This window comes from Paraflavitalea devenefica (assembly GCF_011759375.1).
Classification (GTDB): domain Bacteria; phylum Bacteroidota; class Bacteroidia; order Chitinophagales; family Chitinophagaceae; genus Paraflavitalea; species Paraflavitalea devenefica.
Genome location: NZ_JAARML010000002.1, coordinates 922,742 through 980,412 on the forward strand (window position 1 = coordinate 922,742; position 57,671 = coordinate 980,412).

26 protein-coding genes and 1 riboswitch (2 of these 27 running past the window's edge) are annotated in these 57,671 nt (G+C 49.1%); of the genes, 20 read left to right on the forward strand and 6 right to left on the reverse strand.

What is annotated here, in order from left to right; genetic code table 11:
- The 3 genes in view from HB364_RS13265 to HB364_RS13275 are tightly spaced (at most 53 nt apart) and all read right to left on the reverse strand, a layout consistent with a single transcriptional unit that may run on beyond the window.
- A protein-coding gene (locus HB364_RS13265; RefSeq protein ID WP_167288451.1) for a M61 family metallopeptidase crosses the window boundary here: on the reverse strand, positions 1-1,205 show its 5' portion. The gene continues 331 nt to the left of window position 1, outside the view; only the first 1,205 of its 1,536 coding nucleotides appear in the window; its start codon is at positions 1,203-1,205; the stop codon falls past the left edge of the window.
- A 53-nt stretch (positions 1,206-1,258) separates the two neighbouring features.
- Entirely contained in the window at positions 1,259-3,547 is a 2,289-nt protein-coding gene (locus HB364_RS13270) for a S9 family peptidase (protein ID WP_167288452.1), read from the reverse strand.
- Positions 3,548-3,550: 3 nt separating this feature from the next.
- Positions 3,551-5,278, reverse strand: coding sequence for a DUF885 family protein (locus tag HB364_RS13275; RefSeq protein WP_208419949.1), 1,728 nt, complete (start codon positions 5,276-5,278; stop codon positions 3,551-3,553).
- Between the two features lie 375 nt (positions 5,279-5,653).
- Between HB364_RS13275 and HB364_RS13280 the strand changes: the two genes are divergently transcribed.
- Both HB364_RS13280 and HB364_RS13285 read left to right on the forward strand, forming a co-directional pair.
- Positions 5,654-6,532 (forward strand): AraC family transcriptional regulator, encoded by an 879-nt coding sequence (locus HB364_RS13280; RefSeq protein WP_167288453.1) that lies wholly within the window; start codon positions 5,654-5,656, stop codon positions 6,530-6,532.
- Between the two features lie 304 nt (positions 6,533-6,836).
- Entirely contained in the window at positions 6,837-9,902 is a 3,066-nt protein-coding gene (locus tag HB364_RS13285) for a sensor histidine kinase (RefSeq protein ID WP_167288454.1), read from the forward strand.
- A 234-nt stretch (positions 9,903-10,136) separates the two neighbouring features.
- On the opposite strand, the gene HB364_RS13290 is transcribed toward HB364_RS13285, so the two are convergent.
- Positions 10,137-10,802, reverse strand: a complete 666-nt coding sequence (locus HB364_RS13290) for a response regulator (RefSeq protein ID WP_167288455.1) — start codon at positions 10,800-10,802, stop codon at positions 10,137-10,139.
- A 680-nt stretch (positions 10,803-11,482) separates the two neighbouring features.
- Between HB364_RS13290 and HB364_RS13295 the strand changes: the two genes are divergently transcribed.
- The 3 genes from HB364_RS13295 (at position 11,483) to HB364_RS13305 (ending at position 25,740) form a co-directional block, all read left to right on the forward strand.
- Positions 11,483-12,817 (forward strand): OmpA family protein, encoded by a 1,335-nt coding sequence (locus tag HB364_RS13295; RefSeq protein ID WP_167288456.1) that lies wholly within the window; start codon positions 11,483-11,485, stop codon positions 12,815-12,817.
- Positions 12,818-13,221: 404 nt separating this feature from the next.
- The gene (locus HB364_RS13300) at positions 13,222-24,522 is read left to right on the forward strand and encodes a right-handed parallel beta-helix repeat-containing protein (protein ID WP_167288457.1); all 11,301 of its coding nucleotides are present in this window, start codon (positions 13,222-13,224) and stop codon (positions 24,520-24,522) included.
- Positions 24,523-24,549: 27 nt separating this feature from the next.
- Complete coding sequence (locus tag HB364_RS13305) at positions 24,550-25,740, forward strand: T9SS type A sorting domain-containing protein (protein WP_167288458.1); 1,191 nt, start codon at positions 24,550-24,552, stop codon at positions 25,738-25,740.
- A 602-nt stretch (positions 25,741-26,342) separates the two neighbouring features.
- Here the strand turns inward: HB364_RS13305 and HB364_RS13310 are convergent.
- On the reverse strand, positions 26,343-27,287 hold the full coding sequence (locus tag HB364_RS13310; RefSeq protein ID WP_167288459.1) for a hypothetical protein: 945 nt from the start codon (positions 27,285-27,287) through the stop codon (positions 26,343-26,345).
- Between the two features lie 336 nt (positions 27,288-27,623).
- Here HB364_RS13310 and HB364_RS13315 point away from each other — a divergent pair, with 336 nt between their 5' ends.
- A complete protein-coding gene (locus HB364_RS13315; RefSeq protein WP_167288460.1) occupies positions 27,624-29,468 on the forward strand; it encodes a T9SS type A sorting domain-containing protein in 1,845 nt (614 codons plus the stop codon).
- Positions 29,469-29,483: 15 nt separating this feature from the next.
- Here the strand turns inward: HB364_RS13315 and HB364_RS13320 are convergent, their stop codons facing one another.
- Positions 29,484-30,785, reverse strand: coding sequence for a voltage-gated chloride channel family protein (locus tag HB364_RS13320; protein ID WP_167288461.1), 1,302 nt, complete (start codon positions 30,783-30,785; stop codon positions 29,484-29,486).
- Between the two features lie 38 nt (positions 30,786-30,823).
- Positions 30,824-30,897, reverse strand: a riboswitch (Fluoride riboswitch).
- A 108-nt stretch (positions 30,898-31,005) separates the two neighbouring features.
- Between HB364_RS13320 and HB364_RS13325 the strand changes: the two genes are divergently transcribed.
- From HB364_RS13325 to HB364_RS13390, 14 genes are all read left to right on the forward strand, one after another.
- Positions 31,006-31,602 carry an RNA polymerase sigma factor gene (locus tag HB364_RS13325; RefSeq protein ID WP_167288462.1) on the forward strand — a complete coding sequence of 199 codons (597 nt, stop codon included), beginning with the start codon at positions 31,006-31,008 and terminating at the stop codon, positions 31,600-31,602.
- Positions 31,603-31,693: 91 nt separating this feature from the next.
- Positions 31,694-32,875 carry a FecR family protein gene (locus HB364_RS13330; protein WP_167288463.1) on the forward strand — a complete coding sequence of 394 codons (1,182 nt, stop codon included), beginning with the start codon at positions 31,694-31,696 and terminating at the stop codon, positions 32,873-32,875.
- A gap of 160 nt (positions 32,876-33,035) precedes the next feature.
- Positions 33,036-36,434, forward strand: coding sequence for a SusC/RagA family TonB-linked outer membrane protein (locus HB364_RS13335; protein ID WP_167288464.1), 3,399 nt, complete (start codon positions 33,036-33,038; stop codon positions 36,432-36,434).
- A gap of 12 nt (positions 36,435-36,446) precedes the next feature.
- Positions 36,447-37,862 carry a RagB/SusD family nutrient uptake outer membrane protein gene (locus HB364_RS13340; RefSeq protein ID WP_167288465.1) on the forward strand — a complete coding sequence of 472 codons (1,416 nt, stop codon included), beginning with the start codon at positions 36,447-36,449 and terminating at the stop codon, positions 37,860-37,862.
- Positions 37,863-37,898: 36 nt separating this feature from the next.
- Positions 37,899-39,011, forward strand: a complete 1,113-nt coding sequence (locus tag HB364_RS13345; RefSeq protein ID WP_167288466.1) for a thioredoxin-like domain-containing protein — start codon at positions 37,899-37,901, stop codon at positions 39,009-39,011.
- 241 nt (positions 39,012-39,252) lie between these two features.
- Entirely contained in the window at positions 39,253-39,846 is a 594-nt protein-coding gene (locus HB364_RS13350) for an RNA polymerase sigma factor (RefSeq protein ID WP_167288467.1), read from the forward strand.
- Positions 39,847-39,994: 148 nt separating this feature from the next.
- A complete protein-coding gene (locus HB364_RS13355; protein ID WP_167288468.1) occupies positions 39,995-40,942 on the forward strand; it encodes a FecR family protein in 948 nt (315 codons plus the stop codon).
- Between the two features lie 44 nt (positions 40,943-40,986).
- Positions 40,987-44,364 (forward strand): SusC/RagA family TonB-linked outer membrane protein, encoded by a 3,378-nt coding sequence (locus HB364_RS13360; RefSeq protein WP_167288469.1) that lies wholly within the window; start codon positions 40,987-40,989, stop codon positions 44,362-44,364.
- Positions 44,365-44,460: 96 nt separating this feature from the next.
- Entirely contained in the window at positions 44,461-46,326 is a 1,866-nt protein-coding gene (locus HB364_RS13365) for a RagB/SusD family nutrient uptake outer membrane protein (protein ID WP_167288470.1), read from the forward strand.
- 71 nt (positions 46,327-46,397) lie between these two features.
- Positions 46,398-47,504, forward strand: a complete 1,107-nt coding sequence (locus HB364_RS13370) for a glycoside hydrolase family 76 protein (RefSeq protein WP_167288471.1) — start codon at positions 46,398-46,400, stop codon at positions 47,502-47,504.
- Positions 47,505-47,527: 23 nt separating this feature from the next.
- The gene (locus tag HB364_RS13375; protein ID WP_167288472.1) at positions 47,528-49,798 is read left to right on the forward strand and encodes a GH92 family glycosyl hydrolase; all 2,271 of its coding nucleotides are present in this window, start codon (positions 47,528-47,530) and stop codon (positions 49,796-49,798) included.
- Positions 49,799-49,872: 74 nt separating this feature from the next.
- Positions 49,873-51,135: a hypothetical protein gene (locus HB364_RS13380; protein WP_167288473.1), complete on the forward strand. Its 1,263-nt coding sequence runs from the start codon at positions 49,873-49,875 to the stop codon at positions 51,133-51,135.
- A gap of 174 nt (positions 51,136-51,309) precedes the next feature.
- Positions 51,310-56,274: a glycosyl hydrolase gene (locus HB364_RS13385; RefSeq protein ID WP_167288474.1), complete on the forward strand. Its 4,965-nt coding sequence runs from the start codon at positions 51,310-51,312 to the stop codon at positions 56,272-56,274.
- 264 nt (positions 56,275-56,538) lie between these two features.
- Positions 56,539-57,671 carry the 5' end (the start) of an ABC transporter permease gene (locus tag HB364_RS13390; protein WP_167288475.1) on the forward strand. The gene runs 1,252 nt beyond the window's last position, so 1,133 of the gene's 2,385 nt are visible here — the first part of the coding sequence; its start codon is at positions 56,539-56,541; its stop codon lies beyond the right edge, outside the window.

Below are 57,671 nucleotides of genomic sequence, written 5' to 3' on the forward strand. Positions count from 1 at the left end.
AAACCCACGACAGGCCCCTTATCATAATAGGAAATGGTCTTGTTCTCCTTCTCATCGCGGCGGCCAAAAGGACCGTCAGACCAGGTGTTGTAACTGGCTTGCTGCAGCGACTGATACAAGCGACCGGGTTGGGTTTGAAAGGCCATAATATTATTGCGGAAGGAACTAAGCATGTCTTCTTCCGTACTGATACCTGCCCGTTTCAGGATTAGGTATTCATAATAAACAGTCAGCCCTTCAGATACCCACAGGAGGTTGGTACGGCTTCCCTTGTCATAATCAAAGGGCCCCAGTTCTATGGGACGAATACGTTTTACGTTGTAATGATGAAAATATTCATGGGCGATGAAATTAAGCGCCCGGATGCGTCCTTTGGGATCTTCGAGGGCGTTTCCTCCAAAGCTGATGGTGGTATTGTTCAAATGTTCAATACCGCCCATGCCCCTGGGGCCGATGGAAATGAACGTGTAATGTTTGTAAGGGATATCTCCGATAATGTCAGATGCGGTGGTGACTATCTTTTGCAGGTCGCTGGTGAATGCGGGTGCGTTAGCTACGCCCGGTTTGTATCCGATGAAGCGATGGGTGATACCCCGTACAGGGAAGGATGGCAGTTCTTCGAGGTTGCCGATCAGGAAAGGGCAATCATACAGGATATCAAAATCCGGTGCTGTATAGGTAAATAGCTTTCCCGCTATGCTATCGAGTCCGGTAGCTACATTCCGCCAGCCGCTCCATGGTTTGATCTGAACGGTCACCGGGAGGTTGATCTTACCTGCAGGATGTACAAATACCCCTGCCGGCAAGAGGAATGCTCTTTCTTCATCAATATACGGTGTGCCTACAAACAGCCGTGTGGTCTTTACATCGTAGCTGATGGTAAAGGTTGATTGTTTGGGGTGGGTGATGTGCCAGTTATTGCCTGTATTCTTTTCCCATACCAGCGTATCGCCGGCGGGGGATTTGACCTTGAAGTTCTCTACGTTTTGCGCATAATCCATTCGCTGGTAATAACCGGGCGTCCATACCGGCATCTTAAAATCAGTAGCAGCGCCTTTCACCTTTGCACAGTGCAGCTCCACATGGAAATAGTGGCTGGCAGGCTGTTCCATGGAAACGGTGAAGCTGAGCTGCTGGGACATTACGAGCGTTCCTGTTAGCAGCAGGCAGATAAGGATACTGGTTTTACGGATGGTATACTGCATAAATGTTTTGCTTTTTTGTTGCAAAGCTCCCTTTGATGTGTATGCTTACAAGTCTATTTTATTTCTCCCGTATTCCGGTCAGGAGGATCAACGCCCAATAATTGCTTAACAAAGAAATCCCTTTTCTTCTTGCGTCCGTAAGGGCCGCCGTCACTATGTCCCATACCGGGTACGGTCAGGAAATCAAACATCTTGTTGGATTTGATAAGGGCATCTGCCAGCCGGTACGTGGATTCCGGTGGTACATTGGTGTCTGCTTCCCCTACAATCAGCAACAGTTTGCCTTGTAATTTATGGGCATTGGTGATATTGGATTGCTCTTCATAATGTTTGCCAATGGGATAGCCCATCCATTGCTCATTCCACCATTGCTTGTCCACGCGGTTGTCATGACAGCCACAGGCAGATACGGCCGCTTTGTAAAATTCAGGATGGAAGAGCAGCGCGCCGGCCGAATTTTGTCCACCGGCAGAAGTACCATACACGCCTACCCGTGAGTCATCTATATAGGGATATTTAGCGGCCAGGGCTTTGATCCATAAAATACGGTCAGGTAATCCCGCATCAGCCAGGTTTTTCCAGCATACATCATGGAAGGCTTTGGAGCGGTTGGCAGTACCCATGCCATCGCATTGCACTACGATAAATCCCAGTTCGGCCATGCTCTGCATTTCGCCATGCGTCATGAAGTTCTTGGGCACAAAAGCATCCTGCGGTCCAGCGTAAATGTTTTCAATCACAGGATAGCGTTTGTTGGGATCAAAATTGCGCGGCCTGCATACTACACCCCATATATCGGTAACGCCATCCCTGGCTTTGGCTACAAACACTTCCGGCATCCGCACACCCAGCGCGAGGTAAGCGGAGATGTCTGCTTTTTCCAGTTCCATGACCAGCTTGTTATCGGCTGTGCGGTGCAGGTTGGTGACGGGTGGCACGTTGGGGGCTGAGTAAGTATCGGTAAAGAACTTCCTGTCGGGAGAAAAGTTAACGGTATGATTGCCGGCGGCCGGCGTAAGCGATACCAGCTTTTTGCCATCAAAACTGATGCGGTAAAAATGGATATTGTAAGGGTCTTCACCTGCCTGTATGCCGCTGGCGCGGAACCATATCTCCCGTTTCTTTTCATCCACGCTGTCAATTTCACGCACCACCCAGGGGCCGGTAGTGATGGCATTCTTTACAACGCCTTTTACAGCATCTACCAGGTACAGGTGCCGCCATCCGTCTTTCTCACTGCTCCAGATGATCTCACCGGTCTCCGGCAGGTAGTGGGTAAAAATGCGTTGTTCATAAATGAAAGTATTGGTTTGTTCGTCAATAACATTGCGCGTATTACCGGTCTCACTGTCCACTTCAATGATCCGGAAGCGCTGGTGGCCGCGGTCCGCTTTTTCATACGTAAAATAGCGGCTATCTTTTCGCCAGCGTATATACGGCGATCCGAGGAAATCATACTTTTCTGTATTCACCTTCACTGCTTTTTTACTGAGGAGGCTGAATACATGCATTTCATAACTGGTAAATTCATCGCCGGGCTGCGCATAACGTTGCGAGCGCAGTTGTCCCCGCATGGTATTGGGCTGGGAAGTAAGGATATAATATACTTCCTTTTGTTCACGCACATCAATCTTATACCCGATGGCATATTTACTGTCGGGCGACCATACCAACTGGCCATAAGGTTTTTCTTTGGTGCCATCAGTCGTGAACTGGATGGTTTCACTGCCATTGGCGGCCCGGATATACACATTGTAATCTTTGATGAAAGACACCCATTGCTTGTCGGGTGATGTGCTGTCCCTTCTGCCATCCCGGTCCCAGCGCGGACGCCGGCGGGGATTGGGAGCATTGATAGACGCTGTATCGGCAGGCGATGTACTGGTGCAGGTTTGTTTCACCACATCATATTGCCACCAGGTGTTTTGGTGCCGGAAGGTGATTAGTTGCTTAGGGTTATCGAATACCAGGGAATTGATACCAAGCCGCTGGGCGCTTACCGTTTTGCCTGTGGCCTGGCCAAGGGCAGCAGCCAGTTGGGTATGATCAAAGGCAGGTGCTTTTTTGCCGCTTACGGCATCTACATACATATATTCCTGCACACTGTCTTTGAGGTTATTCCGGTACCAGAAACCTTTATTATCGGGCTGCCAGAAAGCCTGTACCGTTGTTTTGAAAACACTGTTGCGGGCCAGGCTGTCCAGTTCGGCCGCATCACGGTAACGTTGAACGACCTCTTCATGGGAAGGCAGGTAGGCAACAGGCTTTTGGGGTTGAGCCATCACCGTCAGTATACCTGTCACCAGCAGCGCGGAGGTGAGTATGAGTTTATTTGCACACATAACTTATTTCGAATAAAATCTCCAATTGGTTTTAAAATCTTTAGATACCGGCTGGTTGGTGAGTATCACCCGCAGCATTTCGATGGGCATGGCATTCTCGTGCAATACGGCATCGTGGTATTGTTTATAACTCATCTTGCCACCGTCTACCAGTTCCTTCTTCATCGCATAGAATTGCATACCGCCGATCATATAGGCCAACTGGTACAAGGGGCCATAACCTCCGGTGAACGAACGGCGTACTTCTCCTTCTGCATTGGCCCTTTCATGGCCCACACGGTCTACCAGGAAATCAATGCATTGTTGCGGCGTCCATTTACCCAGGTGGTAATTGAGGGAGAAAATAATGCGGGCGCAACGGTGCATACGCCAGAACAGCATACCAATGCGGTCTTCCGGCGACTGGGGAAACTTCATATCCCACAGGATCAGCTCCCAGTACAAGGCCCATCCTTCTGTCCAGAAAGGGGTGCGGAAATTGCGGTACGATTTATAACGGTCATTCATAAAGCCCTGCAGGTGGTGGCCGGCAATGAGCTCATGGTGTACGGTGGCGCGGGAGAAGTGCGGGTTATTGCCGCGCATGCTCATCAGCTTATCTTCTTCAGCCATCGTATTGGTAGGGTAAGAGATGATCAGCATCTCACCACCGAGGAAGAAGGGGCTCACGAGCTGGCGTGCCGGCGGCATCATGCTCATACGCCAGGTCTCTTCAGCAACCGGGGGAATGGTAACAAGGTTATTCTTTTTCAGGAAGTCAATAGACTCATTGTAGAGCTTCATAATCGCCTCCGGTTGTTTGCCGGGCGGCACATAACTATTCTTTACCTTTTCAATCGCCTTTTTCCAGTCGTCACCAAAGCCCATGTCGCGGGAAGCCCTCAGCATTTCGGCATCGCACCAGGCAAATTCCTTATTGGCAATATCGATCAGCTCCTGCGGTGTATAAGGGATCATTTCTGCCTGCAACTGGCGTATCAGCTCTTTTTCTCCAATGGGATAGCCTATTATACCACTGCCATCATCTTTACCGCCGGGGGCAGACTTTTCTTTTTGCTGCCAGCCTTTGGCATAATCGCTGAGTGCGCTTTCCAGGCGTTTCAAGGGTTCGGGAATCCACCAGGTATAAGCAGGGTCATAACCGGTATAGAAATCATTTACACTTTTAACCGCATACTGTAAGCCGCGTATCATACTGCCTGCCCGACGGCTAAGGCTGATGTCAATGCCACCCTCCTTATCCAGTTTTTTAGTGGTACTGTTGATCTCAGTGGCCAGTGCATTCATAGTTGCAGCCAGTTGCGGCGCATCCTGCTGCGTACCCCTGCGGCGTATCTTTTCTATGGCATAGATCTTTTCGGCAAAAGGGAACCAGGCGACTACCTGGTTATACTCCTGTTCTTCTTCCCCCAGCAGGCGCAATTGTTCATCCAGGTTCCTTTTAAAAAGAAGATAATCTACTTTGGAGCCGGTGGGCAGGGACTCAAACTTCAGTTGCTGCAGTTGTTTTAAATAATCGTTTTGCAGTTGCTGTAAACGCTGGCGGCGCTCGGGAGAGCTTTCTACTGCATAAAAGCGACTAAGGCTGCCGCGGTCAGCATCATACTGCACCATGATATTATTCACTTCACTCGTGTGCTGATAAAGAGCGGCTGTTTGCGACCAGCCCTGCGTGGCAGTAAATACAAGGCAAAAGATAAAAGCAATGCTTAATCGGGCGGCTTGGTTCATAGCAGGAAATGTGTTGATTTGGGTTGATGGAACGAAAGTCAGTAAAATATTGGTTCCTAAACTACCATTTATAAAAGGGTTAAGATTCGCTAATGATTTGTGAGTTTCGAGGTGGGCGTTCCGGGTTCCGGGTTTGAGGTTTCGGGTTGCTCCGCGGTGCCGGATGGCGGCATTGCTGTGGCCGGCTAAAACGTCTGGCGGCGTTTGTGCAATATACCAATATTGATTTCAGCATTTATTCGGCCTGTAACCCTGAAAGAACCCGGAACACCAAACCCGGAACCCGTAACCGGACAGGCATGAATTAATCACTTATTTACCAATATTAACCTTTGATGATTTGTTTACAAAAAAATGTGCTAATATTGGTTAAGTATGAAAGTTGTACAGTTTACAATACCTGTTGCTACAGAGTATTCCATTATCGTGCAGGAAGATGTATTGCCCTACTTCTACAATCATTTGCACCGTCATAATGAAATACAGATCACCTGGGTTATCAAAGGTGAAGGAACGTTAATTGCGGGGAATTGCATGCAGCGTTTTAAGCCCGGCGACATTTACATCATTGGCGCCAACCAGCCCCACTTATTCAAGAGTGATCCGGCTTATTTTGAGAAGCGCAGTAAAAAGGAGATACATGCGTTGACCATGTTTGTAGATCCGGGTGGACTGTTCAGCAACATCCTTCACCTGCCCGAAATGAAGGGTGTGAAGAAATTCCTGGAGGTAACGGCTGCAGGCATGCAGATACCGAATGCCTACAAAGCGCAGGTGATGGACAAAATGTTACAGGTAAAAGAAGCGAGGAATGGCATGCGGTTGGCTACCTTTATCCAGTTGCTGCAGATCATGACAACGATCAAAAAATATAAAACACTTTCCAGCTCCGGCTCAGAATATTCCATTAGTGAATCTGAAGGTTTGCGTATGAATGATGTGTATCAATATACGATGACACATTATACCGAGAACATCAGTCTTCACCAGATAGCCTCCGTAGCGCACCTGACCCCACAAGCCTTTTGCCGCTATTTTAAGAAACATACACGGAAAACTTATATTACCTTCCTGAACGAGGTGCGGGTGAATGAGGCCTGTAAAAAGATCGTGGCGCAGGACTTTGACAGTATTGCCACGGTGGCCTATCAAACCGGTTTTACCAATGCTGTTACTTTTAACCGGGTATTCAAGAAGATCACCGGCCAGCCCCCCAAGAAATTTTTAAATGAGTACCTGCATAAGGTAGATTAAGACCGGCAGCCTGAAATGTGAAGGAAGCTTCCGGAGCCTGAATCCGGGGTGGGAAGGGTAGGGCAATACCAGGTCATTGCTTAATCAATTAAGCAATGATAATCAACGTGTATTAATTACATGCCTAAACCTCCAACCGTACTAAAAAACCTCTATTTTATTTTAAAGGTTTCCACTTAGTTGTCATTATTTCTGTATTTTTGACAATCATAGATCACTCCCTGTTTTTTAACGGGATGCAGGAATGATCGCAACTCCTCCATGTAGCTTATTGTAAACTTAATTCCTTTCAGGATCCCCCATCATGAGAGACCTGTCCGTATTGGCATGTACCCTCTTATTGTCCGCCCGTTTAATGGCAACAGATACGTTGCAATATGCCCGTCATCACTATACTGATGAAAACGGATTACCCCAGAACAGCATTAAATTTATTGCCCCCGATACCAATGGATTTGTGTGGCTGGCCACTGAGAATGGTGTAGTACGCTTTGATGGTCAGCATTTCAGGACCTTCAATAAGGAAAATCTCCGGCTCGCTTCCAGCCGCATCTATATTTTATTAACGCGCCCTGGTACACAGAACCTGTACGCCGCTACTGACGGCAGACAAATTATTCAATTTCACAATGGGGAGGCAAGCGTGGATGATAGTAACCGGCCCCCTGATTGGACGGATGCTACCGGTAAAGACGGACACTTTGCTATTTTCCCGGCATTAGGCCTGCCTAATCTTTACAAGGACATCGTCCGGTTTGATAATTATGTTATGCCGGTCAACGATAGCGACTTTTTCATAGCGAACAAGGGAGGCGTATCGTTCTATAAAAATAAGCAACGGCAGTTCTGGACCAGTTTCGGGCACGCCAATTACTGGCATTTCTTTAATATAGACAGTGTATTGTATTATGTGGATGATCAGGAAGTGTATAGTATATCCCGGGGTGTTGTGGAAAAGAAAGGGCAGCTCAAGGGAGATATCGTACATAGCCCGGCTTATGGCCGCAAAGAGAAAAAACTGCAATTATTTTGGAACCTTTCTTCAAAAGATGTTTTTGTTTATCTTGATCAATCGCTTTACCTGGTAAAAAAACTACCCACTGGTGAATTATCAACTCAATTATTACTCACTGATTTCGACCTGAATGCTAACAGGATTGTATCTGCCTATTATGATGAGCCCCACAAACGGCTTTTTTTGGGCAGTGAAACGAGGGGATTATTTGTTTTTACCCGCAAGCAATTCAATACAGTTAATTCAAAACAACCTGGTGCGGGTGAAGTGTTTTATGCGCAAACTGTTTTTGGCAATAGCGCAGTGCTTACGGCAAGGGGAGAAATAATGGAAGCTTCCGGTACCAGCAGGCTCTTACCTGCTATAAACCGGCTGAATTTTGTTGACCATTACAGCTTGCTGACGGATGCCAATGGTTATATATGGGTCAAACAATGGAATCAACTGTATAAGTTCTCCAAAGACGGGCAACATTTACTGGATAAGTGGACATTTACGACAGGCATCCATACGGTGTACGAAGGCAGCAACGGGCAGTTATGGGTCGGTACCCCAAAGGGATTGTATGTAATGAACCTGTTCGTGAATAATGCTACGCCTGAATTTTTTACAGACCGTGTGCAGGATATTACCTATATACAGCGTGAAACAGATGATATACTGTGGCTGGGTACCGGCAAAGGAGTATATAAACTGACGCTTTCCAGTCACAAAATACAGGCAATAGATAGCCTGAAGGGTATACAAATTCGCAGCTTTTATATTCCCAGACCTGGCGAAGTGTGGATTACTACGGCAGGCGATGGATTCTTCCTGTATAAGAACAGCAGGATTGTAAAGTTCCCGCTTGACCAGGGGCACTACCTGAATGCTGCCCACTGTATGATGGAAGATGCTTATGGCTATTGTTGGATCACCACCAACAAAGGGTTATTCCGGGCTGCTAAAAAAGACCTGCTGAATTATGCGGATGGTAAAACCACTGCTATTTATTATCATTATTATGACAAGTATGCGGGGTTTAATATCAATGAGTTTAATGGCGGATGTCAGCCTTGTGGCATTCAATTACCGGATGGTCATTTCTCCTTTCCATCCATGAATGGGCTGGTCATGTTCAAACCAGGTCAGGATGATATAGAGCTGCCCGATAAAGCTATTTTTATTGACAGGGTAGAGGTGGATGGGAAACAGCTAGCCAGCCGGGATACCTTTGTTTTTTCGAAAGATTTTGACCTGTTTAAATTATACGTTTCTACCCCTTATTGGGGCAACCCTTACAACCTGCGGCTGGAATTTGCCCTGAACAGGAATACAGAAAAAGAAGTATGGAACAAGGTAGGCAGTGATGGCAGCGTTTCCCTCTCCTCCCTGTCATCCGGCACCTACCAGTTGAAGATCCGTAAACTGAATGGCTTTGGGGATAATAATTATTCTTATAAAAGCATCGTGCTGGTGTTACCCCTGGCCTGGTATGAAACCTGGTGGTTTAAAGTGTGCATCATCGTGTTGGGCCTGTTGGGCATCTGGGGATATACCCGCTTTCGCCTGCAGTACATAAAGCATAAGAACAAGGTACTGGAATCACGTATTGATGAGCGCACAACTGCTCTGAAAGCCATCTTGAATGACCTGCAGGTCTCGGAGGAAGCCTTGCGTAAGCAAACGCATATACAGGAACGCCTGATGACGGCCATTGCGCACGACATTAAAAGCCCGCTGCGCTACATGATGCTGGCGGCAAAACGCCTTACCGAGAATACGGCTGCAGGTGGCAATGACCCCTCCGACGTGCATAAAAATGCGCAAATGCTGTATGAAGCAGGCTATCGCATGTACCACCTCACCGATAACCTGCTGCAGTATATCAAATTCTCGGGCCGCGACAGGCAGGTGGTGCCGGAAGAAGTAGACCTCGGTGTCCTGGTGGGTGAAAAAGTGGAGATCTTCCGGGATATAGCTGCTGCCCAGCAAACGGTTATTGTGAATGAGGTACAACCAGGTATAATTATACGCAGCAATTTTAACCTGCTGGGCGTTATCATTCACAACCTCCTGGATAATGCAGTGAAGGTAACCTATGAAGGGCAGGTTAAAGTATACGTGGTGCCCGGCGATATACTCCGCATTGTAATAGTAGATTCCGGTATTGGCATGCATCCCGATATTGTGAACTGGTGTAACAGTGAACTTGCACGCACCAACCAGCCCAATACTTCTTTTGCCGGGCATGCCGGTTTCGGGTTGATCATTATCAAAGAATTGCTGGCGCTCATGGATGGAAAGCTGCAGGTAAGCAGCAGCCACGAAAAAGGAACCACCATAGAACTGCTGTTCCGGGACTGGCAGGTATAAGGAGGTGTTAGCTTTTAGGCAGTAGCTGTTAGCGGTCAGAGTTTGGCTGCCGGGTTGCTTTTTACACTTCATTTCCCGCCGTTTACTCAACTATTAGTACCAACTACGCATCAGTCTTATGCAGCGCTGCAGGTGTTTTATAGCTTTGCAGTCAGTATACTATTGGTTGCAACAAAATAATTAGGAAAGGGCGACTACTGTAAGGGGGGCTGGTGATCAGCCCCCTTTTTCTTTTTACTCGTAGTTGACGATGGAAGAAGTGTCGTATAACTTTACTTTCTCTACCAGCTCTACGATGTTAGAGACCTCCATTTTCTCAAAAATGCGGCTCTTGTAAGTGCTCACCGTAGATATCTGCAGGCTGAGCGTTACCCCGATCTCTGCCACACTGGCGCCTTTCACCAGCAATTGCATCACTTCCATTTCCCGGTTGGAAAGACCGGTAAGGGGATTGCGGGCAGATGCCTTTTTGGTAGTGAGCCCGTTGATCAGGTGCTGCTTCACCGTGGGGCTGATGTACTTGTCATTGTTTTGAATGGTCTGGATGGCGGCTTTTAGTTCTCCTTCCGGCGCCTGCTTTACGACGTAACCGTCGGCTCCGGCCTGCAGGTAGCGAAGGGCGTATAACTGTTCGTCATAGCCGGAGAAAATGAGAATCTTAACATGGGGCTGTCGAAGCTTTACGACATCAATCATTTGCAGGTTATTCCCCCCGGGGATGTTGATGTCCAGGACCAGCAGGTCAAATCTGTCTGTGTCCAGTAATTTGAGGGCCTGATCGAAGTTGTTGGCCTCCCGGATCGTGCCGGCGGGCAACATTTCCTTAATTACAAGAGCGGTTCCATAGCGTACAATAGAGTGATCATCAGCAATCAGGACTTGGTACTTTGCATCTTTCATTAGTGAGTATCAGATTATTGGTTTGGGAAGAGAGCCTTATTGAAACTGAATGTAATATACGATTTCTTCTATACTAATATCAAACTTCTACTACATACTTATGGAAATTATAGTATAGAGGATTACCTGTAGGTATAATAGTTTTGCTGGTATAGCAAGAAAGGAACAGATACTGAGGGGGTTAGCCGCTAATATCAATTTGTTTGAGAAATATCAATTCTACCCAAATGCCCTATTTAAAACCAGCCATACCTATGCGAAACCGTGCCGGCAATATGCCAGGTCCTGTATATCAGGTTCATAACGACCTGGCATTTTTTCTCTACCGCTTTACCGGTTCCGTTACAGGTCTACTCCGATCATTCAGTTATACTACTAAAAATACTGTGCAAGCAGTCTCCGGGTCATGGTACAAGGGGGGATATCGTTCAATGACGCAGTGAACGAGTCCCTGGTTTCCAGTAAGCTTAATTCTTTCCTTACCGCCCTGCCTTTCCAGGCGGGGCAAAGGAAAGAATACTAAAAATTCCCCACTTCATTAAATGTCACCCTGTCCAAAGGACTCCTGCGGAGAGCTATGTCATCCTGAGCTTGTCGAAGGATTGTCGAAGGGCATGAGCAGCTACCGGAAAGGGATGGCCCACATCATTATGCACGACTCATTAACCAAAAATATGACCATGATTAAAAAATTACTTGTACTCACTGTGGCGGCCCTGATAGGCGCCGGCAGTGCTATGGCCCAGGGATTCCTTTCCAAAAAGAAAGGCAGCCTCATCGGCTTTAGCGTCAATTTCACCGATTTTAAAACCCCCAGTGAGATCAAAGCCACTTCGCTGAAGGATGCCTTGAAAAAGGGCGACTGGCACAAAATGTCAGAGATGGGCTGGGGATTCTCACTCCTATACTGGCAGGGATTGAGCAACCGGCTCGACCTCTCGGCCCGTTATAATGGGGTGTTTACCGACTTCACCCGCAGCAGCTATGACAATGAATATTCCAATGAATTTGAGGCGGCCCTGCATGCCCGGGCATTGACAGATGACCATACGCTGAATCCCTTTCTTACGGCGGGCATCGGTGTGGGCGACTACGGCAAGACCTGGGCGCCTTATGTACCACTGGGGCTTGGACTGCAATTGAACCTGGAAAGCACTACTTATGTTTTCCTGCAGATACATTACCGGGTATCGCTGGATAAGTCGGCATTGGATGATAACCTCTTCTGGTCGCTTGGCTTTACAGAGAGCCTTTCTTCTCCTAAAACACCCCCGCCTCCTGTAACGGTACCCTTCCCGGTAGTAGAACGGAAAGACCAGGATGATGATGGCATTGTGGATAGTGTGGATGCCTGCCCCGATGTAAAAGGGCTGGCCCATTTGAATGGTTGCCCCGACGGGGATGGCGATGGTATTGCGGATAAAGATGATAAATGTCCCACCATAAAGGGTATAGCCAGGTACAACGGTTGTCCCATACCGGATACAGACGGGGATGGCGTAAATGATGAGCTGGACAAATGCCCTGCTGTAGCCGGTGTGGAACGGTATAACGGTTGTCCTATACCCGATACGGATAAAGATGGCGTGAATGATGAGGAAGATAAATGCCCGGCATTGGCGGGTGTAAAGGAAAACCAGGGATGCCCTGTCGTAAAAGAAGAAGTGGTGAAAAGAGTGAACGTAGCGGCCGGCAACATCTTCTTTGTGAGCGGAAGCGCCAAACTGCTGGCCAAATCCTTTAAGTCGTTGGATGGCGTGGCTGCAGAACTGAAAAAGGATACCGATCTGAAGCTGTCTATTGAAGGACATACGGATAATACCGGATCCGATAAGGTAAACCAGCCGCTGAGCGAAAAAAGGGCCAGGGCTGTACTGGATTACCTGAAAAGCAAAGGTGTTGAGGAAAGCCGGATGCAATCGGCCGGTTATGGTTCATCACGTCCTGTGGCCGATAACAAAACAGCCAAAGGCAGAACCCTGAACAGAAGAGTTGAACTGAAGCTTACCTATTAACAATATAAACAGGCAGTAAGACCAACAGGCAGGCATGAATTTCTTTTGAAGGTCAGGACGGAACAGAAGGACGGAAGTACGGGATGGTTATTCCGGCTTCCGACTTCTGATTTTGATAAGTTGTTGACAATATTAACGGTTTGTAGAAATAGTACTACAAAAGAATTGGAGTAGTATTACAAATCAGCAAATGGACTTATAATACATTTGATGACGTGAAAGAGCAGTAGCTATTCACCATCATTTTACCCCGCAGTAGTGATTTTATTCTCTGTAATCTTTGATCCGGTTTTGGTCTGATGCTTTTTAAGCATCCTGGTATAGTAGCAATTAACCAAATTATGTATAACCTTTTGTCTATGACAAAGGGTGACGGAATGTTTTTTCCTTTACAATATCGTGCTATGAGAACTAAACGTCCTTCTTTCCTTGCAAAGACCACGTGCCCATCCGCCAGGTTCCTGTTGCCATTGATTGTTGGTCTGTTGATCAGCAGCGGCGCTGTGGCTACTTCTTTTCCTGTTACCAATACATATGATTCCGGGCCGGGTTCCTTCCGGCAGGCCATCGTGGATGTGAATGCAGCGGGAGCAGGACCGCACAGTATTGAATTTAATGTATATGGCCAGATCACCATCCTGTCTTCACTTCCGGCCATCACCCAAAGTGATGTTACCATTGACGGGCAGAACAAGATCACTATTAACTCCAATGGCTCCGATCCGATCTGTAATCCGTTTAACATCAGGGCGAATAATGTAATTGTCAGGAATTTTAAACTGACCAACAATGGTGATATTGACATCATCATTGCCGCCAATACCACCGGCGTAGTGATTGATGGGATCTCTGCCAGCAGTACTACCGGCAATTGGCTGAATGCGCTGATCTATGTAGAGGGAGCTTCTACTAATTTAACGCTCAGGAATATCCGGTCGACGGACCTGCAGCCCTGCGGAAGCACCTACTTTGGAAGAGGGATTCTTATTGTTGGTGGACTGCAAACCAACCTCATTATAGATAGTGTTACACTCAATACTCAGGGCAATACCAGAGGATGCGAAGGCATCGTATTCCGCGATGCTGCCATTAACGGGCTTACATTGACCAATACCAGTATCAGTGGTTTCCAGAATGGCATTGTGCTGGATAATACCGGTGGCCCTGTAGAGACCGCCAATAATGTTTTATTACGCAATGTTACCCTCGACTCGCTCATCACCGGCGTGTCGGTTGGTTTTTACTCGGATTTTGTAAATACCAATATCCAGATCAAAAATACGGTCATTGACCTGAACACGCTTGGCGCCGATGATGATGGCGATTATCCCATCCGGTTCGACAATACCACCAATGGCGTTACGATCGATACCGTACGCCTGCATGAAAGCGATGTTTATTTTATATGGTTTAATGGCGCGGCCAGCAATGTAACCATTAACCATTCCGTCATGGAGAATACCATACCCGGCCTGTATGGCGGTGGTCAGTTTATCCGTTTTGAAAGTACTGTCAATAATGTCAATATCAGTAATACTGTACTGAATGGCGATAAGCCTGCCAATGCGGATGATGCTGATTACGGAATTGTATTTATCGGCGCTACAACAGATATTACGTTGGACCACCTTACCCTTAATGAATTTGATGTAGATGGTATCCATATATTGGCGGCCAATACCAACTTCCAGCTCACCAATTCCACCTTCACCAATAACTATGATGGTATAGAGTTCTATAACAATGTTCCCCGCAGTAATGTAGACATTATCAACTCCTCCTTCAGGGGCGCGGCCGGTGGGCGCAGTGGCATTGTAGTTGGTGCGGCCAATGCCGTTTCCGACATAGACCTTGTGGGCGATACGGTGACAGGGCATGTCAACAACGGTATCTGGTATTATGGCGGTCAGGCCGTAACGGATGCATCCATTACCGGTTGTGTGGTGCATGACAATGGAGGGGCGGGGATTGTGATTGACCAGCCAGATAAGGTACTTATTACACAAAATGCAATCTATGATAATACGGGTTTAGGGATTGACCTGACCAATGCAGGCAACTGCGGCTATGAAGGGGCCAACCGGCCCGTGCTGGTGTCGTCCACACCGCTTGGAGGCGGACAATACGAACTGGTCATCAACCTGCCGGCGATTGTTCCCTCCGGCTATACGGTAGATATCTATGCCAATGATCCCGCTACTTCGGCTGCCAGCGGTCAATACTTTGTGACCAGCTTAACGGGTCTGAATAGTGGCAATAATACACGGACGGTTACCTATAATACCGGCCCCGGCGCTACCGGGGTCGGTTTTTGGACAGCTACCTTACGCATCCCCGCTAATAATTGCGGCACCTCAGAATTCAGTGATAAGCTAAGTATTGGCATCAAAGCGCCTGCCTGTATTACCAATGGCATCGTAGCCTGGTACCGGGCGGATATGGGCGTAAATGGCATCAACTGGGGCGATATCAGTGGCAATGCCAACCATACCACTGTGGTCGGCGATCCTGATACCAGTACCGGATCAGTAAACTTCAACCCTGCTTTTTATTATGATGGCAATGATGCGCACCGGGTACCTGCCGGTGCAGGTGTTACCACCGCCTACACTATGATGGGCCTGGGCCGGCTGGAAGGCACACAGAATGGAAGGGTGTTTACCAGCTCTACTGGCAACAAACTGTTTGGCTGGTGGGCCAATGGAGAGAACGGCTACCACAATGAGGCCTGGCTTAAAAATACTACTCCCATTACCAGCTATACCAAATTGTATTCATTAAAACGCGCCAATAGCGGTAGCGGGCCTTATGAGTTCAAGGGTAATGGCATGCTGTTGAGCTCCGGCGCTTCCTCAAACGGCAGCGTTTGGACCCTGGATATAGGCGGCGCTTTTAATAATGAGTATACAAAGGTGTTCGTACCGGAAGTCTTTATCTACAACCGTGACCTGACACCGGCCGAAATACAACGCCTCGAATCTTATATGGCGTTGAAATACGGCATTACATTAAACAATGGAACTACGGATTATATAGCCTCTGATGGCACTACCATCATGTGGAGCGCTTCAACGAATAGCGCCTATGGAAAACATATCACGGGTATCGGGAAGGACGATTGTACGCTGCTGCATCAGAAACAATCGGTCAGTGCCGACACCGGGTTGGTAACTATTGCACTGGGTAATACGGTGGCTGTTTCCAATGCCGCCAATACCAACGCGGTGACCACTGATAAAACCTTCCTGGTATTTGGTGATAACGGTGCTGCTGTAGCTTATGCAACAGCGGTAACAGGCGCTACGGCAACACAGCGGATGGCCAGGGTATTTAAAGTGCAGAAGTCTGCCACCTGGACCGATCAACTGATCACCTTTACAATAAAGGGAGCAGGCACCAGCAACTACCTGCTCATCAGTTCCGATCCCGCATTCGGGACCATCAGCCAGGAATTACAACTGGATGCCAATGGTGCGGTGAGCTTTAGCTCCTCCCTGCTGGCCAATGGTATTTATTTCACCGTAGGAGCAAAGATCAAAGGACCTGCTAACGTAAATACAGGCGTAGCCTTGTGGCTGCGGGCCGATGATGGCAGCGCCAATGGTGCTGTATGGAACGATTTCAGTGGTAATGGCAATGGTGCAGCGCAACCTGCTGCTGCCAGTCAGGCTATTGTAGTGCCCGGCGGGGTTAACTTCAACCCGATGCTGAAATTCGACGGCAGCAATGACTTCCTCCGCAGCCCGAGTTTGTTTACCAGTACCGGCGTTAATAACGCACAGGTATATGCAGTAGCCATAACAGATAATGCGCAGAACCAGGACCTGTTCGGGGAATTGGTTTCCAATGGTCAGTATGTGCATGCGCATTTGCCATGGAGCGATGGCGTATTGTATTGGGATGCCCCTTATGGTTACCGGGCGCAAGGCGCCTGGGGCGGAACGCTGGGAGCACCTTATTTATGGTCATTCCTCCGTTCGCCTTCAACGATGGGCGCTTTCCGCAACAGAACACAGGTGGCCGTGTACAATGCAGCGATGGGTAATATTGCAGGCGCTAATAGTCCGTTTAATGTCGGCAGCACTACCAGCACCGGCGTACAACCGTTCAATGGTAAGATTGCCGAATTAATCGTATACAATAATTCAGCCGCTACCACCACTACACAACGTCAGCAGATAGAATCTTACCTGGCCATAAAATATGGTCTCACCATTCCGGTAGATTACCTCGCCAGTGATGGTACTACCAAATTCTGGGATGCTGCTGCTAATGCGGCTTACTCCCAACGCATCACCGGTATTGGCCGGGATACTACTTCAGCCTTATTGCAAAAACAGTCGCTGAGCGTAGATGCCGGTTACCTCACCATGGCGCTGGGCAGCACCATTGCCATCAGCAATGCGGCAAATGCCGGTACCATTGCCAATGACAAATCTTTCTTCGTCACAGGTGATAACGGCGGCGCAAAAGTATTTTCGGTATCGGTTACAGGTCTCACTGGTGTCAATGTTGCACTGGCAAGGACCTGGAAAGTGCAGAAGACAAACTGGGCCGACCAGGACATTACTTTCCGTACAGATACGACACTGGCCGCGCCGCAATTCATCATCATCAGTACCGATGCCAGCTTTGGTGCAGGCGACCTGGTATTGTCGCTCACCAACCGCACTGTGACCCTGAACACCAGTCAGCTCCCCAATGGCGCTTACTTTACTTTTGCTAACGCTTTAAAAGCGCCCGGAAATGTCATAGCCGGCATCGCTGCCTGGTGGCGGGCTGATTATGATGCTGCTGCTACCCTTTGGAGCGATTACAGCGGCAATGGTAAAACGCTTACACAACTTAATGTGCCCCAGCAACCAGAACTGCTGCCGGTTAACATCAACTATCAACCTGCTTTAAAATTCGGGAACGTAGACGTTATGAACTCTGCCTCGTTGTTTGGTACTGCTTCTATCGATAACATTGCAGTATTTGCCGTAACTGCTGCTGATGGAGCAGGCTCCCAGAACCAAGGTAGCGGTCTTTTCGCTGAATATGTAAGCAATAACGAACGTGTTGCTGCCTGGGCGCCGTATGGTAATGGCCATGTTTACTTTTATCCGCCTTTAGGTTGGGCCGTGAATACCACCGCACTCCCCACACAGCCGGTTGCTTATGCCAACCCACGGTACAACTTATATGGTTTCACCAAAACGCCTTCACAGCTCAATATCTATTTCAACAATACCAATGTGGGTACCACCAATGGTACATTCACCGGCATTACTGGTAATAACCAGCCTTTCTCTTTGGGCGTGTTCCATTTCGCTGATTACTTCAATGGCCGTATAGCAGAATTTGTAGTGTACAACAATTCATCTGCCATGACGGCCACCGATCGCCAGAAAATACAATCTTACCTGGCATTGAAATACGGCCTTACCCTGAATCTTGCAGGAGTGCCCGGCTACCTGGCCAGTGATGGTTCCAATTATTTTGATGCTGCTGCCAATGCCGGTTACTTAAAGCACATCACCGGTATTGGCCGTGATAGCATTACCGCCCTGAACCAAAAGCAGTCATTAAGTATAGATACAGGAGTAGTAACTATTGCTTTGGGCAATACTGTAACCGCCAGCAATGCAGCGAATACAGGCATTATTACCAACGATAAATCTTTCTTTGTATTCGGTGATGATGGCGTCAGCACTGCTTTTGTAACACCAATCACTGGTTTCAGCGGCCTCACTAACCGGATGACGAGGATCTTCAAAGTAGACAAGACGGCCAATTGGACCGATCAGAATATTACGCTCAAATTAAAGGGCGGCAACGCACAGACTTATTTACTGGTGAGCACGGATGCCGTGTTTAATGGAAGCGATACAAGATATGTGTTGAATGCCGATAGCACGGTTACCCTGAACACCAGCAACCTGGCCGATGGCGTTTACTTCACCTTTGCTACAGATATTAAAGGCCCTAATGGCGTTAACAGGGGCATTAACTTCTGGCTGCGTGCCGATGATGGTAACACCAGCGGTGCTGCCTGGAAGGATTATGCGGGACATGGTCACCAGGCTTTGCAAGGTGTAGTGGCGGGTCAGCCAGCCACCGATGCCAAAGCCATCAACTTCAACTATGGATTGAAGTTTGACGGTACCGATGATTTCCTCGATATCAATACTACCCGGGTGCATCCGGATAGCTCTACCATATTTGTAGCCGCTTCCGGATCGGGATTCGCTACCGGCAGAGCACTGGTAACCAGCGGTGGCCTGGCAGCCGCCAATGGTGCGGAATTTAGAGTAGTGTCGCCGTCAATCACGCAGTTCCTGGAAGCCAATGGCTCTGCAATAGAGGCTGTAAACGGATTAAGTACATATGTTGATAACAGGCCCTATATTTTTAGCGGCACACAATCCAACCTTGCCAACGGCGCTAAACTGTACCAGAATTACAAGTTGGATAACCAGGGTTCCGTCACGCTTAGTCCTGCTACGGCCAACTTTGTTTCCATTGGGTCAAGGATCAACGCGGGCAGGGGGATATTCTGGATGGGCAACATCAGTGAGGTGATCGTTTACAACCGGGTACTTACAGATGCAGAGCGCCAGTCGGTAGATTCTTACCTGGGCTTGAAATACGGTATTACACTGAATAATGGCGCTACCAATTACCTTGCATCGGATAATACAACGTACTGGACCGCTGATGCTACTTATAAAGTTCGTATTACCGGTATTGGCCGTGATGATAGTACAGCACTGAATACAAAACAATCACTGAGTGTAGATACCGGCTTTGTGACACTGGCATTGGGTACAGGTATTCCGATCACCAACGAAACCAACAGCAATACCATCACCAATGACCGCTCATTCCTGGTATTTGGTGATAATGGATTGTCTGCTTCCAACTTCACCGTAACCGTTGCCGGCAGCGCCAACAATGTCACCCGCCGTATGGCCCGTGTATGGAAAGTACAAAAGACCAATTGGGCCGATCAGAACATTACGTTCAAAGTAAAGCCCATCGGTATTGACAATTACCTGCTCATCGGCAGCGATCCCACTTTTGCTACCTTCAGCCAGGAAATACCGGTAGCTGCAGATGGCACCATCACCTTCTCTTCAGCCCTGTTTACCGGCACTGATATCTATTACACTTTCGGCGGGCCATTGAAGTCGCCGGGTGGGGTACCAGGTCATGCCATGTGGGTACGTGCAGATATTGGTACTTCTTCTACTGTAAACAATACAGCTATCGGCGAATGGAGTGATTTCAGCGCATTTGCAAATAATGCCAAACAGGCTACTGTTGCTAATCAGCCAACATTCCTGAACAACAATCTCTCCAATATTAACTTCAACCCCGTTGTCCGTTTCAATGGCAGCACCACTGGAATGACGGCCGCCTCCATCCTGAAAACGGGAACCTATAATGGCGCTGCTACTTTTGTGGTAAACAGCCAGGTGGCGCCCACCAACGCGCTTGTCTGGACAGAAAATACTGGTGTGGGCACGCAGTTTTCCCTGCATGCCACCTGGGGCGATAATATTGTATACTGGGACCCGCCTTATACTTCCAACCGGTTAACCTACAATGCCGGCGATGTCAACAATCAATCCATTCTCTGGACTGCTACCAGCGATATTTCATTGGCCGCCAACCGTCAGTCTATTTTCAAAAATGGGTTGAATGTGAACAATGGCAATAATACCAGCCAATATACCGGCAACAACGGCACATTCCAGCTTGGCTGGAACGCTGGTGCTTATAATTATAATGGCCGTATAGCAGAGGTCATTATCTATACCAATGCGCTGACTCCTGTTCAACAACAACAGGTGAATACGTACATGGCGTTGAAATATGGTATTACGCTGAACAATGGTAATACTAATTATTTGGCCACTGACGGCACTACCACTGTGTGGGATGCTACTGCTAATGCAGCGTATAAAAATAACATTGCTGGTATCGGCCGTGATGATGAGGAAGCGCTGCAACAAAAACAAAGCCGCAGTATCAATACCGGTTTACAGGTAACCATTGGTTTGGGTAGTATTGATTCAACTAATATTGCCAACACCAATACTTTTGCCGCTGACAGAAGCTACCTGGTGTGGAGCGATGACGGTGCTGCAGTTACTTTCCGTACATCCACCGGCTTTGCTGATGCAGGCTACCGCATGGCCCGCATCTGGAAAGTACAGGAAACCGGTACAGTGGGCGATGTGCAGGTGGCGGTTCCGGCCAATGCATTGTCCAATCCTGCTAAATCTTATTTAGTAGTAAGTAACGATAACGTATTCGATGCTACGGATGAATACATCGCGTTAACACCGCTTGTTATAAATGGTGTTAACCATCTCGTGGCCACAAAGGATTTCAACACCAACCAGTTCTTTACGTTTGCTACAGACCTGAAAATACCGGGTGGTGTAGCAGCTCCTGTACTGTGGGTGCGTGCTGATTTTGGTACTTCTTCTACAGTAGATGGTACAGCTATCAATGAGTGGGATGATTTTGGCGCGGATATCAACCATGCCACACAGGCTACAGTTGCCAACCAGCCGCTGTATAGAAACATAGCAGGCAACAATGTTAACTTCAACCCTGTTGTGAGTTTCAATGGCACCAGCAATTTCATGGACCTCAACATCAGCAAACTGCCAATGGGTACTACGGCCAGGACCCTGTTCGGAACAGGTACCCTGGTGAATCCAGCCACAGCGGGGGCTAAATATTTAATAAGCTGGGGAAGTGCTGCTACCAGTCAGGGAATGGGGCTTGCTATGGGCGACCCACCCAATGGCAGGGGTTATTTTGTTGGGTATGCTAATGATGTATATACTAACCCAACGTTCTGGCAGGCGAATATGGTCAATGAGATGACGGGTACCTGGGCTGGCAATGGCGGAGCAGCCAATTTGTACAGCAAAATGAGCGCTATTGGCGCCGTGGGGGCAGGTAATAAAGCCTGGAATACTACAGGTACTGTTGCCAGGATTGGTACTGCGGCCTGGGGAGCAGAATACTGGAACGGATCAATGGGTGATATAATCGTATATGATTATGAATTGAATGCTGGTCAACGGTTAAAAGTATCTTCCTACCTGGCACTCAAATATGGTTATGTCATAGATCAAACCACGCCTAACAATTACCTCTCTACAGATAGTACAGTAATATGGAATGCAACAACCAACGTTGCTTATAAAAACAGCATCACCGGTATTGGTCGTGATGACCTCGAAGGCCTGAACCAGAAACAGAGCCGTAACAGTGATACTACCCGCTTGCGGATAGCGATCGGGCTGGGTTCAGTAGCTGAAACCAATATTGGCAATACGAACAGCTTTGCAGCAGATAGATCCTATCTCATCTGGGGTGATGATAATGCTGTTACGACCTTTAAAACAGTCATGACTGGTAATCCCAATGTCAATTACCGCATGACCAGGTTATGGACCGTGCAGGAAACAGGCACCGTAGGACAGGTAGAAGTAGCATTCCCTTATGATGCTTTGCCTAACCCACGCCAGTCATACCTGGTAGTGAGCAGCGATGCTACAATAGATAATGCTGATACTTATATACCATTATATGATATCACGATCAATGGCAAACGCCATTGGGCCGCTAAAACCGACTTTACCACCGGTCAGTATTTCACTGTAGCTGCCTTCATCAAATCGCCGGGCGGGGTAGGAGCTACCAACCTGTGGGTGCGTGCAGATCATGGTATCCTGAATAATACGGATGGTACAGCCGTAGATGTATGGGTGGATTATGGCAATGAAGTAAACAATGCCAGCCAGGCGAACACTGCCATACAACCCGTATTTCAGAATAATGTTACTGATAATATCAACTATAATCCGGTAGTGAAGTTCAATGGCTCTACCCAGTTTATGAATCTTGATGTGACCAAGTTGCCGCTAGGTACAACAGCGAGAACACTTATCGGTGTGGGACGTCTGAGCAATATTGCCGGCAATGGTTATATACTGGGCTATGGTACAGCCAGTACTAACCTGGGGGCTGGTATAATCAGCCTTGGAGGTGCAGGTAGTATAATAGGATACGCTAATGATGTTACTACGGCTGCTGGTTTCTGGCAAGTGAATGTGCCGAACGAACTGTTTGGCACCTGGGCCGGTGCGGGAGGACAGGCAAACCTGTATAGTAAAATGACTACAGTAGCCACTCCTGCCAGCAAACCCTGGAATACTGGTACTGCTGCAGGTGCACGCATTGGTAACAGCCCCTGGGGGGCAGAATACTGGAGTGGTCCCATCAGTGAAGTGATCGCCTTCGACAGGGCATTGAACAATACCGAACGTCAACGGGTAAGTACTTACCTCGCTATCAGGAATGGTTATACCATCGACCAGACAACGCCTTATAGCAATTACCTGAACACCAATAGTACAGTGATCTGGGATGCTACAGCCAATGCAGTGTATAAGAATAACATTGCCGGTATTGGCCGGGATGATATAGAAGGACTTGACCAGCGACAGTCAAAGAGCATTAACAGTGGCGCGATCCTCGCTGTTGGTTTAGGTACGCTGGCAACGGATAACCTGGCCAATCCCCATGCTTTTGCCAATGATACCGCTTATTTCCTGTGGGGCAGCAATGCAACAGCACTCACTACCAGCAATACAGATATCCCTGCCTTGTTCAGCCAGCGCCTCACCCAGGAGTGGAAAGTAAGCAGCAGCAACTTTAATAACCAGCTCGCTCCGGTGTTCCTGGAGTTTAACCTGGCGGGTGTTACGCATAATGGCACCACTGCGGCAGACTTCAACCTGCTGATTGATACAGATGGTGATGGCAATTTCACCACCGGTACCGTATCACAAATTCCTGCTACAGATTATACCGGTGGTAAGGTCACCTTTAATGGGGTAACTGCCCTGGCAAACGGCACTGTATTCACCCTGGCCATCGGCCAGCAGTCGCTGCGGTTAATGGCGAAAGTTATTCTGCAGGGCGCCTGGAACGGAACGGCTATGAGGACCGACCTCAAAACAGCAGGGGTGATACCGGCTACCGATCCTTACGGACAAAATACCACGCCTGCCGTAAGCCCGAATGCGGCAGCCGCAGCGGTGGTAGACTGGGTGCTGGTGGAATTGCGCGACAGCACCAACCCATCTACTGTGGTAGCATCGAGGGCTGCATTGGTATTGAGCAACGGCAATATTGTAGATACCGGTTACTTACAACCCCTGGCCTTTACCAACATAGGGGCAGCCAATTATAAAGTAGCCATACGTCACCGTAATCATTTGGGTGCTATGTCGCTGAATGTAGTTGACTTTAGTACCGGTGTGGGTACGGTCGATTTCACGCTGGCTGGTACGGCTACCTATGGCAACAATGCCCGCAAAGACCTGGGCAGTGGGGTGATGGGCCTGTGGGCGGGTAACGTGGATGGCGATCAGGCCATACGCCATTCGGCCAAGCCTTCCGATGCATCGGGTGTGATCAGCGCCGTACTTACCCATTCGGGCAATACATCGGCTGATCCTGGCTATACCGGCTTTATCAATGCCTATAGTCCTTTTGATGTGAACCTGGATGGAAGGGTGTACTATACGGCGGCGCCTTCGGACCGTGCTATCATTGTAACCAATGTGACCACGCATCCGGCCAATGTATTCGGGCTGGCATCGTACGTGATCATGCAACAATTACCATAAGCAGTGGCTTACCATAAAAAGATAACCATGAAAAGAGTTTTAAGAGACATACTGATCATTGTTTTCCTGTTATCGGTCTCCTTATTGCTGCAGGCGCAGCGACTGGATGTGACAGTTACGAATGTGGGGGGCAATAAAATACAGTTTATGGGTACGGCTACGGGAGCCGGTTTTGCCACCGCGCCTAATAATGCCTGGGGGGATATGAACCTGACCTGGCGCATACCCAAGGCCGCGGCCCTGCCGGCGCCTCCTACGCCACCACCGGCGCCGCCCACACCGCCTGCTGCCACACCAGAGGTAACATTGGAGAGTACGGCATTTACCGGCACGGCGCCGGAAGATGTTTTTACCGGCGGCACGGACCTGGCCATCTTTGACCTTACCACTTTCGGTGGCATCGATGATGGTTACTGGTACTTCCAGGTAACCGGTACGGCCAATACCGTGCAGAACATTCCTAGCGGAGGAACAGTGCTCGTGTATGAATTCAAAGTACCGTCGTCCTGGTCCTGCCCCAATTGTGTGGAGGTATTGACTACCGATATACCCGAGCTCATGACGCTGGCCGGCATCAGCACTACCTCTTTCATACACAATGGCGGACTCAATGTAGACGTGCTGAACCTGGTAACCAATATGGCGCCCCTGCCGGTGGCCTGGCTATATGTGAAAGCGGAACCGAAAGACAATAAGTGGATTGAAGTAAAATGGGCTACGGCGACCGAACAGAACAATGCAGGTTTTGCAGTGGAAAGAAGTGATGACGGCGGCCGTACCTGGCAGGCTATAGCATCGGTGCCCGGCAATGGTAATGCCAGTACGCCTTCTTATTACTCCATTCGCGATGAGCAAGTGACAGCCGGCGTTAAATACTACTACCGCATCAAACAAACAGACTTTGACGGACGGATACGGCATTCGGCCATTGCCACTGCCCTATTAACAGGTGAGCAATACTTTACCGTAGTGGTAAAACCCAACCCGGTAAGAGATCAGTTGAACTTAGAATTGCAGTCGGCCAAAAAACAAACGGCCCAGGTAGTGATCACCGACATGGCCGGTAAACTGTACCGGGTAGAAAGAGGTATCAACATGCAAGCTGTAACAACGCGGTTTAGTTGTAATGTGGCAGGATATCCGTCGGGCATGTACATCGCCAAAGTCATTGCGGAAGATGGTTCTGTGCAGGCGGTCAAATTCATGATCAGCAGATAGATCGTGCTGATGGCGGAGGGAGACGCAGGTGCAATTGGGGGATACCTGGTCTCCCGGCCTCAGCTTAAAATAGGTAGTTATTCCTACAGGTACAGTGAATAATGCCAGGTTTTCTTGTAAAGGTTACATTTCTCTTTCCGGTTCCCCACTGAAGGTGGTGGGGGCCGGAAGAGAAAATGTGTTTAACATGGACAGTAGTATCGCAGCAAGCAATAGACAGATGATAGCGGCCTCTTTCCAGGGGCCGCTTTTATTTAGGGGGATTGCTGAGGTTGGGGGTGGACGTATATGGCCTTACCTTTACTTGCCCTACTATCGCCCCCGGAGTATCTCTACTTTATCCCCGGAGTGCACCCTCCATAGGAGCTCTATAGCTGCTCTATAAAAGCTCTATAAGAGCTCTATAGCTTTTAAGGAATTTTGAAGATTTTTAGGAAGACTTCGTATGTTGTTGTGAGAGGGATTCCTGGTAAGGATACCAGTATTGCTAATTTACAACTTTTACTCAGCATTGGGAATAAAAGAAAAGGGGATACTTATTCATGACAGCAATAAGTATCCCTTTATGCTTTATACATTTACGCATTCACCCGTTTCCTCTCCTACGGCCGTGCAAAATCTACGGTGCGGGGAAGCACACCGGCTAATGAATTGTACACCGGTCCGCCGGGCAGCCCAAGTGGTATGCCATCGGTCATCAGGGTGGCCGGGCCTACAGGATCATAATTGCCGGTAATAAAGCGGTTGATGCACAGCGAATCATGGTGCAATCCCATTTCCGGGATATTCACACCGGGGCCAGGCGTAATGGGGCCGGGATAGGTATAAGCGGCTGTCATAAGGCCGGAAGCTGTGCTGATTTCCAGCAGCCTGCCCGATGTACCACTCACGGCCATCACATACAGTTTACCACTAAGGGTGATCGTCAGCCCGCGGAGGAACAGGCTGGGGGAAAGCGGGTTGGGCAGGCAGAACACATTGGTGGTGCCCGGCAGTCCTAACCGTACCACCCGGTTATTAGGATTCACGGTACCGCGATTGATGGCATAATAAACGCCTGTAGTGGGATGTCTTTCCACATCGCTTAAGTTCAATGGAATACCACAGGTACTTACGGCGGCTGCCGTAGTCACGCAGTTGGGGTCCACAAACTTCAGGATATGGTTAACGGGCGAACTGGGCGCCACACCGGTAGTGCCATAAAAAGTGCCGGTGCCGATGTCGTACGACAGGCCGGTGGCAAAGAGGATAGGGACACCTCCGCAGGTAGTGAGCCGGTTGGTGCCGGCAGAACCTATGACGGGGGTAACGGTTACGGGGCCTGCCGAAGGTGAACCGGTTACCCTCCACAGATAGCTGAAACCGGTAGCTGGGTCAACGGACAAATTGTACATGCCTGGCAGGCAGGCTGCCGGTGCAGCTACCGCGTTTGTTGTTGTTAAAGAAGTTACTTCTGGTGACTGACCTTTGTCATCGGTTGTTTGTTTTGTACAGGCTGCCAGTAATAGCAGTCCTGCTCCTACGATGGCAAGTTGGATGCTTTTCATATACAAGGTTGTTAATGGTGGCCTTCATTGACGCAGTCAGGCATCGCGCCCTACTCTTTAATGGATTTTCGGGAAACTCCACCAGGTAATAGCAATAAGAGATCCGGCACTGTTACCAGTGCGGGAAGAGGGGACCACTAATCATGGAGAGTGTTTGCTAACTGTGAAATGCGTAGTGTATGATCAAATATAATATTTAGCACTGATATGGATAATCGTAGTTTCCGAAAAAGTTCAGGTTTTACTACGTTTAACTTATTCACATTTCTTTGTAGTCGTCAGTATTTCGTGTATATTATTATGTTATCATTTTAGCACCACTTAAAACCTTAGCTTATGAGAAAGAGTCTACTCTTGTTGACCATTTTCTGCGCTTTATGTTTCCTAGAGCTATCTGCACAGGTAAAAACAAACTTCAGGAACAGTACATTAATTACGGGAAAAGGAAAGTATGGCCGGGATTATAAAATGGCGGTATACCGTATTGCACCGCCCGACACCAATGCGATCAAACAGCGTGAATTACAGGACAAAAAGGGGGCGGTGGTAAAACCATTCCGTTTTGCAGAGCCTGTTCCCGTCAACATCAATGTGGCTAAACTTATACAGTGGAATGAGGACGGGAAATTTGCCTTTGGCCGGTTTTCCATCAGTGCCAAAGGCGCCAGATCGTTGAGCATTAACTTCAACGATTTCTATCTGCCGGAAGGCACAGAGCTGTTTATTTATAACGAAGACGGCAGCATGATCACGGGACCGGTAACGGAAAAAGAGAACACAAAGAAGGCAGTATGGGGTAGTGCCGTGTATAAAGGAGAAGTGCTGATCGTAGAGGTGAAAACGCCGCTGATCACGAAAAGCGATATAAGGTTGAACGTGAATAATGTGGCGTATGGATATAAGGAAATATTCGGATTTGGTAATTCAGCCGCCTGTAACATTAATGTGCTCTGTCCGCAGGGAACCGGATGGGAGCAGGAGCGGAATGCAGTAGCGTTGATCCTGGATGGATTGGGTACCATTTTGTGTTCAGGGGCCCTGGTCGCCAACACCTGCGACCTGAACCTTCCTTATTTTTTAACAGCCAATCATTGCCTTGTGGGAGATGTTACCCAGTGGCGGTTTATCTTTCAGTATTGGAGCGCCACCTGCGCACCCAGCCAGGATGATTTTACCAGTTTACTGTTTAATGGTTCCACACTCAGGGCCAATTCTGCCGCTACTGACTTTGCGCTGCTGGAATTGAACAATGCGCCCGATGCCAATTCGGGGTTGGCTTATGCCGGCTGGTCAAGGAATACAACAGGCATTACCCAAACTACCATCATTCACCACCCGGCGGGTGATGTGATGAAAATATCAAGAGACAACAATGCCCCTACTGCAGTTAATGTAGGCGTACAAGCCTGGCAAGTGGTGCTGGATGAAGGGACTACCAATGGCGGCAGCTCCGGCGCCCCTTATTTTAACCAGGACCACCGGATCATTGCGCAACATCTTGGTACCGCCAACAATCACCCCGATGCCTGTGTAGATCTAACCAAGTTTGGAGGACGGTTCGATCTTTCCTGGGCAGGTGGCGGTACCAACGCCACCGGGTTACGCAACTGGCTTGACCCTTATTGGCGTTTTCTGCTTACCACCAATACCACGCCTGTAGCCAATCTGCCTGCACCGGCTGGTCCTGCCACGGCTTCTGTTACCGCGTCCCTGGCTTCAGGGCCGGGTGAACCCACCGTTTATGGTTTTACTGCCACACCCATGACCTGTGTTACGTATAACTGGTATAGAAATAACGTGTTACAGGCAAGTACGCTGGATAATTATTACGAGACATATATCCCCTGCGGTATGGCGGCCACCGTAAAGTGTACAGTAACCAACTGGTACGGTACTTCAGGATTTAGTAATAGTGTTAGAAGAACAGGTGGATGCGACAGGGGAAGGATTGCCCTCACGCCCAATCCCGCTGCCAGTAATGTGGTGATCACTTCCGGTAATGCCACCACTTTTGATGTTGTCAGGATCTATGATTTCCAGGGCAACCTCAAGCTGCAGAAAAAATACAACAAGGCGAAGTCGGCCACCATTAATATAACAGGATTGAACAATGGTACTTATTTTGTTGAGATTATCAGCGGTACTGAGAAAGAGCGGCAGCCATTACTGATAAAAAAATAAGGAGGCAGGTGACGGTTAACTTTTATTGCGGTACCATGATTTTGATACAGCGATGCGCTGGGAGGTATAAATGCCGGCATGCCCGCTGAAGTAATAGGCCGTGAAACAGGCAATGGCATAATACAATACATGGTCTGTTCCAAACAACTCTACGCCCATCAGGACGCAGGCCAGGGGTGTATTGGTAGCGCCTGCAAATACCGCAATAAAACCAAGGCCGGCAAAAAGATCAACAGGCGCGCCCGTTAGGGTGGCGATGGTATTGCCCAATGCAGCGCCTATAAAAAATAAAGGCGTTACCTCGCCGCCTTTGAAGCCGGTGCCCAGGGTAATGGCGGTAAACAACAGCTTCCACCACCAGCTCCAGTGCGTAACACCTTGCGCGTGAAAAGCATTCGTAATGGAAACACCGCCTGGTTCTTTCGACAGTACTCCCAGGCCCAGGTAATCACGTGTGCCCAATACAACCGTGAGTAGGATGATCAGGCAGCCGCCTGCCACCGGTATCAGCCATTGATGAGCAGGGATGAGGCGCTTGGACTGGTCTTTAATCGTATGTGATAACCATACAAACAGGTAACCTACCAACCCAAATGCAATACCTGCCAGGATCACTTTGGCCAGCAGGAATACATCGGCAGGTAGAAAATCGTAGGGACGGGGAACGGTGGTGGTAAAACCGGCGATATGATAAGGCGTGTGCGCAATACCCCAGGCGCTGCATACGATATGTCCAAATACAGAGGCCATCAGGCAGGGGATCAGCGCATCATATTTTATCCTGCCAATGGCCAGCACCTCCAGTGCAAAAATGGCTCCTGTAAGCGGCGTGCCGAAAACAGCGCCAAAGCCCGCGGCAATGCCCGTCATCAGGATAATGCGGATATCTTCTTTGGAAAGCCGGAACCATTTCCCCAGCAGGTTGGCCATACTGCCGCCCATCTGCACAGCCGTTCCTTCCCGCCCGGCAGAACCGCCAAACAAGTGCGTAACAAGCGTAGTGATCAATACCAGCGGGGCCATCCGCGCCGGTACGCCCGCACCAGGCTCATGGATCTCATCTACGATGAGGTTATTACCGGCTTCCGCATTTTTGCCCCATAACTTATATAGGAAATGAATACCGATGCCGGCTACCGGCAGCAGGAACAGTAACCACGCGTGTTGCCATTGCAAGTGGGTCACTTCATCCAACAGCCATAAGAACAAAGCAACCAGTGAACCCGTAATAAGGGCCACGGGGATTGTAATAACGGTCCACTTCAGCAGGTGGCGAACGATGTGGAATGGCTCAAAAGAAAGGATTGATTGTTTCATACCTACAAATATTTATACCTGGCAATTATGCCATTGCTTCATTTGTAGGCGCCATCAGCATCACCGGCAGGTGAGCGGTTCGGAGCAGGAAGACACCATTTCCTGTGTATACAGCAAATCTACGTTTTTTTGTACTTTTATCCCTTAGCCTCATACTAAGCCTTTCCTGTCAACTATCCTTGCCATCATTTTTAAGCTCAAAGCCAACCGGTAGCCATTCGTGTCAATACAGTCATTACATACTGAAAAGCAACTGCTTGCCCTGGTGGCAGAGGGGGATGAAGTAGCTTTTCGGGAACTCTTCAACCGGTATTGGGATAACATCTACAGTGTAGCCCTCGTATTGTCCAAGTCGGCTGCCCTTGCCGAAGACATGGTGCAGGATGTATTCCTGAAAGTGTGGATGAAGCGGGAAGAGCTGGTTACGGTTGAAAAAATAGACAGCTATCTTTTTATCATAGCGCGCAACCATATCTTCTCTGAACTCAAAAAGCTGAAAGTACGGCAGGATTACATTGATCAGTTAAAAGCTTACTTCTCAGGCAGGTACCTCACACCCGAAGACCAGTTGTTGTACAAAGAGTCTTCCGGCCTCATCGAAAAAGCGGTCAGCCGCCTCCCTGCCCAGCAGGAGCAGGTCTATCGCCTCATCCGGGAGAAAGGTTATTCCCATGAACGCGTTGCTGCCGAATTAGGTATTTCCCACCACACCGTTCGCAACCACATGATCAGGGCATTGCGCAGTATCCGGGAGTACCTGCAGGACCATGCAACAGGCATCCTCCTGCCGATAGCCTTATTACAGGCTTTTTTATAAACTGATTTTTTTTAGGAACAGGTAGTTGTCCCGGTTTAGCCGGGAGTCTTTACTTTACCATTCATAACTCCATTAAGCCTGCATCAATAACATGAATAAACTCGAACACTTACTGGAAGGTTACCTGAGCGATAACCTTTCTGAAGCAGAACTGAAAGAATTGCTGGCCCTGCTGGACAGGGAGGAGACCCATTTGCCGGAACTGATCCAGCACTTGCTGGAGCAACAAACGGTGGCAGGATTGGGCAATGTTGAGCTGAGGGACCGGTTATTCAGCCAGGTGATGCAACGGGTCAAAGAACAAAAAGCAACACAGGCGCCTGTAAAGCGAATGCATCTGCTGCGTTGGGCAACGGCGGCGGCAGTGGTTATCATCATATCCGGACTCATCTTTTTTTTGAGGCTACCGAAGCAGGAGGGGGCTACCGTGCAGCAGTCCACAGGAACAGGCAATGATGTATTGCCCGGAACACAGGGGGCCATACTTACCCTGGCCAACGGTTCCTCCCTGGTATTGGATACACTGCGCCATGGAATGATTGCACAGGAACCCGGCGCCCGGGTATCGTTGAAAGATGGGCAATTGGCTTACCATCCTGAAAGTGCCACCGCAGTGGGGTACAACACCATCACTACACCAAGAGGCCGGCAGTTCAGTCTTATGCTGCCCGATGGGTCGATGGTCTGGCTCAATGCTGCCAGCTCCCTGCGCTATCCCACTGCTTTTACCGGTAATGAACGTGTAGTGGAACTGACGGGTGAAGCCTATTTTGAAATAGCAAAAGATCCCTCCATGCCTTTCCAGGTAACAGTAAAAAATATGGAAGTGGAAGTGCTGGGAACGCATTTCAACATCAATGCCTATGATGATGAAGACGCAATTAGAACAACGTTGCTGGAAGGAAAAGTGAAAGTAACACCGGTTGTAGGCTCGCAGCTCGCGGCTCACAGCTCAAAGCTGCTTGCTCTTGGTCAGCAAGCCCAAATAATCAATAATAAATTATCAATAATCAATAATGTAGATATCGCGGCGGTAATGGCCTGGAAAAATGGTTTATTCCGGTTTGACCATGCCGACCTGCATACAGTCATGCGCCAATTGGCCCGCTGGTACGATGTGGAGGTGGTATTTGAAAAGGGCGCGCCGGTGCAGGAAGTTTTTCAGGGAGAAATGCAGCGCACCCTGAAACTATCACAGGTACTTAAGATCCTCGAAAACATGCAGGTGCATTTCAGGATAGAAGCAGGGAAACGGGTGATCGTTACGCCCTGATACCATAAATGTTTTGTGACCTGGTTTACCGGGCATAAAAAACCGGGTTCCGCTGGCAGGCGGAGCCCGGCAAATAGCCTGGTAAACTTTTACCCGCCACGATGTTGAAGCAAGGGGCGGGCATTATATACTCTTGTTTAACCAAAACTGTTACGAATTTATGCAAATTAAGGGCATTGCCCGCCTGGGTTTTCAGGAAGGCGGGACTCAACCAACCTGGCTGTGCGCTTCTGTAAGGCAGCAGGTGAAAAAGACACTGCGCATGATGAAATTAACTGCTTTTCTCCTCCTCACAGGTTTCCTGCACGTCAGCGCCAACAGCCTGTCGCAAACAGTTACCTATACGGCTTCCAATACTTCCCTGCAGCAGGTATTTGAAGCAGTGAAACAGCAAACCGGTTATGTGTTCTTTTATAAACCTGCCGATCTGCAACAGGCCAGGCCGGTCACCATAGTTGCCCGTCAGTTACCGCTGGAGAAATTTATGGACCAGGTATTGAATGGGCAGCAGTTGGATTACTTTATTGAGAGCCAGACAATCGTTGTACGTAAGAAAATAGTAGCGGCTGATGCGGCTAAAACCGCCGGTATGGACCAGCAGCCCGCCTTGCCACAGGAGATCAAAGGAGTGTTGCTGCATGCAGATACCCGGGAGCCTTTGTTCCGCGCTACCGTGCTCATTAAAGGAACGCAAACATTTGTGGTGACCGATAAGAATGGCGCTTTTTCCATACCCGCCAAGGCAGGCGATGTATTGGTCATCTCCTATGTAGGTTTTCAATCCAAAGAAATAAAGATCACGGCGGCCCAGGCAGGTATCATTATGCTGGCGCCTGCTAACTCTGTACTGGATGAAGCCGTGGTGCAGGCCTATGGCATTACTTCCAGGAGGGTAAGCACCAGTAACATCACCAAAGTATCCGGGAAGGAATTGAACAATGCGCCGGTCACCAATCCGTTGGCGGCTTTACAGGGCAGGGTACCGGGTATGGTGATCACCCAAACCAGTGGTGTACCGGGTGCGGCCTTTAAAGTACAGATACGCGGCCGTACGCAGGTGGATGCAACCTATGGCGCTAATGACGAACCTTTATACATCATAGATGGCGTTCCCTTTGCTACGGGCAATGCGAGTATCAGTCGTGTCAGCTCCGCCATTTCAGTCGTTGGCATCAGCGGATTAAGCCCCTTCAGCACCATTAACATGGCCGATATTGAAAGCATTGAAGTACTCAAAGATGCCGATGCTACCGCTATCTATGGCAGCCGCGGCGCCAGCGGTGTTATCCTCATCACTACCCGCAAAGGGAAAACCGGTACTACCCGTTTTGATATCAATGTGAACAGGGGAGGCAGTAAAGCGCCCTTGCCCGATCTGCTCACGACCAAAGAATATGTGGCCATGCGTAAGGAAGCATTTGCCAATGACAACAAGGCCATGACCACTACCAATGCGTATGACATCCTGTTGTGGGACACTACCCGTGATCATAACCTCGCCAGGCAACTCATTGGTGGTACGGCTAAATTTACCAGCGCCCAGGCTTCCATTTCCGGTGGCGCCAACCTGGTGCAATACCTTGTGGGAGGCGGATTTAACCAGGAAACAAACGTATACCCCGATGAACTCCCCAATACCAGGGGCTCTGCGCACTTTAACATCACGGCCCGTTCTGCCGACCAGAAATTTACAGCGAACATTACCGGGAATTATACGTCTGCCAGGAATGAAACAGTGTCTTCAGACCTGGCCAGCAAACTCATGCTGCCGCCCAATTACCTGTTGTATGATGCTGCGGGTGATCTTGCCTGGAATGAAAAAGGGATTGTTACCGATAACCCGCTGGCCTACCTGAAACAGCAGTACACCGCCAAAACGGCTAACCTGTTGGCCAATGTAACGCTGGCGTACAAAATTATGCCCGATCTGAACATCAGGACCAGTGTTGGGTACAACGCAGTGCGGGTAGATGAAGTAAAAATAATGCCCAAAGCGGCCCAGAACCCTGCCAACATTACTACCGGCACCTCCTTTTTTGGTAACAGTAACTTTAAGAGCTGGATCGTGGAGCCCCAGGCCGATTACATGGTCTTCCTGGGCAAAGGCAAGCTCAATGCACTGGCAGGCGGTACCTTCCAATACCAGAAAAATGATGGGTACAACTTTACGGTCAATGGATATACCAGTGATGATTTCCTCGGCACGCTCATTGGCATATCCGGCTCCAATGTGATCAATCCTTCCAGCAGTGAAAGCGAATACAAATACCTTGCTTTCTTTGGTCGTCTTAACTACAATTATGACAATACCTACATCCTCAACCTCTCCGGCCGCCGGGATGGTTCCAGCCGCTTTGGGCCTAATTACCGTTTCTCTAATTTCGGCGCCGTAGGCGCGGCCTGGGTATTTACCAATGAGCGATTTATGAGGAACGTTCGGGTCCTTAGCTTTGGTAAACTGCGCGCCAGCTATGGCGTAACCGGTAATGACCAGATAGGCGATTACAAATACATTGATGCTTATTCCTCCAATACATTTGCTCCTACTTACCGTGATTCCACCGCGCTCATTCCTTCGGCCTTATATAAACCCGATCTGCATTGGGAAAGGAACAAGAAGCTGGAAGTAGCTGTGGAGCTGGGTTTCGGGCAGGACCGTTTCCTCGTATCAGCCGCCTGGTACAGGAACCGTTCCAATGACCCACTTGTACTATACCCCTTGTCAAACGTCACAGGATTTCCCAACATAGCCACCAATCTCAATGGGGTGGTGGTAGACAATACTGGTTTTGAGATCAGTTTGAGTACGGTGAACATAAAAAACCAGGCCTTTGAATGGACCACCAACTTCAACATGACCATTCCTAAAAATAAACTGGTGGCGTTTCCCGGCCTGGAACAGTCCAGCTATGCTACTAAGTATATAGTCGGTCAATCCTTAAACATTGGCATCATGGCCGATCATATCGGGGTTGATCCGCAAACAGGTTTGCATAAGATAGCTGATCTGGACACCAATGGTCTTTTTAATTCTCCCGCCGACATGAGGCCGCTTTTCCATACAGATCCCAAAATATATGGCGGCCTGCAAAATACCTTCCGGTTCAGGCAATTTGAATGCAGTTTCCTGCTGCAATACCACCGGCAAATGAGCCCGAACTGGCTATCTTCTTTACTCTATAACAATCCCATTGGCGGTATGTGGAATGTGCCTGATGCGGTATCCGATCGCTGGCAAAAGCCCGGCGACATCACCAATACCCAAAAGTTTACCACCAATAACTCTGCGGCGAATTCTTTATTAGGTAACTATGCTTCCTACTTTTCAGACCTGCGCTACTCAGATGCTTCTTACATCAGGCTGAAGAACGTATCCCTTTCTTATAGCCTGCCGCCCTCCTGGCTGAAGAAAATAAAATTCACCAATGCACGGATATACCTCCTGGCGCAGAACCTGTATACGTTTACGCCTTACAAAGGCGGCGATCCCGAAACAGTATACCTTACCCGGCTACCGCCCTTGCGTACCGTTACAGCAGGCGTTCAACTCAATTTTTAACCAGGTCAATGCATGAACATGAAATCGAACAAGCCATCAATCTCCTCCCTGTTCAATAGCCTGCCGGCTTTGCTGCTGGTGATCGTCATCAACGCCGGTTGTAATAAAATGATAGATGTAGAGTTGCCCGCCGGCACGTTCAATACCGATATCACTTTCAAAGATGATGGTTCGGCGCATACGGCCATGCGCGGTATCTACGCCAGCATGATGAACGTATTGGGTACAGGTCCTTTTTCCGGCGGCCTGTCCGGCAACCTCGGCCTCAGTTCCGACGAATTGATCAGGTCTACCTACAGCGCCGACCAGCAATTGTTTTTGGACAATAACCTCAATGCCGAAGTAAGCAGTAATCTCAGCTCCTTATGGGCGCCTTTCTACAACTACATCTACCAGGCCAATAACATCTATGTGAATGTAGAAAAGTCAACCGGTATCACAGCGCCTGTGAAAGACCAGTTAACAGGAGAGGCGAGGTTCATCCGGGCGCTCTGTTACTTTTACCTCGTTAACTTATACGATTCGGTACCGCTGGCGCTGGCGACCGATTACCGTACCAATAACCTGCTGTCCCGTTCGGGCCCGGAGAAAATATATGCACAAATACTGGAAGACCTTCAGTACGCACAACAGAAGATCGGCTTCGCTTTTACAGCGCAGGGCACCAGGCTTCGCCCCAATCACTATACGGTGGCGGCCTTGCTGGCCAGGGTACACCTGTACCGGAAAAGCTGGGCGGAGGCAGAAGCCGCGGCTACTACAGTGATCGCAGCTGGGCATTATATCCTTGACTCCCTGAATGGTGTATTCCAAACCAATTCAAGGGAAACCATTCTGTCTGTAGGCAATGCAGGCAGCAACATCTATACCAGTGAAGGCGGTAGAATAACAGGCAGTGGCGCCGGCAATACCCAGTTCAGGTTAAGCGACTACTTCATCAATGAGTTTGAAGCCAATGACCAGCGGAAAGTGAAATGGACACGCACCGGCGGCGGCGGTATAGCGCCTTTTAAATACAAAACCTTTTCCAATACGCAGACAGGCGCCAAACCGGAAAGCACCGTTATAATGCGCCTGGCCGAACAGTTCCTCATACGGGCGGAAGCGAGAGCACAGCAGGATAAATTAACAGAAGCCATTGCCGACCTGGATTCTTTACGCAACCGAGCCGGTTTGCCTTTGATAGCAGTCACCAATCCATCCATCAGTAAGGACGATCTGCTACAGGCCATCTACCATGAACGTATGGTAGAGCTCTTTTCTGAGCTTGGTCACCGTTGGTTCGATGTGATCCGTACAGGGCAGGCCAACACCATCTTTAAAGCCCGCAAGCCAGGCTGGAAAGAAGGAATCTCTGTACTGTATCCCATCCCCGCCTCCGAAAGACAATTCAACCCCAACTTAACACAGAACAAAGGATATGAATAACTCCTTCCTTTTGTCATTACTTAACTAATACAAACCATGAAACATCTACTGTCAATAATCTTTTTGATCGTTCCGGTTCTCCTGTCCGCGCAGGACACCTTTCACCTCAAAGGCCATGTAGCTGCCTGGAAAGGAACAAAAGAAATACGCCTGTCTTACCTGAACAATGGTAAAATCGTACAGGATTCGACATGGGCGATAGATGGCCGCTTTGCATTTACCGGTGCCATCAGCCAGCCGGAGGAAGCCTACATGGCCCTGAGGGATACAGGCAAAGGCCGCAGGGACATGATCAATATCTTCCTGGGAAAAGGGACCATCCTGGTCAATGCCACAGATTCACTCGCGCATGCGACCATAAAAGGCGTTGCGGTAGCCGAAGATCACCAATACCTGAAAAATAGTGCCGCGCCTTTAATGAAACGGTTAGGCGATCTGAAATTGCAGGCCGTTAAAACCACACCTGCTGAAAGAACAACACAGGCATTCAAAGACCTGGAGAAAGAATACTATGGGCTGCTGGATTCTGTCAAACAGATCAGGATCCATTTTATCAAAACCCATCCGGCTTCCTATATGTCACTCGTAACCATAAAAGGAATGGCCGGCCCGGCTATAGAATATGCGCAGATAGCGCCCCTTTTTAACATCCTTAACCCTGAAGTACGCAATACCCCGCTTGGGCGGGAGATGGCCCAAAAGCTGGCAGTGGCAAAAACAACCAGGATAGGCGAAGCGCTGCCGGCTTTTACTTCTTTTGATACCGCACGAAGCGCTCTGAAACTGGACGACGTATTGAAGAACAGCAAATACACGTTGGTCGATTTCTGGGCCAGTTGGTGCAAGCCCTGCCGAATGGAAAACCCGAATGTAGTAAAAGCCTATAACGCCTTTCATGAAAAAGGGTTCAACATCATCAGTGTTTCGCTCGATGATAAGGCGGCGCCCTGGATAGCAGCTATTCATAAAGATGGAATGCCCTGGTACCATGTATCCGGGTTACAGGGATGGAAAGAACCGGTAGCCCTATTATACGGCATCGCAGCCGTGCCTGATAATTTCCTCCTCGATGCCAATGGAAAAGTAGTTGCGCGGGGATTGAAGGGAGAGGCATTGTATAAAAAACTGGAAACGGTCTTAAAGAACTAAGCATAAGCGTACTTACTGAAAAAAGAGGCTGATCCAAAGAGGGGGCAGCCTCTTTTGTTGTCTATAGCCCTTATCCGCATCTGTTTGATACTGCTATAAACAGGGCAGGAGCAGAATAAATAAAAATGCAGTAACCTAAACTTTACAGGATAATATTACTTTTGTATACAGCTCATTTAGCTAAAACGTAATAGCTATCTGATTGTCAGTTGCTTGTATTTTAACGGTAATGCACTTTTCTATGCCCCTGCAATCATTAAGTGACGCAGAACTGGTACAGTCCCTCAAAAGGGACGATGCTGCTGCATTTAAGGTCCTGTACGACAGGTATTGGGAAGGCCTTTACCTCAAAGCCTGCAGGCGGGTGGACAGGGATGAAGCAAAAGACATGGTGCAGGAAGTCATGACCACCTTGTGGCGGCGCAGGAATGAAATAGCGGTGCATGAAGATGGGAAGATCGACCGGTACCTGCATACCGCCGTAAAGTACCGCATCATCAGTCACTATGCCCATACCAGTGTGGAAATCAGGAACAGCGGACTGTTTGAAGTATTAAGTGGTCAGGTATTCAACAACAGGCTGGAAACAAAAGAGCTCCATGAAATGCTGGAAAAGGAGATCAGCCGGCTGCCGTCCAGGATGCAACAGATCTTCCGCATGAGCCGCGAAGATGATTTCTCCATCACAGATATTGCCCACAAACTGAACCTTTCAGAACAAACCATAAAGAACCAATTGACCGAAGCGCTTAAAAGGATCCGGGAGTCCATTAAGTCGCATGATGCTGCAGACTGGACTTTTGTTTTACTCCTTCTCTATTACTCCTGCTACTAACCGGGAAAGCCCTAAGTAGCTGATTGCTATTGTATAGCCTTTATTCAATCCCTGAACCTTATCTGTTGCTATGGCAGTGGACAAATTTTTTTTGTTCAGCTATAGTACCAACTCTTCTTTTCTCAGATACATACTAAAACAGGTTGCCTTGGAAGTAGAATCCATCCGACAGATCCTTAAAAAATACCTGCTGGGGAATACCCGGGCAGCGGAAACAGAAACCGTAGACCAATGGTTCCAGTCATTCGACGAGGGAGCGCCCCTCCATTTGTCAGAGCAGGAGCGTCAAACCGCGAAGCAGGAAATATGGGAAAAGATTGCACCTGCCATCATAGTGGAACGGAAGCGGAAGGTGATACCCTTGTGGATAAAAGTGGCGGCCAGTGCGGCCGTAGTAGCAGGTGTGGCATTCATGCTGTGGTGGACAGGCAACAGGCCGGCAACAGATGCTGTGATGGCCTACACCACCGTGACCACCGGCAATGGTGAAAAGAAAATCATCACCATTAAAGATGGTACGCAGTTAACACTGAATGCAGGCACCACCCTGCATATATACAATGATTTTTCGGCCACCAGGAAAGTAGACCTGGTAGATGGGGAAGTATTCTTCGAAGTACACAAAGATCCGGAAAGACCCTTTCAGATACAAAGCAGTGGGTTGACCATCACTGTATTGGGCACTTCTTTCAATGTGCTCTCCTATAAGGAGCTCAGCAAGATCAGTGTGGGCGTTATGACCGGTAAAGTACGGGTGGCCACAGATACCACTACCATCGGCGTATTACAAAAAACAGAAGGGCTGGTATATGATAAACAACTACACACCTATAAAACCATTACCATCCACGATACTTTACCGGCCTGGAAAGAAGGCAGGCTGGTATTGGACGATGTGTCCTTTAGGGAAATGGCTTTCCTGATGAAAAAGAATTTCGGAACTGATATTCTGACCAGCAATACACAAGTCCTGAACACAAGATATACAACAGAACTGCCTACCTCCATGACAGGAGAACAGGCGGCTGAAGTATTGGCGGCTGTTCATAACCTGAAAACTAAAAAACAAAACGACCAGGTATTCTTTTACAAGTGATTGCAAAACGACGAAAACTAACAGTAACTAAAACCTAACAAAGTATGAAACAACTGCTTGCCATCAGAAAAGGTGGGCTGGGAAAGTATTCCCGGATGCTAATTTTTCTCCTAACAACCGCTTCTATGATCATGCCGGTATTTGCCGGCGAGAGTCAGGTACTCCAAACAACCATCACAGTCCGTTTTAAAGGCGGCAGCCTCGATGCTGCTATTGCCGAATTACAAAAAGCCTCCCGGGTCACCTTTGCCTACGACAGGCAACTGCTCAGTTCCTACAAAGTAGGCAGCTTTTCCTTTGAAAACGAAAAACTGGAAAAAGTGCTGCAGCAATTATTGCAGCACAAGGCCCTGCGCTTTGAAGAAGTAAACCAGATTGTGGTCATCAGTAAAAAAAACAACGAGCGTAAAAGCATCCAGGCTGCCGTAAAAGAGATTACCGTAGCTGGTACCGTAACGGATGAAAATAAAACGCCCATGGCGGGAGTAACGGTCGGCGTGAGTGGTACGCAAACAATGACCTCCACCAATGCACAGGGCCAGTACAAGATATTGGTGCCGGCGCAGGATGCCATACTGGTATTCAGTTATGTAGGCTATGCTTCTGAACAGATAACGGTAGGCGCCAGGGAAAACATTGATGTGCAGCTTAAACCCGGCCTCGGCAAGGAACTTTCCGAAGTAGCTGTAGTAGGTTTTGGCAACCAGCGTAAAGTAAGCCTGGTAGGCGCGCAGTCAACCGTGAACGTGGCCGAGCTGCGCCAGCCGGTAGCCAACATCACTACCATGCTGGCAGGCCGCGTGGCGGGCGTGGTAGGCGTACAGCGTACCGGTGAGCCCGGCAAAAGCGGTGCGGATATCTGGATACGTGGTATCGCCACCTTTGGCGGCAACTCTGCCTCCCCGCTTGTATTGGTGGATGGGGTAGAGCGCAGCATCAGCAACCTCGACCCTGAAGACATTGAATCCTTCACCATCCTGAAAGATGCCTCGGGTACGGCCGTATATGGTGTACGAGGCGCCAACGGGGTGATCATTGTAAAAACCAAGACCGGTAAAATAGGAAAGCCGCAGATATTCTTTGATTACAGCGAAGGCGTGAACACCTTCACGAAGATCCCCGAAATGCTGGACGGCATTTCTTACATGAACCTGGTGAATGAAGCAAAAGCCACCCGTGGGCAGAGCGTGTTGTACCCGGATGACTACATCGAAAAAACTGCAGCAGGTACGGAGCCTTTGCTGTATCCCAATGTAGACTGGATAGATGCGGTATTCAATAAATATGGCCATACCCGGAAAGCCAACCTCAATGCGAGTGGCGGGGTAGACAATGCGCAATATTATGTTTCCCTCGGCTACTTCAATGAAAGCAGCTTCCTGAAAACAGACGACCTGGAACAATACAATTCTTCTTTAAAATACAACCGCTACAACGTTACGGCCAAGCTCAACCTCCGGGTAACCGGCACCACAAAAATGGAAGTAGGTGTACAGGGGTATTTCTCCAACAAAAATGCACCTTCGCAGGATCCCGGCACCATCTTCAGCAGCGCTATGGAAATACCGCCTGTGGTATATCCCATCATGTATCCCGGTGGTTTTGTACCGGGCGTTGCTCCCAACGGCGGCTCGCGTAATCCCTATGCCGATCTGGCTACCAGGGGTTATAAGAATGAATTCAAAACCCAGTTATATTCCAACCTGCGGGTAAGCCAGGACCTTGCCTACTTTGTAAAGGGCCTGAGCGCTTCGGCCATGTTTGCCTTCGACAGCTACAATGAGCAATTCATTGACCGGGGCAAAAGAAAAGATACCTACATCGTAGACCTCACGGACCCTTACAAGCCGGATGGATCATTGAACCTGAAACGCACCTGGACCACCAACCAACCCTACCTCGGGTATGGCCGCTCCAATGGTGGCAACAGGCAGTTTTATACAGAAGCTTCTCTTACCTATGACAGGAGCTTTAACAGGCACCGTGTCAGCGGCCTGGGCTTATTCTATTCCATGGACAAGAGCAATGCCTTTGCCGGTGATTTCACTGCTTCTATCCCGGAGCGTACCATTGGTCTTGCCGGAAGAGCTACCTACTCTTATGACGACCGTTACTTTGCCGAATTCAACTTTGGCTACAACGGCTCAGAATTGTTTGCACCGGAAAACAGGTTTGGTTTCTTCCCCGCTATAGGGTTTGGCTGGATCGTTTCCAACGAACGTTTCTTTGAACCATTGGTCAATGTGGTTTCTTTCCTCAAGCTGCGCTACTCCAATGGTAATACGGGTTTGGGATTGATCAATGGCCGCCGCTTTGCGTATACGACACTCGTGGCCGATAATGCGGCAGGTTATGATTTTGGCCGGAACAGCACTACCAATTCCGGCGGTATCACCGTGACAGATTATGCTACCAATGTAAAATGGTCAGAGTCCAACAAGCAGGACCTGGGTATTGAAATACGCTTCCTGAATGATAAGCTTTCCCTCATTGTAGACCTCTTTAAGGAGCACAGAACAGGCATCTTCCTGCAGCGGCAGTCGTCCATGATCTTTATGGGATTGCAGAAACCGTTGTGGGGCAACCTGGGTATCGTGGATAACAAAGGCATTGACGCTACCCTCGAATACAACACCAATATAGGGGAAGTGCACCTCAGTCTGCGTGGCAACATTACCTACAACAAGGATGTAATGATCGAGAATGATATGCTGCCCCAGCAATACCCCTGGATGGAACGCAAAGGCCAAAACGTACTCGCCCGCTTTGGCTATGTGGCCGATGGATTGTTTATAGACCAGAAGCAGATAGATGAAAGCGCTGTTCCCGGCGACAGGTCGAAAGTAAAACCCGGCGACATCAAATACAAAGACCTCAATGAGGACGGCGTGATTGATATTTCCGACCAGCAGAGGATCGGCCGCGGCGATGTGCCTTCCATGGTATATGGCTTTGGGTTCAACCTTACCTGGAAGAACTTCTCTATTGGCGCTTTATTCCAGGGCATCAATGATGCCGACCGGATGCTGCAGGGCCGTGCGATCCATCCGTTCAATACCACCGATGGTTCCAATGCCTTTGCCATTGCGGCCGACAGGTGGACACCGGAAAATCCCCGGCAGGATGCCTTTTATCCCCGCCTCGCTTATGGCAGTGATATGAACTTCAACAATACACAGGCCAGCTCCTGGTGGGTGAAAGATGTGAGCTTCATGCGGTTGAAAACAGCGCAGATCGCGTATAACCTGCCTGCGCACCTGCTGAGAAGGGTAGGGGTTAAGAACTCTTCCATCTACCTGCAGGGCATCAACCTGCTTACCTTCAGCAAATTCGATCTCTGGGATCCCGAACTGAATACGGACAATGGCACCAGCTATCCCAACGTAAGGACCATTTCCCTGGGCGTAAATCTGAAGTTCTAACCCTGTTTGGAAACAGTCGCCAGCCTCTGGCTGGTGACGGCTATTTCAAAGCCTCTGGCTTTGTTACTGCAAGACCAACTACTAAATTGATTAAACATGAAACGACTATTATACATCGGCATAGCTTTCGTCGCTCTTTCTTCCTGTAAGAAATTCCTGGACCAGGTACCCAATGACCGGCTCACAGAAGAAGAAACCTTTAATTCCTGGGCTACCGGGCAAAAATTCCTCAATAACATCTATTCCAAAGTGCCCGACGAATACGGTCAGCGGGATGGTGGAAGATATGCCAGCAGTGATAACTATAACAATGGCGGCATCTGGACAGGCGGCTCGGATGAGGCCGAGTTCCTGTGGGACTTTGTGCGTTCCAACTTCCTCAACATTGGTTCCTGGGATGCCTCTTCCGATTTTGTGAAGACCTACTGGACCAACTACTATGCTGGTATCCGCAATGCAGGCATTTTCATAGAGAATGCACATAAAATGCAGGACCTGCAGCCGGAGCTCATCACGCAATACAAGGCAGAAGCGAGGGCTTTGCGCGCCATCTATTACTTTCAGCTCGTGCGTATCTATGGTCCCGTGGTATTGCTGGGCGATAAGATCATCAAGCCCGATGAGAACCTGCAAATACCCCGCAGTTCTATAGACGAATGCATCGAATACATCACTACCGAACTGGCGGCCGCTGCCGGCGAACTGCCCACGGTTCCCAACAGCGACCAGGATTATGGCCGCATTACCAAAGGCATTGCCCTTGCTTACCGCGCACAGGCGCTGCTATATGCAGCTAGTCCCCTGTTCAATGGCAATACCGATTATGCTAACCTGAAAAACAAAGATGGCAAGCAGTTGATCCCTCAAACGGTAGATGCCAACAAATGGAAGCTGGCTGCTAATGCGTACAAGGAGTTTATTGCCACCTTCGTGCCCGGCACCTACGACCTTTACCGGGAAAATGATGCGAATGGTTACAGCCCTTACCTGTCTTGCCGCAACGTAATGCTGAAAGACTGGAATTCTGAAGTCATCTTTTCACGCCGGGCTTCACTGGAATCCAGGCAATACGAACTATGTCCCCGCCACGATGGACAGAACGGGGATATCAGGGGTGGAACAGGCCTGGCTGCTACGCAAAAAATGGTGGATGCTTTCTTTATGGCCAATGGGCAAAGTCCGGTTACCGGTTACAATGCCGATGGTACGCCCATCGTCAATGGGGCATCCGGCTACCAGCTTACCGGCTTCACCAGCTTCAAGGCGCCTTCTTCCGATCCTACTGCTACAGCCAGGAATACCTATAACCAGTGGGTAGACAGGGAGCCGCGCTTTTATGTAAACATTACCTACAACCGCAGTGTCTGGATCAATACCAACTTTGGTAAAATAGAGACCACCTTATTTTACAATGGCAACTCCGGCAAAGGTCCCGGCAAAGGCGACTACTCGGTTACCGGTTATGTGGTGCGCAAGGCTATGGGTACGGGTAAATGGAACATCAATGATCACAAGCTGGTGCTCATCCGCCTGGCAGAGATCTACCTGAGCTATGCCGAATGCCTCAACGAAGCGGATTATGGCGGCAACCTTACAGAGACCCTGAAATACCTCAACCTCATCCGTGAGCGGGCCGGTATTCCGCAATATGGTACAGGTGTGAATGCCTTGCCTGTTCCTGCTAATCAGGACGAAATGCGTGAAGCCATCCGCAAAGAGCGCCGGGTAGAACTGGCTTTTGAAAATTCCCGCTTCTTTGATGTGCGCCGCTGGAAAATAGCTGAGCAAACAGAGAACGGCCCGGCCTGGGGATTGAATACCGATTCCGGAGAACCCGGTTTTTATGACCTGAAATCCTTTGAGACCCGCGTATTCAATAAAAAACATTACCTGTTCCCCATTCCGCAGGTTGAGATCATCAACGACCTGCAACTGGTACAAAATACCGGCTGGCAGAATTAATACCCAATAACATATTACATTCCCCGCAGAGTCTCCCAACGGGGACTCTGCGGCTTAAAATAATTGCTACAATGAAACCCATAAACCTGTTCCTGCTGTTATCCATCGCGCTACTAACCGCCTGCTCCAAAAAGAGCAACACGCCGGTCGTAACCACCCCCAAGCCCGTAGCCTTTACCGCACAGGATGCCACAGCCGCTTTCAATACCTTCAACACGTATTTTTATAGTCCGGTAGATAAACTCTACTACAACACCACCGAAAAGAAAGCGATAGGTTCTATCTGGACGCAAGCCATCTTCTGGGATCTGGCCATGGATGCTTACAGGCGTACCAACGATGCCGCCTATCTTCAACTCGTAAAAGACATCTACCAGGGTGGATTTAACCGTTACAGTCAGTACGACTGGGAAAACAAAACCACCTGGTTCATCTATGACGATATTATGTGGTGGGTCATCTCCCTGGCAAGGGCATCTGAAATGACCGGCAATAGCGATTATCTTACTCTTTCCCAAAGCGGTTTTCAACGGGTATGGCGCGATGCGTATGATGCGGTGAAAGGCGGTATGTGGTGGGACTTCAATAAAACAGGTAAGAATGCCTGTATTAACTTTCCCACGGTGATTGCAGCCATGCAATTGTATAAACTCACCAATGATGCGGCTTACCTCGATAAGGCGAAGACCATCTACGACTGGTCGGTCATCAACCTGGTCAATACCGCCAATGGGCGGGTAGCCGATAACAACATCAACGGCAATAAAGGCTGGAGCGATTATACCTATAACCAGGGCACCTATATCGGTGCTTCTGTACTATTGTACAAGGCATTAAATAATAATGTTTATTTGAATAATGCAAAGCTGGCGGCAGACTATACACAGAAAACCATGTGCGATGTAAATAGTATATTGCCGGCAGAAGGGGATTGGAATGAACAAGGGGTATTAAAAGCTATTTTTGCGCGGTACATCATGATGCTGATAAAGGATACCGATCAGTCACAATACCTGGCCTGGATCAGGAAGAACATCAACAAGGCCTGGGGCAACAGGGACCCCGGCCGCGGATTAATGTACAGGAATTATAATATAACATGCCCGCCGGGTACCATTCAATCGTATGAAGCCAGCAGTGCGGTGGCTTTCATGCAGCTATGCCCGCCGGAACAATAAAAAACAACCACCACTCATTACCCATGAAACTGAACGTGATCGTTGGTACATTGCTTTGGAGTAACCTGGCGCTGGCGCAGCAGCCCGACCTGGTAAAGTATGTAAACACCTTACAGGGCACCAATTCTTCTTTTGAACTAACGCGGGGCAATACCTATCCCACCACTGCCTTGCCCTTTGGTATGAATACCTGGACGCCGCAAACCGGTAAGAATGGTGACGGCTGGAAATACCAATACACAAAAAAGAAAATACGTGGCTTTCAGCAGGCGCACCAGTGCAGTTCCTGGACCAACGATTATGCCGTTTTTTCATTCATGCCAATTATAGGAAAGCTAACGGTAAATGAAGATGACCGGGCCACCGGCTTTAGTCATGCCAATGAAACCGCCCGTCCGGATTATTATAAGGTAAAGCTCGACAATGGCATCACTACAGAAATGGCGCCCACCGAGCGAGGCGCACACCTGCGCTTCTCTTTTCCAAAGAAAGAGGCCAGCTACCTGGTATTGGATGGCTACACCAAAATGAGCCTGGTGAAGATCATCCCGGAAGAACGGAAGATCATCGGCTATGTGAACAATGGTCATTACAAAACGGCCAACTTCAGAAACTACTTTGTAGCCGTATTTGATAAACCCTTTGTGGCCTATGGCACCTGGGAAAACCGGAAGAATACTGTGCAGGCCACTGCCGCCAATGCCGAAGGGGAAGGTGTGGGCGCTTACATTCAGTTCAAAGCAGGAGAGCAGGTGCAGGTAAAAGTTGCTTCTTCCTACATCAGCACAGAACAGGCGGAACTCAACCTGCAGCGGGAACTGGGTGCTTTCAAAAACCTCGACGATACCCGCAAAGCCGCTGCCGCTGTATGGAACAAATACCTGTCGCGGGTATTGGTGGAAGATACTTCCGAAGTAAACAAAGCCACTTTCTATTCCTGTTTCTTCCGGGCCAGCTTATTTTCCCGGCAGTTCTTTGAATACGATAAAAATGGTCAGCCGTATTACTACAGTCCTTACGACGGCAAAATATACTATGGGTACATGTATACCGATACCGGGTTTTGGGACACCTTCCGGGCGCAATTTCCCCTCAATACCATCCTGCATCCCACCATGCATGGCCGTTACATGCAGGCCCTGCTGGCGGCCAAAGAACAATGCGGCTGGCTGCCCGCCTGGTCATTTCCCGGTGAGGGTGGCAGTATGATTGGCAACCATGCCATCTCGCTGCTCACCGATGCCTGGGTAAAAGGCATCCGCACCTTCGATCCGGAGAAAGCACTGGCCGCTTACTTATATGAGGCTACCAACAAAGGCCCCTGGGGACCGGCCAATGGCCGGCATGGCTGGAAAGAATACTACCAGTTGGGCTATGTGCCTTACCCGGAATATGGCGAAGCAACGGCCAAAACACTGGAATATGCGTATGATGACTTCTGCGGTTACCAGTTGGCCAACGAGGTCAAAGCGCCTTTCTATGCCGGCATCTTTGCGAAGCAGATGTACAACTACCGCAACGTATTTGATTCCACCACCGGCTTCATGCGCGGCAGAAACAGCAAAGGCCAATGGCTGGCTGACTTTGATCCCACCGAGTGGGGCGGACCTTATACCGAAGGATGCGCCTGGCATTGGGTGTGGTCGGTATTTCATGATGTGCAGGGGCTCATCAACCTGCTGGGCGGTGAGCAACACTTCACGGCCAAACTGGACTCTGTATTCACCCGGCCCAATACCTTTAAAGTAGGTACCTATGGGCGGCCGATCCATGAAATGACGGAGATGGCCATGGCCAACATGGGCCAGTATGCCCACGGCAACCAGCCCATCCAGCACATGATCTACCTCTATAACTATGCAGGAGAACCCTGGAAAGCGCAATACCATGCACGGGAAGTCATGCGGCGTTTATACAATGCCACCGAAGATGGTTATCCCGGTGATGAAGACCAGGGACAAACCTCTTCCTGGTATGTGCTCAGTGCGCTCGGCTTTTACAGTGTATGTCCCGGTACCGACCAATACGTATTGGGCAGTCCCTTATTTCAAAAAGTGACCATCACGCTGGAGAATGGCAAGCAACTCACCATCAAAGCCAATGGCAACAGCGGCGAGAACGTATACATACAGCAGGCCACCCTCAATGGCGTTCCCTATACCAAAAACTACATCACCCATGCCGATATCCTGAATGGTGGCGTATGGGAATTTACCATGGGCAATAACCCCAATACTGCAAGAGGCATCAGCCATACAGATAAACCGTTTTCCTTATCTGCTATAAAACAATAACCGTCTACTACATCATCATGTAATACCGGGGAAGCAGGTATGCACTACTTTCATGTTCTACTAATTACAACAACATGAAGTGCTTAACCTGCTTCCTTATTATTATAGCCCTCTCCTCCTCCGCCCAGGAAAAAAAGATCTACGAGAGCGATGTACTCAAAGGCGTCACCACCGCCAAAACAGTCACACCCACCGAAAAGATCTGCTTCGACAAACGTTTTGCCTTTGTCAACAAAACCGGCGCCCGCAGTTTTGAAGGCTGTTTCATGGTCAATACCAAATTGGGTATTACAGGCGCTACGCCCATCAGTACGGAAGGAACGCCCGATTGCGACTTAAACATCAACGAAAAGAAATTCCATTTCATGGTATTTGGCATGAAAGGCAATGAATACGCTTACTTTAGCAGGCTCGAAAAAAAGAAGCAGGCCGAGGAAGGAGAGTTAAAACATTATGTGCGCACCGGCAATACGCACAGGAATCCACTGGCGAATGTGCTGGAAGCCAAAATGCTCTACAACAAACAGCGGAGCCAGGAATTTTGCGACGGGAAATACAAGGCCTGGGAATACCGGAGCGCCGATGAAAAGGATATCCTGTACCTGTATGGTAAAGAATACCCCGGCGATATGATGGCCTATGCCTACCTGGGCAACTATGGCCTGGGGTACCTGAAAACCAATAAGGGCAACTACTTCATCATGAAAAATACCCACGGGCAAACCAGCTTTACGGTGACGGAAATAGAAGACAGGGAATCGTCCGTGGTTTGTTTTGATCCTTCCTTGTTTGAGGTATATGAGGAAACCCATGTGGTGAAGGCCCTGGAGGAAACAGAAAAGAAAGAGCAGGAGCTGGACCGCGAGCTGGCGAAGCAGGAAGACAAAATGCTCAACAGCAACTCGCCTTGCGCGGTAAAAAAATACGAGCTGCTGCAATACAAAAAGCAGGAAGAGCAGAAAAAGAAAGCGCTGCTGGAAAAAATGAAAGACCAGACCCTGGCCTACAGCAACCAGGCAACCATCAATTCCATCGCCAAAGAATACAGCTTTATAGAAGGCATCAAAATGGAACGCCGGCAAACGGAATATGACCTGTGTATATTAAAGACCGACCTCGAAAAGGGCCGCTTTAAGCCGGGCAGCCCCAACTATGCAAAAGCCCAGGAAAAGATCGGTTGCTGGGAACAAAGGATTGATGAGTACAAGAAATTCGAGGACGACATCAAGGCCATCGAAGAACGTAACCGCAACGACATCGCCAAAGCCATCCGGGAAAAAGGGGAGTACTACAAAAACCATGTGCATCATCGCATCGGTGAATTAAGGTGCAGATAACAAGACAGCCCCCTTGTTTTACTAAAATCACCCCGTCGTAGCTTCTTCTCCGCAGAGTCTCCCGCAGGGGACTCTGCGGCTTTACCAAAATGACCCTCTTTTATACGAATTTCCCCCCTCGGCAGCGCTGTTTTTGAGGATAACTTGGGTGCCTCATCCAAACAATACTGCCATATGAGCCATTACCTTTTCAGATCTTTACTATGTATCCTGGCCCTGGCAGGCAGCCTCCACCTGGCTGCCCAGGCGCCCAATTTACCTGTCAAACAGACACTTAATGAAACCCTCCTCACCGGCAGGGCCTTTACCAATGCTGCCGGGGAAGATACTGTGTTGAAACAGTATACTATACCCAATAATTACACCCTCGAAGTAGTAGCAAAAGTAAATACCGCTACCGGTCGGGGCCTTGATATAGAGGCCCGCAACGCCAGGGTGAAAGGTTTCAGGCTCTCGCTGGATGCTGCCACCCTTAAAGGAACATCGGCCCTATCGGCCACTAAGGCATTGACAGCCTCCGGCGCCGGACAGTACCATACCATCCGGGTGGCGGTCAACAATGATTCGGCCTACATCTACCAGAATGGCGCTTATATTGAAACGCAGCCGCTGGCGTCTATTAAAGACATTGCCGGTGGGGTGGAAAGCAATCAATTGCTCAACACCGTGAAAGGCCCCACGCTCATTCCCGACTGGGCTGGTACACCTACTAACAATACCGGTAAACCTGATGCGTATGGCTGGGCCTATACCGGCACCACTTCCACCACTTTATTTGCGGCGGCCAACTCCACCACGGCCGGCACTTCCAGGTACATGGATGTAAACGCTTCTTCGGGTGGCAACCTCCATACCCATAATAGTGCTACCTATACGGGCCGGTTGCTGTATGTACGATGGGATGGCAACAGCATTCAGAATACCGTATACAGTTATCCCGTAACGCTCGAAGCCAATACCACCTATGATTTTTCCATGTTGCATGCCTACATCTCCAATGCCACCGGCAGCAGGACCATCACCGTAGGTGTGGGCCCCACCACCGCTACCAGCGGCAGGATTGCGTCTTATACTTTCACCACCAGTGGCACCAGGGTGCTCAACCGGGAAAACTTTGTCTTTACTTCCCGCGAAGCAGGTACCTATTATTTAACGGTGACCGGCAACTGGGGGCTGTTTTCCATCGGCGAACTATCGGTGAATAAACTGGACGTACTGCCCAGGTTTATTTTTGGTAAGAACTATCCTTCCGGAGCGGTGGATATGGACATCAGCAGTGTGACCTATGAAGAAGGCGCCTATGCGCCTGCAGCGCTTGTGACTGGTCCACAACAACCCGTTACCGTGACCGGCAGTACCGCTTCTTTCCTGCCCACCTTTAATACGCAATTCATTGTGCCCGGTAAAACTGACCTGCACCTGACCGGTGAATACGCGCCTTTAATTAACTCGACGGTAGAATTAAATTCAGCGGATGCCTGGCTCTTCTTCGACAACATCAAGCCATCAGACGTAGTGGCCAACTGGCTCGATAAAGTGACCATCAACGGCATTCCTGCTGCAGGCAATCCCGATCTGCGCATTGCCATCTACAAAAACGGTACGGCCGTTATTCCTTATGGTAAGCAAACCAATACCCAGGCGCTCGAAGTATTTACCGGCGCCAACCTCACCGGTAATACGAAAGCTTACGAAATAGAGACCTATCACAATAACCTCGATACCTTCAACAATAAAATCAGGTCGTTCAAACTACGCAGGGGTTACATGGCCACCCTGGCCAACAATCCCGATGGATCAGGTTACAGCCGGGTGTTCATTGCCAACGATGAGGACCTTATTGTCAATACCCTGCCACAGGGATTGGATACCACCGTTTCCTTCATCCGTGTTTTCCGTTGGGATTGGATCAGCAAAAAAGGAAAAGCAGGCTGGTCGCCGGCAAAGATCAACGCCACCTGGTATTACGACTGGAACATTGGCGGGTCGGCTGCTGCCAACTATGACTATGCGATCATCCGGCAGAACGGCGGATGGCCTTCCTGGAACGACCTCAACAACAAAAAGAACGTCAACCATCTCCTGGGCTTTAATGAACCTGACCGGCCCGATCAGGCGAACATGACCGTTGACCAGGCCTTCAGTCAATGGCCCGACATGATGAAATCGGGTCTGCGCATTGGTTCGCCGGCCCCTGCCAGTCCGCACAACAGTTGGATCACCGACTTCCTGGCGAAATGTGATCAGCTAAACTACCGGGTCGACTTTGTGGCCATTCACTGTTACTGGGGAGGTTTGACGCCGCAGCAGTGGTACTCACAACTAAAGAGCATCTATGACCGGGTGAAGCGTCCACTCTGGATCACCGAATGGAACAATGGCGCCAACTGGACCACCGAACCATGGCCCACCGATCAGCAGGCGCAGTTTGAAAAACAATACAACGATATGAAGGGCATCCTGCAGGTACTGGATACCACTTCCTTTGTAGAGCGCTATGCCATCTACGATTGGGTAGAAAACAAAAGGGCCATGGTATTGGCTGATACCCTTACGCTGGCCGGCAAATACTATGCAGCCAACAAATCGAACTTTGCCTACAACCCGCAAAAAGCATTTGTACATAACTGGAAGTTGGTAGCGCCCGCCTTATCAGCCGCCATCAACAGCGATGATTACTTTAAAGCAACACTAACCTGGAAGGACCTGAACGGCGAAACAGGTTCCAGGTACATCCTCGAAAGAAAAATAGAGGGCGTGGATACCAGCTTCCTGCCCGTGCAGGAATTCACCGGTTACCCGGTGGCGGGTACCCTCACCTATGTAGACAGTGTATTCAACAAAGCCACCTACCGGGTGAAAGCCGTTGATTTTTCCGGCAGCCAGTTTGTGTATTCCGCTACACTCGATGTGGTCAGGGATGCAGTGCCGGTAGCGCCCACCAGCCTTACCGGCGAAGTGCTGGCGGCCTCACAGATCAAACTGCAATGGAATGCGGGTACCAATGTCCGTTCCTACAACCTGAAGCGGTCATTACATCCCGACGGACCTTTTGACACGGTAGCTGCCCGTACCACCCAATTGGAGTTTACCGACAAGAACCTCACACCGGCTACCACCTATTACTATATGGTGACGGCGCTGAACTCCGCAGGAGAAAGCGCTCCTTCAGCACTGCTGGAACTACGCACCAACGATCTCGTTGCACCCACAACTGTATTACAGCCACGCATCGCCTCAGGCGATGCCAGGATCATACTTACCTGGGATTTCCAGTACGACGCCTTGTATCATGTATTGCGTTCCGGTGCGGAGAATGGCAGCTATGATACCATTGCCACGGCGGTGGATGTGGTACGTTTTACAGATAGTGCGGTCACCAATGGTACCCACTACTATTACAAAGCGATAGCGTACAATGCAGCGGGCAGCAGTCCCGAAACGGCTGTGTTAACAGGCAAGCCTATGGCCGGTCGTCACCTGTTCGTCTCCTTCAATGATACCGGCAGTGTGGCTGAAGATACCTGGGGCGGCTATCAGGGCAGGCTGGCGGCTACTGCTATGCGGGATACGGGCTACACCGGCAGCGCCTTGAAACTGGATGGCACGGCCACTGCTTATGCCACACTGGATGAAGGAATGCTCACCGGGCTCAATGATTTTACCATTGCGACCTGGGTGAAGATGGACGCGCTCTCCAACTGGATGCGGATCTTTGATTTCGGTACCGGTACTAATCAATACCTGTTCCTCACACCGCAGGTGAACGTAACCGGCGGACAATCCACCGTGCGTTACGCCATCAAGAATGGTGGTGGTGAACAATCCGTCAGCTATGCCTTTGCCTGGCCGTTAAACACCTGGACGCACCTGGCCGTTACCCAGTCGGGCAATACTGCCAGTCTGTACATCAATGGCGCGCTGGTAGCTGCCAACAACAACATTACCATCAAGCCTGCTCAATTGGGCAGCACCCGCCAGAACTACATCGGTAAATCCCAGTTCAACGATCCCCTGCTCAAAGGCGCGGTGGATGAATTCAAAATTTTCAACCGGGCATTGACTGCCTTTGAAATAACGGAAGCGATGAAAGAGGAGCAAGCCATCTTCTTCGCGCCGATCGCAGAAAAGAAAATAACCGATAGCAACTTTGTGGCCGGTGCTACGGCTTCTTCCGGTCTGCCCATTACCTATACATCTTCCGATACATCAGTAGCTACAATTATTAATGACACCATCTACATCGTGGGGGCCGGTATTGCCAGCATTACGGCTACCCAGCCGGGCAATGGTCAGTATGCAGCCGCCCTACCGGTGGTGCAATCACTCACTGTAACCAAATTGTACTACGTAGATGGTGATAACGATGGATTGGGTTCGCAGGTAGCGCATTGGCTGCCGGTGCCTACAGCCCCGGCGGGTTATGCAGAGAACAATACCGATTGTGACGATACCAACCCGGTGCCGGTAACCGTAACCATTCCCGATGTATATGCTATGAACCTGGCCTCGGCAGAAAAGAATACCATCTACATCGGTTATGGACCAGAGTCCCTCACCATCAAGGCAATGCCGGCCGGTGGGACCGGGCCTTACCAATATGCGTGGAGTGGGGGAGCTACTACCCGGTCTATCACGGTGCGGGTGGCGGATACCTTTGCCGTAGTGGTGACCGATGCAAAAGGATGCCAGGCGTCTGCTGCTATCATCATCAAAACCATGAATGTGGAATGCGGCCCCCGCAACAACAAAGTCATGGTTTGTCACAAAGGCAGAACCCTTTGTGTGGCCGCCGCCGCAGTGGAAGCACACCTGTGCCATGGCGACCGCCTGGGAGATTGCGATGTGCTCACTGCTGCCAGTCAGGCCAGCCCAATAGGTAAAGCAACCGTTGGCGAAGAGCACCTGGGCGTGACGCTCTATCCCAACCCGGTAAAAGACCACCTGACCATCAATATCGGTAAGCTGGAGCAGCAGGCATCCATACAGGTATTCAATGCCGTTGGTACGCGGGTGATAGCCAAAAACCTCACCACCGCCACCAGCCAGCTTTCTTTCAAAGGCCTGGCCGCGGGTATCTACTATGTGCAGATCAGGAACGGCGCACAACTAAAAGTCGAAAAGATAGTCAAGGAATAGTCCCCGTTAGAAAAACCCTACAACAGCAGCGGCCATCCTAACAGGTGGCCGCTGTGTTTTTAACCTGTACCAAAACCGGACAGTTCCTGTATCGGAAATGATTTTATCTCCTATTTGTTGGATAGATATTTTACTGTAAATCATGCTGATACATTTCTGGCATTTTGTTGGCAATTTTTGCCTGATCCGACCCTGTTTTAGCCATACAGTAATGGCTGCCAATATCAATCAGCAATGAACATACTCACCATTTAAGACCGCTCCATGTTTAAAAACCATTTCAAAACTGCTATCAGGAACTTAGTCCGCAGCAAAAGCTATGCTGTGATGAACATTACCGGCCTGGCAGTAGGTCTTGCAGCCTGCCTGCTTATCTTCTTACTCATTCAGTTTGAAACCAGCTTTGATAACTTTCACAACCACCCCGATCGTATTTACAGAGTGGTAGCTGCAACAAACACTCCGGATGGCATCGATTATTCAACGCACAATGCATTTCCGGTGGCAGCAGGTTTGCGGGCAGACTATCCGCAACTGGAACAGGTGGCACGTATTTACACGGAGGACGATGCACTGGTCACGGTGATGAATGACAAAACCCAGGCAACGCAGAAAAAATTTAAAGTAACCCATCTCTTTTTTGCTGACCCCGCCTTTTTTGACATCTTTAATTTCCCCTTTATTGCCGGCAATCCCAAAACGGCCCTGACGGCGCCTAACACCGTTGTATTGACGCAACAAACTGCTGAGCAATATTTTGGCAGCTGGCAGGCCGCCATAAACGGGTACATTAAATACGACAATGGTAAAGTGTGCAAGGTAACCGGCATTTTAAAAAATACGCCGGCTAATACCGACTATCCGCTACAGGTGGTGCTTTCTTTTAAAACGGTACAAAATGATGCTTCTTCAGACTGGGTAAGTCAAACCTCCAACTTAAACACCTTTGTTGTGCTGCCCCAAAATATGACTGCACAGCAATTCGATAACCAGCTTGCCGCCTTTGTAAAAAAACATACACCTGCCGAATATGCCAACCAGGGCTACAAACTGCAGCCGCTAAGCGATATACATTATGACAGCAGGTTTGGTACATTTAGTGGAAAAACCTTCAGCAAAGAGGTGATCACAACCTTAAGTTTGATAGGCTTATTCCTTGTGATCATTGCCTGTATCAACTTTATTAATCTGGCAACCGCACAGGCTGTAAAACGTTCCAAAGAAGTGGGTATCAGGAAAGTCCTGGGCAGCAGCCAAAAGCAATTGATCCTTCAGTTTCTGTATGAAACATTTCTTATTACCTGTACTGCTGTTGTTATGGCAACAGGCATTGTATGCATCACTTTACCATTGCTGGATACCCTTTTACAGGCAGATCTGGAAATACGTTTTGACCT

Excerpts from the sequence above, each read along its gene's own strand:
- HB364_RS13315 (WP_167288460.1), top strand. The coding sequence starts at position 27,624 with ATGAGAAAGAGTCTACTCTTGTTGACCATTTTCTGCGCTTTATGTTTC.
- HB364_RS13300 (WP_167288457.1), top strand. The coding sequence starts at position 13,222 with ATGAGAACTAAACGTCCTTCTTTCCTTGCAAAGACCACGTGCCCATCC.
- HB364_RS13310 (WP_167288459.1), bottom strand. The coding sequence starts at position 27,287 with ATGAAAAGCATCCAACTTGCCATCGTAGGAGCAGGACTGCTATTACTG.
- HB364_RS13330 (WP_167288463.1), top strand. The coding sequence starts at position 31,694 with ATGAATAAACTCGAACACTTACTGGAAGGTTACCTGAGCGATAACCTT.
- HB364_RS13360 (WP_167288469.1), top strand. The coding sequence starts at position 40,987 with ATGAAACAACTGCTTGCCATCAGAAAAGGTGGGCTGGGAAAGTATTCC.
- HB364_RS13320 (WP_167288461.1), bottom strand. The coding sequence starts at position 30,785 with ATGAAACAATCAATCCTTTCTTTTGAGCCATTCCACATCGTTCGCCAC.
- HB364_RS13380 (WP_167288473.1), top strand. The coding sequence starts at position 49,873 with ATGAAGTGCTTAACCTGCTTCCTTATTATTATAGCCCTCTCCTCCTCC.
- HB364_RS13305 (WP_167288458.1), top strand. The coding sequence starts at position 24,550 with ATGAAAAGAGTTTTAAGAGACATACTGATCATTGTTTTCCTGTTATCG.
- HB364_RS13275 (WP_208419949.1), bottom strand. The coding sequence starts at position 5,278 with ATGAACCAAGCCGCCCGATTAAGCATTGCTTTTATCTTTTGCCTTGTA.
- HB364_RS13385 (WP_167288474.1), top strand. The coding sequence starts at position 51,310 with ATGAGCCATTACCTTTTCAGATCTTTACTATGTATCCTGGCCCTGGCA.
- HB364_RS13295 (WP_167288456.1), top strand. The coding sequence starts at position 11,483 with ATGATTAAAAAATTACTTGTACTCACTGTGGCGGCCCTGATAGGCGCC.
- HB364_RS13270 (WP_167288452.1), bottom strand. The coding sequence starts at position 3,547 with ATGTGTGCAAATAAACTCATACTCACCTCCGCGCTGCTGGTGACAGGT.
- HB364_RS13375 (WP_167288472.1), top strand. The coding sequence starts at position 47,528 with ATGAAACTGAACGTGATCGTTGGTACATTGCTTTGGAGTAACCTGGCG.
- HB364_RS13350 (WP_167288467.1), top strand. The coding sequence starts at position 39,253 with ATGCCCCTGCAATCATTAAGTGACGCAGAACTGGTACAGTCCCTCAAA.
- HB364_RS13280 (WP_167288453.1), top strand. The coding sequence starts at position 5,654 with ATGAAAGTTGTACAGTTTACAATACCTGTTGCTACAGAGTATTCCATT.
- HB364_RS13335 (WP_167288464.1), top strand. The coding sequence starts at position 33,036 with ATGCAAATTAAGGGCATTGCCCGCCTGGGTTTTCAGGAAGGCGGGACT.
- HB364_RS13345 (WP_167288466.1), top strand. The coding sequence starts at position 37,899 with ATGAAACATCTACTGTCAATAATCTTTTTGATCGTTCCGGTTCTCCTG.
- HB364_RS13290 (WP_167288455.1), bottom strand. The coding sequence starts at position 10,802 with ATGAAAGATGCAAAGTACCAAGTCCTGATTGCTGATGATCACTCTATT.
- HB364_RS13365 (WP_167288470.1), top strand. The coding sequence starts at position 44,461 with ATGAAACGACTATTATACATCGGCATAGCTTTCGTCGCTCTTTCTTCC.
- HB364_RS13370 (WP_167288471.1), top strand. The coding sequence starts at position 46,398 with ATGAAACCCATAAACCTGTTCCTGCTGTTATCCATCGCGCTACTAACC.
- HB364_RS13340 (WP_167288465.1), top strand. The coding sequence starts at position 36,447 with ATGAACATGAAATCGAACAAGCCATCAATCTCCTCCCTGTTCAATAGC.
- HB364_RS13285 (WP_167288454.1), top strand. The coding sequence starts at position 6,837 with ATGAGAGACCTGTCCGTATTGGCATGTACCCTCTTATTGTCCGCCCGT.